Genomic DNA, 56,867 nt, shown 5'->3' with positions numbered 1-56,867 from the left:
GTTGAAAAACCCCACGCCACCCCCAATATGAGTTCCATCCGGGCATTTTCGCCCCGCTGCGTGGAGACTCTTCCCTTGACCACCATCGTTTCAGTCCGCCGTCACGGCAAAGTCGTCATGGGCGGCGACGGCCAGGTTTCACTGGGCAACACCGTGATGAAAGGCAACGCGAAGAAAGTCCGCCGCCTGTACCACGGCCAGGTCATCGCCGGTTTCGCCGGGGCAACCGCCGACGCCTTCACCCTGTTCGAGCGTTTCGAAGGCCAGCTTGAGAAACACCAGGGCCATTTGGTTCGTGCCGCCGTCGAACTGGCGAAGGAATGGCGTACCGACCGCTCCCTGAGCCGCCTCGAAGCCATGCTCGCAGTCGCCAACAAGGACGCCTCGCTGATCATCACCGGCAACGGTGACGTCGTTGAGCCCGAAGACGGCCTGATCGCCATGGGCTCCGGTGGCGCCTACGCCCAGGCCGCCGCCAGCGCCCTGCTGAAGAAAACCGATCTGTCGGCCCGCGAAATCGTCGAGACAGCCCTGGGCATTGCCGGCGACATCTGCGTCTTCACCAACCACACCCAGACCATTGAGGAGCAGGACCTCGCGGAGTAAGCCCGTCCAGGCCCAGACTCCCGCTTGAGGACCGCCAAATACTATGTCCATGACTCCCCGCGAAATCGTCCACGAACTCAATCGCCATATCATCGGCCAGGACGATGCCAAGCGCGCCGTCGCCATTGCCCTGCGTAACCGCTGGCGCCGGATGCAGTTGCCTGAAGAACTGCGCGTCGAAGTGACGCCCAAGAACATCCTGATGATCGGCCCGACCGGTGTCGGCAAGACCGAGATTGCCCGTCGCCTGGCCAAGCTCGCCAACGCGCCGTTCATCAAGGTCGAAGCCACCAAGTTCACCGAAGTCGGCTATGTGGGCCGCGACGTCGAGTCGATCATTCGTGATCTCGCCGACGCCGCCATCAAGCTGCTGCGCGAACAGGAAATCACCAAGGTTCGCCATCGCGCCGAAGACGCCGCCGAGGAACGCATCCTCGATGCGCTCCTGCCGCCAGCGCGCATGGGTTTCAACGCGGACTCCGCCGCGACCCAGGATTCCAACACCCGCCAACTGTTCCGCAAGCGCCTGCGTGAAGGTCAGTTGGACGACAAGGAAATCGAGATCGAAGTGGCCGAGATGGCTGGCGTCGACATTTCCGCGCCGCCGGGCATGGAAGAAATGACCAACCAGTTGCAGAGCCTGTTCGCCAACATGGGCAAGGGCAAGAAGAAAAACCGCAAGCTCAAGGTCAAGGAAGCCCTGAAGCTGGTGCGCGATGAAGAGGCGAGTCGCCTGGTCAACGAAGAAGAGTTGAAGGCCAAGGCGCTGGAGGCGGTCGAGCAACATGGCATCGTGTTCATCGACGAGATCGACAAGGTTGCCAAGCGCGGCAATGTCGGCGGCGCCGATGTGTCCCGCGAAGGCGTGCAACGCGACCTGCTGCCACTGATCGAAGGCTGCACCGTCAACACCAAGCTGGGCATGGTCAAGACCGACCATATCCTGTTCATCGCTTCCGGCGCGTTCCACCTGAGCAAGCCAAGCGACTTGGTGCCGGAGCTGCAAGGCCGCCTGCCGATCCGTGTCGAGCTCAAGGCGCTGTCGCCGGAAGATTTCGAACGCATCCTGAGCGAGCCCCATGCGTCGCTGACCGAGCAATACTGCGCGCTGCTCAAGACCGAAGGCCTGAACATCGAGTTCACGCCCGAAGGCATCAAGCGCCTGGCGCAGATTGCCTGGCAGGTCAACGAGAAGACCGAGAACATCGGTGCCCGTCGCCTGCACACGCTGCTTGAGCGTTTGCTGGAGGAGGTCTCGTTCAGCGCCGGCGACCTGGCCAGCGCCCACGACGAAGCGCCGATCCGCATCGACGCCGAGTACGTCAACAGCCACCTGGGCGAACTGGCGGAGAACGAAGACCTGTCGCGGTATATCCTGTAAACGACACCCAGTGTGAGCGAGCTCTTGTGGCGAGGGGATTTATCCCCGCTGGGCTGCGAAGCAGCCCTAAAGCCTGCCACCGTGGTGTATTAAGTTGATGTGATCAGCTTTTCAGGGGGCTGCTATGCAGCCCAACGGGGATAAATCCCCTCGCCACGGGCCTCACGAGACTGACGATCCCATGACCAAATTCCCCACCGCCATCAATCTGCACAAAGCCTCCAAGACCCTGACGCTCAAATACGCGCCAGACGAGGAGTACCACCTGCCTGCGGAATTCCTGCGGGTACACTCGCCCTCCGCCGAGGTCCAGGGCCACGGCAAGCCCATCCTGCAATACGGCAAGCTCGGCGTCGGCCTGACCAAGGTTGAACCCGCCGGCCAGTACGCACTGAAATTGACCTTCGACGACAGCCATGACAGCGGATTGTTCACCTGGGACTACCTGTACCAGTTGGCGGTACGCCAGGAAGACCTGTGGAACGATTATCTCGCCGAACTCAAGGCCGCCGGAAAAACCCGTGACCCGAACGAGTCCGTCGTCAAGCTGATGCTCTAGCTCAAGGGCTGGCGCTTTAGGGCGAATTTTCTAGACTCATCTGCTTGAATGCCCGCGCAGCAACGTCAATGACTGGCCTGCTTGCGAAAAAAATTAAACTCGGGTAACCAATGGAGCTGGCAAGTTCCCTGCAAAGGAACCGGCGAGTTCCTGGCACACGTTTCCTCATTGCCCTCGATGCGGAATTTATGGTCACCCGAGCAGCGTACCTGGTATTGCCTTGCGGCTTCACGGCACGGTCCCGGTACTCGTCTGAAGGACAATGGAGCGTCGTAGATGAGCAACAAGAACAACGATGAGTTGAAGTACCAAGCCTCGGAAAACACCCTCGGCTTGAATCCCGTCGTCGGCTTGCGCAGGAAAGACCTGCTGGCCTCTGCCCGGATGGTGCTGACCCAGACCATCAAACAACCGCTGCACAGCGTCAAGCACGTGGCGCACTTCGGCGCCGAACTCAGGAAAGTCCTGTTCGGCAAATCGGAGTTGCAGCCTTCCAGCGATGATCGACGCTTTGCCGATCCGGCCTGGAGCCAGAACCCGCTCTATCGACGTTATCTGCAAACCTACCTGGCGTGGCGCAAGGAGCTGCACGACTGGATCGACGACAGCAGCCTCTCGCCCCAGGACATCAGTCGTGGGCATTTCGTGATCAACCTGATGACCGAAGCCATGGCGCCGACCAACTCGGCGGCCAACCCGGCGGCGGTCAAGCGCTTCTTCGAAACCGGTGGCAAAAGCCTGCTCGATGGCCTGTCCCACCTGGCCAAGGACCTGGTGCACAACGGCGGGATGCCGAGCCAAGTGGACATGGGCGCATTCGAAGTCGGCAAGAGCCTGGGCGTGACGGAAGGCGCCGTGGTCTTTCGCAACGATGTGCTGGAATTGATCCAGTACCGCCCCATCACCGAACAAGTGCATGAGCGACCGCTGCTGGTGGTCCCGCCACAGATCAACAAGTTCTACGTATTCGACCTGAGCCCGGACAAGAGCCTGGCGCGCTTCTGCCTGCGCAGCAATGTGCAGACGTTCATCGTCAGTTGGCGCAACCCCACCAAGGCGCAACGCGAATGGGGCCTGTCGACCTATATCGACGCGCTCAAGGAAGCGGTGGACGTGGTCACGGCCATCACCGGCAGCAAGGACGTCAATATGTTGGGCGCCTGCTCGGGTGGCATTACCTGCACCGCGCTGCTCGGCCATTACGCCGCGCTGGGCGAGAAGAAGGTCAATGCCCTGACGTTGCTGGTGAGCGTGCTGGACACCACCCTGGACACCGACGTGGCCCTGTTCGTCGATGAACAGACCCTGGAAGCGGCCAAGCGCCATTCCTACCAGGCCGGCGTGCTGGAAGGCCGCGACATGGCCAAGGTCTTCGCCTGGATGCGTCCCAATGACCTGATCTGGAATTACTGGGTCAACAATTACCTGCTGGGCAACGAACCACCGGTATTCGACATCCTGTTCTGGAACAACGACACGACGCGGCTGCCGGCGGCGTTCCATGGCGACCTCATCGAGATGTTCAAGAACAACCCGCTGACCCGCCCCAATGCACTGGAAGTGTGCGGCACGCCGATCGATCTCAAGCAGGTCACTGCCGACATCTTTTCCCTGGCCGGCACCAACGACCACATCACGCCGTGGAAATCCTGCTACAAGTCGGCGCAGTTGTTTGGCGGCAAGGTGGAGTTCGTGCTGTCGAGCAGCGGGCACATCCAGAGCATCCTCAACCCGCCAGGCAACCCCAAGTCGCGCTACATGACCAGCGAGGACATGCCGGCCAAGGCCGAGGACTGGATGGAGAACTCCACCAAGCACACCGACTCCTGGTGGCTGCACTGGCAGGCTTGGCAGGCCGAGCGCTCGGGCAAGCTGAAAAAGGCACCGACTGTGCTGGGCAACAAGACCTACGTGGCCGGTGAAGCGGCGCCGGGTACGTATGTGCATGAGCGGTGACTGATACAACTGGTCTGGTATTGGGAAGGGATGCTCACGAAAGCGCCCAGGCAGCCGACATCAACAGTGGATGCAAGGCCGTCTTCGCGAGCAAGCCCGCTCCCACAGGGACCCGCATTTCAACGTGGGAGCGGGCTTGCTCGCGAAGGCTGCGACTCGGTCTCACAGACCGAACACTGGTAACCCGAGACATGACCCACAGGGCTTGAAGCATGCCGCAACCGTACATCTTCCGTACCGTCGACCTGGATGGCCAGACCTTGCGCACCGCGGTACGTCCCGGCAAGCCTCACTTGACGCCGCTGCTGATCTTCAATGGCATCGGCGCCAACCTGGAACTGGTATTTCCCTTCATCGAAGCCCTGGATCCGGACCTGGAAGTGATTGCCTTCGACGTGCCCGGGGTCGGTGGTTCGTCGACACCGAACCGGCCCTATCGCTTTCCTGGCCTGGCCAAGCTCACCGCGCGGATGCTTGATTACCTGGACTATGGCCAGGTGAATGTGATCGGCGTGTCCTGGGGCGGCGCCTTGGCACAGCAGTTTGCCCATGACTATCCGGAGCGCTGCAAGAAGCTGGTATTGGCGGCGACCGCCGCCGGTGCGGTGATGGTGCCGGGCAAGCCGAAGGTGCTGTGGATGATGGCCAGTCCACGGCGCTACGTGCAGCCGTCACATGTGATGCGTATCGCCCCGCTGATCTATGGCGGCTCGTTCCGCCGCGATCCAAGCCTGGCGGCCCGCCATGCCGCCAAGGTGCGTTCGGCGGGCAAGCTCGGTTATTACTGGCAACTCTTCGCGGGACTAGGCTGGACCAGCATCCATTGGCTGCACAAGATCCACCAGCCGACCCTGATCCTGGCCGGTGACGACGACCCGCTGATCCCCTTGATCAACATGCGCATGCTGGCGTGGCGCATCCCCAATTCGCAACTGCATATCATCGATGACGGCCATCTGTTCCTGATTACGCGGGCCGAGGCCGTGGCACCGATCATCATGAAATTTCTGGAGGAAGAACGTCAGCGCGCGGTCATGCATCCGCATCCCGCGCCGCTGGGTGGCGGCTGACACCCTCATTAGCGCCTGGCAGGACGCCGGATCACGCAACTACCCGAAACAGCGACTATGTTGTCTGGTTCGGTGTGTTTGTTTTTAGCTTGATGACGAAGGAGTTGACTCATGCGCGACAGACCGGCGAAGGGTTCCATGCCCGCCCCTGCCAGTTTCATCAATGCTCAAAGCGCGGTCACCGGCTTGCGGGGCAGCGACCTGCTTTCGACCCTGCGCAACGTTGCCGCCCATGGCTTGCGCAACCCGGTGCACAGCGTGCGGCACGCGTTGCGCCTGGGCAGTCAACTGGGCCGAGTGTTGCTGGGCGAAACCCTGCACCCCACCAACCCCGACGACAAGCGCTTCGCCGATCCCACGTGGCAGCTCAACCCGTTCTATCGTCGTAGCTTGCAGGCGTACCTGAGCTGGCAAAAACAGGTCAAGAGCTGGATCGACGAAAGTGACATGAGCCCGGACGATCGTGCCCGCGCGCATTTCACTTTTTCCTTGCTCAACGACGCCGTATCGCCTTCCAACACTTTGCTCAACCCCCTGGCGATCAAGGAGCTGTTCAACTCTGGCGGCACCAGCCTGATCCGCGGACTCAGCCACTTGGTGGACGACCTGTTGCACAACGACGGCCTGCCCCGGCAGGTCACGCCCCAGGCCTTCGAAGTCGGCAAGAACCTCGCAACCACCCCCGGCGCGGTGGTGTTTCGCAATGAGTTGCTGGAGCTGATCCAGTACAAGCCAATGAGCGAAAAGCAGTACGCAAGGCCGCTGCTGATCGTGCCGCCGCAGATCAACAAGTTCTATATTTTCGACCTCAGCCCGTCCAACAGCTTCGTCCAATACGCGCTGAAAAATGGTTTGCAAGTGTTCATCATCAGTTGGCGCAACCCCGATGTGCGCCATCGCGAATGGGGCCTGTCCAGCTATGTCGAAGCAACGGAAGAAGCCATGAACGTCTGCCGGGCAATCACCGGCGCGCGTGAAGTCAACCTGATGGGCGCCTGCGCCGGCGGCATGACCATCGCCGCGCTGCAAGGCCACCTGCAAGCCAAGCGTCAATTGCGCCGGGTCGCCAGCGCCACGTACCTGGTGAGCCTGCTGGACAGCGAAATCGAAAGCCCGGCCACGCTGTTCATCGACGAACAGACCCTCGAGGCCGCCAAGCGCCGCTCCTACCAGAAGGGCATTCTCGACGGCCGCGACATGGCTCGCGTATTCGCCTGGATGCGCCCCAACGACTTGATCTGGACCTACTTCGTCAACAATTACCTGCTGGGCAAGGAGCCGCCGGCGTTCGACATCCTCTACTGGAACAACGACTGCACCCGGCTTCCGGCGGCCTATCACGGCGACCTGCTGGACTTTTTCAAGCACAACCCGCTGACCCACGCGGGCGGCCTGGAGGTATGCGGCACGCCGATCGACCTGCAAAAAGTCACGGTGGACAGCTTCAGCGTGGCCGGCATCAACGATCACATCACGCCCTGGGACGCGGTCTATCGTTCGACGCTGCTGCTGGGAGGTGATCGACGCTTCGTCTTGTCCAACAGCGGCCATGTCCAGAGCATCCTCAATCCGCCAGGCAACCCCAAGGCCAACTACATCGAGAATCCGAAGCTGAGCGGCGACCCACGGGCCTGGTATTACGACGCCAAGCACATCGAGGGCAGTTGGTGGACCCAATGGCTGGGCTGGATCCAGGAGCGCTCCGGTGCCCAGCACGAAACCCGGATGGCCCTGGGTAACGCCAACTACCCGCCCCTGGAAGCGGCGCCTGGAAACTACGTGCGAGTCCGCTGAACACCTCATCCCACGGCCACGCTGTTGGCCGTGGAACAACTCCATCACCAAGAAGACCGGATGAAAACCCGCGACCGTATCCTCGAATGTGCCCTGCAGTTGTTCAACGAAAAGGGCGAACCGAACGTTTCCACCCTGGAAGTCGCCAATGAAATGGGGATCAGCCCCGGCAACCTCTACTACCACTTCCACGGCAAGGAGCCGCTGATCCTCGGGTTGTTCGAGCGATTCCAGGCCGAGCTGACGCCATTGCTGGACCCACCCGCCGATGCGCAATTGGCGCCGGAGGACTATTGGTTGTTCCTGCACTTGATCGTCGAACGTCTGGCCCAATACCGGTTCTTGTTCCAGGATCTGTCGAACCTGGCCGGGCGCCTGCCGAAACTGGCCAAGGGTATCCGACAGTTGCTCAACGCCCTGAAGCGGACCCTGGCCTCATTGCTGGCGCAGCTCAAGGCCCAAGGGTTATTGGTCAGCGACACCCAGGCGTTGGGGCAACTGGTGGAGCAGATCACCATGACCCTGTTGTTCTCGCTGGATTATCAAAGAATCCTGGATCGCGAAGGCGACGTTCGCCTGGTGGTCTACCAGATCATGATGCTGGTGGCGCCGCACCTGCCGCCAGCGATCAAGGTCGCGACCGAGCAGATGGCGTTGCGGTATCTGGAAGAGCACGAATAACGAACTGCAGTGGCAGACCCCATTGTGGGAGCGAGCTTGCTCGCGATGACTGCGGCACATTCAACGACAATGTATCCTGATACACCGCCATCGCGAGCAAGCTCGCTCCCACAAGTTGAACCTGCAGTGCATCCAAATGCACACGCATAAAAAAGCCCGGCCTCAACAGGCCGGGCGTTTTTTAGTCCTGGAGATCAGGACTGGGTGGGTGGCGTCGATGGGGTCGGCGCAGGTGTTGGCGTGGCAACCGGGGCCGGAGCCGAGGCGGAGTTCGCCGCGCTCACCGGAGGTGTTGCCGGTTTGGTGGTGGCGGTTGGCGCCTTGGGTGCGGCTGCTTTGGGTGCGGCCGGTTTTTTCACGGCAGGCTTTTTCGCTGCGGCAGGTTTTGCGGCGGGTTTGGCTGCTGCTTTCGCCGCTGGTTTGGCCGGCGCTTTTGCCGCTGGCTTGGCTGCCGGCTTGGCGGTGGCAGGTTTGGCGGCCGCGGTTTTGGCCGCAGGCTTAGCGGCGGGTTTGGCTGCTGCCTTGGCCGCTACTGGTTTGGCCGCTGCCTTCGCTGCCGGTTTCGCCGCTGCGGTTTTGGCCGCGGGCTTGGCGGCGGCTTTCGCTGCCGGTTTGGCCGCGGCCTTGACCAGTGGCTTGGCTGCCGTCTTCGCCGCAGGCTTGGCCGCCGCCGTCTTGGTGGCTGTAGCCTTGGTCGCGACTGGCGTGACTTTCGCGCCGGTGAGTTTTTCGATCTGCTTGGTCAGGGTGTCGACCTTGTTGTGCAGTTCCTTGACTTCATTGCGGCTCGGCACGCCCAGGCGGGAAATCGCGCTGTTCAGGCGCTTGTCGAAAGCCCCCTCCAGCTCGTCCCACTTGCCCATCGCCCGATCCTTCACGCCGCCGATTCTCGACTTGGCGGACTCGGCAGAGACCGCAGCCGCATCGACTTGCTTGCCGATCGCCGTCTTGGTGAGTTTTTCGGCTTTCTCGCCGTCCTTAACCAGAGACTCGAAGAGTTTGCTGCCGTCAGTGTCGATCTTCGAGTACACGCCTAAACCAGCAAGCCAGATTTTGCGGGAGTACTTTTCAATCTTCCCGGCCCACGAGCTGCCTTCTTTTTCGGTGATTTTTTTGCCAGCCATCCCGTTCTCCTTAATGTTTACGCGCGACACGTTCGAGCAATGCCGTCAGCTCATCGAGCTTAGCAGAGAGTGCCTCAACGTCATGTTTAGACGGAATGCCGATACGATTCAAGGCACTTGCAACACGCGCGTCGAATACCTTCTCGACTTTATCGAGTTGTACTTCAACCCGAGCCTTGAACGTATTCACGTCGGTCTTGGCTTCGATCAGCTCGCTGTTAGCCGCTTCAAGTTTTCCGGCAATCTTCTTTTTGCCTTTGGTTTCAATAACTTCGCCAGCTTTTACCAACTCCTGGAAGTACTCGCTGCCTTCCTGGCCGACCTTCGTGTAGGCGCCCAGGCCCGCCAGCCAGATCTTGCGCGCATACGTTTTCACGTCGCTCAGCGTGGAAGATTCAACGTCGGTTTTTTTCTTCAGGATAACTTTGGCCATGGTGCACCTCACTCGAAAAAAGGTTTGAGGAACTGCCCGCACGCGGTCGGGCTCAGGCACAAAGTAGTGACAATAATTAGAAAGGGCACCCTAACAACCGACACATATTCCGAAGGCGACGACTGCCATTGTGGGAGCGAGCTTGCTCGCGATGGCGGAGTGTCAGCCAACCTTGATGTGACTGAAACAATGCAATCGCGAGCAAGCTCGCTCCCACAGGGGTGAGTGATGAACTTTAATTTTGCAATCGCACTCTTCCAATCAATCAAGCCAACGCCTTATCCAGCGCCTTTTCGATTTCACCTTTGATCGTGCCGCTCATGGCCGACATCAACATGCCCAACTCCACATCGACGCGAATCGAATCCTCGCCCACATGCACTTCGCCCTTGACCCCGGAACGCTTGAGCTTGAGCGTGTCGCCTTCCCAAGTAGGCTCCAGGCCATAGCTGCTGGACAATTTTGCGGCCAACTTGTCAGCCTTTTCACGGGCCGCTTCCTTGCCCAGGCCATGGGCACGTTCAACAGTAATACGGGCCATCTGATAACTCCTGCTTGATCGAGACTTGCCTGAACGTTCAGACCCTGCCTGCGTCAAAACGTCCGGGCGATGGTCCATCTTACCTGCAGCCTTGCCAAGACAAAGCCCTCCACCGGGATTAGAATGTCCCGCATTCTTTTTTGGTGACCGCGATATGACTGATCAGCGCAAAGGCAGCGATGCCGAACCCACCACACACTTCGGCTTCAAGAACGTGCCGGAAAGCCAGAAGGCGGAAAAAGTCGCCGAGGTTTTCCACTCGGTGGCCGCCAAGTACGACTTGATGAACGACCTGCTTTCGGGCGGCATGCATCGCCTCTGGAAGCGTTTCGCGATCGAACTGTCAGGCGTGCGCAGCGGCAACCGGGTGCTGGACATCGCCGGCGGCACGGGCGACCTGACCAAGAAGTTTTCCCACATCGTCGGCCCGACCGGCCACGTGGTGCTCGCCGACATCAACGAATCGATGCTCAAGGTCGGCCGCGATCGCCTGCTGGACCTGGGCGTGGCCGGCAACGTCGAGTTCGTCCAGGCCGATGCCGAAAAGCTGCCGTTCCCGGATAACCACTTCGACTGCGTGACGATCGCCTTCGGCCTGCGCAACGTCACCCACAAGGAAGACGCCCTGCGCTCGATGCTGCGCGTGCTCAAGCCCGGTGGCCGGCTGCTGGTGCTGGAGTTCTCCAAGCCGACCAATGCGCTGATGTCCAAGGCCTATGACGCCTATTCATTCGCGTTCATGCCGTTGATGGGCAAGCTGATCACCAACGATGCGGAAAGCTACCGCTACCTGGCCGAATCGATCCGCATGCACCCCGACCAGGAAACCCTGAAGTCCATGATGGTCGAGGCCGGTTTCGACCGGGTGACCTACCACAACATGACTTCAGGCATCGTCGCCCTGCACCGCGGTATCAAGCCCTGATGCTGCTCACCGGCCTGCTCGCCAGCGTCGAACTCGGGATCAACCGGGTCCTGCGCCTGGACAGTACGGCGCCGATGCGCCTGGCGCACTTGAGTGGCAAGGTGATCGCCGTCGACTGCCGCAGCCCGGCGTTGCAGCTGTTTATCCTGCCCAGCGATGAAGGCCTGATGCTCGCCGCCCATTGGGAGGCCGAGGCTGACTGTACGCTGCGCGCCCCGGCGTCGAGCCTGCTGGAACTGGCGCTGAGCAAGAACAAGACCGCCGTGTTGCACGGCCCGGACGTCGAGCTCGACGGCGACAGCGGCGTGCTGCTGGAGCTGGCGGCGATCCTCCAGGACCTGGAGCTGGACTGGGAATACGAAGTGTCCCGCTGGATCGGCCCGGTGGCGACTCAGTTGCTCAGCGGCCACCTGCGCAGCCGCAGCCGCTGGTACCGCCAGGGCTTCGCCAGCCTGGGACAGAATCTGAGTGAATACCTGGCCGAAGAATCGCGTACCCTCGTGGGGCGGCGCGAAGCACAGGCCCGTTTTGATGAACTGGACCAGGTCAAGCTCGACCTGGAACGTCTCGAGGCGCGTTTCGAGCGCCTTTCCCGAACCCTTGAATCCAAGCGATAACGCATGAAGCTGCTTGCCGTCCGCCGTCTGTTGCGCATCCAGCGCGTCGTGATCCGTTACCGCCTCGATGACCTGCTGTTCGCCTTGCCGCTGCCCTGGTTTCTCCTGGCGCTGCGCTTCGTGTTGCCGTGGCGCTGGTTCCCCCGGCGAACCCTGGACCTGAGTCGCGGCGCTCGCCTGCGCCTGGCCTTGCAGGACCTGGGGCCGATCTTCATCAAGTTCGGGCAGATCCTTTCGACCCGCCGCGACCTGTTGCCCGAAGACATCGCCGATGAGTTGATGCTGCTGCAAGACCGCGTGCCGCCGTTCGACTCGAAGTTGTCGGTCGCGCTGATCGAAGCGCAACTGGGCAAGAAGATCAGCGAAGTCTTCAGCCGCTTCGATGTCGAGCCCCTGGCCTCGGCGTCGGTCGCCCAGGTGCACGCCGCCCAGCTCAAGACAGGCGAAGAGGTCGTGGTGAAGGTGATTCGCCCGGGTCTGAAACCGGTCATCGCCCAGGACCTGGCCTGGCTGTTCATCCTGGCCCGCGCCGCCGAGCGGGTGTCCGCCGACGCGCGCCTGCTGCACCCGGTGGACGTGGTCCAGGACTACGAGAAAACCATCTTCGATGAACTCGACCTGTTGCGCGAGGCCGCCAACGCCAGCCAACTGCGCCGCAACTTCGAAGGCTCGCCGCTGCTCTATGTGCCGCAAGTCTATTGGGACTGGTGCCGGCCGAAAGTGCTGGTGATGGAGCGCATCTACGGCATCCAGGTCACCGACCTGGCGACCCTCGCCGACCAGCGCACCGACATGAAACTGCTGGCCGAGCGCGGCGTGGAAATCTTCTTCACCCAGGTGTTCCGCGACAGCTTCTTCCACGCCGACATGCACCCGGGCAACATCTTCGTCAGCACCGTGCAGCCGTGGAGCCCGCAATACATCGCGATCGACTGCGGCATCGTCGGCAGCCTCACCCCCGAGGACCAGGATTACCTGGCGCGCAACCTGTTCGCCTTCTTCAAGCGAGACTACCGTCGCGTCGCCCAACTGCACATCGATTCGGGTTGGGTGCCGGCCGAGACCAAGCTCAACGAATTCGAAGCGGCAATCCGCACCGTGTGCGAACCGATCTTCGAAAAACCGTTAAAGGATATTTCCTTCGGCCAGGTGCTGATGCGCCTGTTCCAGACCGCGCGACGCTTCAACATGGAGGTTCAGCCGCAACTGGTGCTGCTGCAGAAAACCCTGTTGAACATCGAAGGCCTCGGCCGCCAGTTGTACCCGGACCTGGATTTGTGGAACACCGCCCAGCCCTTCCTCGAGCGCTGGATGCGCGAGCGGATGAGCCCGAAAGCCCTGCTGGGCAACGTCCAGAGCCAGTTCGAACAGATCCCGCATCTGGCCAACATGACCCGTGACCTGCTCGAACGCATGTCCCAACCCCACGCCAACGACCCGGCGCCGCCGTGGCACCGACGCAAGGATGACTGGTTCCTGCGATTGCTCGGCGCAGCCCACCTGGGCGGAGGCGCCGTGCTGGCCGCCGGCGGTCCGTTAAGCCAGTTGGGCCATTGGCCCGCCGGCATCATGGTGGCCGTTGGTTTGTATCTGGTCGTTCGTCGATAGCACGAAGCAGCTGCAAGCGATAAGCTGCAAGCCGCAAGTTCATGGGTGAACTATCAACGCAAGCACCACACAGAATCGCTTTTACTTGCAGCTTGAAGCTTAAAGCTTGCCGCTGCCCCAGGACCCAAGATGAAAAACTGGCAGGACGAGATCAAGTGGGACGCTGACGGCCTGGTGCCGGCCATCGCCCAGGATCACAAGACCGGGCGCGTACTGATGATGGCCTGGATGAACCGCGAAGCGCTGGCCCTGACCGCCGCCGAGAACCGCGCCATCTACTGGTCACGTTCCCGTGGCAAGCTGTGGCGCAAAGGTGAAGAGTCCGGGCATGTGCAGCACCTGCATGAGATGCGCCTGGATTGCGACGGCGACGTCATCATCCTGATGGTCGAGCAGGTCGGCGAAATCGCCTGCCATACCGGCCGTCAAAGCTGCTTCTATCGCGTCTTCGAGAACGGCGACTGGAAAACCGTCGACCCGGTGCTCAAGGACCCGCATGCCATTTATTCAGGACACTCCCATGACTGACACCTTGACCCGCCTGGCCCAGGTGCTGGAAGAACGCAAGGGCGCCGCAGCCGACAGTTCCTATGTCGCCAGCCTGTACCACAAGGGCTTGAACAAGATTCTGGAAAAGGTCGGCGAGGAATCGGTCGAGACCATCATCGCCGCCAAGGACGCCGCCATCAGCGGCGACTGCAGCGACGTGATCTACGAGACCGCCGACCTGTGGTTCCACAGCCTGGTCATGCTGGCCCAACTGGGGCAGCATCCGCAGGCCGTACTGGATGAACTGGACCGTCGCTTCGGTCTGTCCGGGCACGTCGAGAAAGCCTCGCGCCCGTCCGCCTGATCAATTTTTGAGAGGAGTAGCCACATGGGTATCTTTGACTGGAAACACTGGATCGTCATTCTGGTGGTCGTGGTGCTGGTGTTCGGCACCAAGAAACTGAAAAACCTCGGCACCGATGTCGGCGAGTCGATCAAGGGCTTCCGCAAGGCCATGAACGACGACGAAAAACCGGCCGACCCGGCGACCTCCCAGGCTCAACCCGTGCAGCCGGCCCAACCGGTACACCCGCAGGCCACCCAGCCGGTGAATGCGCCGAACACCATCGACGTGCAGGCCCAGAAAGTCGAAGAGCCAACCCGCAAAGACTCGTGAGCACTGACTAATGTTTGGGATCAGCTTCACTGAACTGCTGCTCGTCGGCCTCGTCGCCCTGCTGGTGCTGGGCCCCGAGCGCCTGCCGGGCGCTGCGCGTACCGCCGGTCTGTGGATCGGGCGCCTGAAGCGCAGCTTCAACGCGATCAAACAGGAAGTTGAACGTGAAATCGGTGCCGACGACATCCGTCGGCAACTGCACAACGAACACATCCTGTCCCTGGAGCAGGAAGCGCGGAAAATCTTCACGCCGACCCAGCAGGAGCCTACGCCGGTCCAGCCCGTAGCCGAGCCGACGATTGCGCCCCAGGCACCGACTGTCGAAGCGGCGCCAGCAGTGGCCGAACCCGCGAAGCCGGTCGATCCGGCTCCTGCGACCACACCGACTCCCCACGATCCCACTTTGCCGCCGCGAGCCCCATGAGCGATATCCCTGAAAACGACCAGCCAATGCCGCTGGTATCGCACCTCACCGAGTTGCGCACGCGCCTGCTGCGTTGCGTCGCGGCGGTTTTCATTATCTTCGCCGGGCTATTCTCCTTCACCCAGCAGATCTACACCTTCGTCTCCACGCCGCTGCGCGAATACCTGCCAGCGGGCGCGACGATGATCGCCACCGACGTGTCATCGCCGTTCCTGACGCCGCTGAAGCTGACGATGATGGTCTCGCTGTTCCTGGCGATCCCGGTGATCCTGCACCAGATCTGGGGCTTCATCGCACCGGGCCTGTACAAGCATGAAAAACGCATCGCCGTGCCGCTGCTGGTGTCGAGCATCCTGCTGTTCTATACCGGCATGGCCTTCGCCTATTTCCTGGTGTTCCCGCTGATCTTCAAGTTCTTCGCCGCCGCCACCCCGGCGGGCGTGGAGATGATGACCGACATCACCAGCTACCTGGATTTCGTCATGACGCTGTTCTTCGCCTTCGGCGTGGCGTTCGAGATTCCTGTAGCAGTGGTGCTGCTGGTGTGGATCGGCGTGGTCGATGTCGCCTATCTGAAGAAAATCCGCCCGTACGTGATCATCGGCTGCTTCGTGGTCGGCATGATCCTCACGCCGCCGGACATTTTCTCCCAGACCTTGCTGGCCGTGCCGATGTGGCTGCTGTTCGAAATCGGTATCCTGTTCGGTGGCCTGGTGCGCAAGCGCCGGGAAGATGAACCCGAGGACCAGCCGGTCGATGACCACAACGACCAGCCGCCAGCGACCCAAGCGTGAACCTGCTGCTGCTCGAAGAGGCCGATTTCATCGGGCCTGACCGCGTCGTCCTGAGCGATCGCCGGTTGACGCACATGCAGGAAGTCCACCGCAGCGCCGTCGGCGACAGCCTGCGGGTCGGGCGCATCGGCGGCTTGATGGGCACGGCCCAGGTGCTGCGCCTGGAAACTCGCGAAGCCGAACTGCAAGTGACCCTGGACCAGCCGCCACCGGCCAAGTTGCCCTTGACCCTGGTGCTGGCACTGCCGCGTCCGAAGATGCTCAGGCGCGTGTTCCAGACCGTGGCGACCATGGGCGTGCCGCGCGTGGTGCTAGTGAACAGTTATCGGGTGGAAAAAAGTTTTTGGCAGACGCCGTTCCTGGAGCCCGAGGCGATTCGTGAACAACTGATCCTGGGGCTGGAGCAGGCCCGGGACAGCGTGCTGCCGGAAATCGTCATCGAGAAGCGCTTCAAACCCTTCGTCGAGGATCGCCTGCCCGCCATCGCCGAGGGCACCCTCGGGCTGGTCGGCCACCCCGGCAACCACCCGCCCTGCCCCCGGGCACTGACCGAACCGGTGACCCTGGCAATCGGCCCCGAAGGCGGTTGGATTCCCTATGAGATCGACTTGCTGGGCAAGGCCGGCCTGCAGCCGGTGCAGCTTGGTGAGCGGATCCTGCGGGTCGAGACCGCGGTGACGGCGTTGCTTGCGCGGCTATTCTGATCCTGATCGTTTGCAAGGGTATTCCAAACGCATCTAACGCATTTCTCCTGTCCTCCCACATCGCGCCGATACAACTATCATAAAAAGCAGTTCCGCCCTTCAAGGGAGTACCGGCATGTTCCGATGGCTAGGTAACGTAGGCGTTAATCGCAAACTCGGCTTCGGTTTCGGCTTGGTACTGCTCTTGACCGTAATGATCGCTTTCACCGGTTGGACCGGCCTGAGCAAGGTAGTTGCTCGCGGCGACACGCTGGGACTCATCGCCAGCCTGAACGACCTGACCAAGGACCTGCGCTCCGCGCGCATGGATTATGACGCGACCCGTGGCGAAAAAGGCCCAGGTGACCTCAACGATCTCCTCGGTAAATTGGAGCCTGGGCTACAGAGCGCCCGCCAATCGATCGAGGAGCCGGCCGATGTAGCGATCATCGATAAGCAGTTGGCGGCTGTCGCCGAGTACAAGACTGTCGTCGCCGATTTGATCCGCGCCACCGCCAGTCGCGAGGATGCCCGCAGCAAACTGGGCGCCAGCGCCGATAACGCAGTGGCCCATGTCGCCGACGTTGAAAACGCCATGCTGCAAGGCGATAGCGTTCCACGACTCGGCGGTGTGTCGAGCCTGGCGAAAGCACTCCAACAGGCCCGCTATCAGGTTCGCGGCTACACCTACAGTGGCCAGGCCAGCGCCGAGCAACCCGCGCTGGATGCCATCGATAACGCGATGAAAGCCCTCGACAGTCTTGCACCGCAACTGGCCGATGAACACGCTGCCAAGCTGCAGCAGGCCAGCGCATCGTTCAAGGCTTATCGTGCAGCGGTCGGCCAGTTCCATGACGCCCAGACTGCCAACGCAGCTGCCATCAAGCGCATGTCGGACCTGGGGGTCGTGCTACGCGAGGCCAGCAGGAATCTCACCGCGTCCCAGACGATGGTGCGCAACCATGAAGCGGCCCAGGCCGATACTCTCCTGGTCTCGGCCGCTGCGCTGGCCCTCCTGTTCGGCGTGATCGCAGCCCTGATAATCACCCGACAGATCGTCGACCCGCTGGGCCTGACCCTCAAGGTGGCCGAACACGTGGCCGCAGGCGACCTGACCCACAACCTCACCTCCGAGCGCCGCGACGAACTGGGCCAGCTACAGCGTGCCATGCAAGGCATGACCGTGGGCCTGCGGCAATTGATCGGCGGCATCAGCGAAGGCGTTACGCAGATTGCCAGTGCCGCCGAGCAGCTCTCGGCCGTCACCGAGCAGACTAGCGCCGGAGTCAGCAGGCAGAAAGTGGAAACCGACCAGGTCGCCACCGCCATGCACGAAATGACGGCCACGGTGCAGGAAGTGGCGCGTAATGCCGAGGAAGCCTCCGAGGCCTCCCTCGCCGCCGACCAGCAGGCCCGCGAGGGCGACCAAGTGGTGGGCGAAGCCATCGCCCAGATCGAACGCCTGTCCAGGGAAGTGAGCAACTCTACCGAAGCGATGGGCCAGCTCCAGCGCGAAAGCGACAAGATCGGCAGCGTCCTCGACGTCATCAAGTCCGTCGCCCAACAAACCAACCTGCTGGCCCTCAACGCGGCCATCGAAGCGGCCCGTGCCGGTGAAGCCGGTCGTGGTTTCGCCGTGGTGGCCGATGAAGTCCGCAGCCTCGCCCAGCGCACCCAGAAATCCACCGAGGAAATCGAAGAGTTGATTGCCGGCCTGCAGACGGGCACCGAAAAGGTCGCGAGCAGCCTGGGCAGCAGCCGCGGCCTGACCGATAGCAGTGTCGAACTGACCCGCCGCGCCGGCGGTTCCCTGGAGAACATCACCCGCACCGTCTCGGCGATCCAGGCAATGAACCAACAGATCGCCGCCGCAGCCGAGCAACAGAGCGCCGTGGCCGAGGAGATCAACCGCAGCGTGCTGAACGTCCGCGATGTATCCGAGCAGGCCTCCGCCGCCAGCGAAGAGACCGCAGCCTCCAGCGCCGAGTTGGCACGGCTGGGGGTTCATTTGCAAACGCTGGTAGGACGCTTCAAGGTCTGACCAGAACGGCCGGCATAACCCTGTGGCGAGGGAGCTTGCTCCCGCGCCACGAAATCTTGACAATCCCCTACAGATCCCTCCCAAGCCGCCGATACAGTCCCCATAAAACCAAATCAGCGCTCCAAGGGAGTATCAGCATGTTCCGGTGGCTTGCCCAGGGTCTGGGAAATGTAAGCGTGAATCGCAAACTCGGCGCAGGCTTCGGCCTGGTGCTGCTCCTCACCTTGATGATCGCGTTCACCGGCTGGTCCGGCCTGGGCAATGTCATCAGCCGCGGCGACAAGCTCGGGTTCATTGCCGGTCTCAACGACCTGAGCAAGGACTTGAACCTGGCCAGCATCGACTACAACACCACCCGGGGCGAGAAAGGCCCGCAACAGGTCAACGACCTGCTTGGCAAGCTCGATGCAGGCCTGAAAACTGCTCGCGAATTGATCGAACAGCCCGCCGACATCGCGTTGATCGACCAGCAACTGGCCGCCGTCGCCGAGTACAAAAGCGCCTTCGCCCAGATGACCAGTGCCACCGTCAGTCGCGAAGATGCCCGCAGCAAGCTGGGCGCCAGCGCCGATAACACCGTGGCGCGGGTCGCCGAAGTGGAAAAAGCGCTGCTGCAAGGCGGCGACATCACCCCGTTCAACAACATCGTGACCCTGAGCAAGGCGATCCAGCAGGCCCGCTACCAGGTCCGCGGTTACACTTACAGCGGCAAAAGCGAGGCCCAACAGCCGGCCATCGATGCAATCACCGATGTCTTGAAGCTGCTGGCTCGCTTGCCAGCCCAGTTGCCCGAGGAGCATGCCGACAAGCTCCAGCAGGCCAGCGACTCGATGAACCTCTATCGAGCGGCGGTCAGCCAGTTCCGCGACTCCCAGCTCGATAACGGCGCCGCACTGCAGCGCATGAGCGAGCAAGGCCAGATCCTGATCGACTCCAGCCAGAAGCTCACCGTGTCACAGACCGCCGTGCGCGACCGCGATACCGCCCAAGCCAAGAGCATCCTGATTGCAGCCGCCGCCCTTGCCCTCCTATTTGGCGTAATCGCCGCCCTGCTCATCACTCGGCAGATCGTCGGTCCTCTGGATGAGACCCTGAAGGTGGCAGAACGCGTCGCCGCGGGTGACCTGACCCATAATCTCACCTCTGAACGCCGCGACGAACTCGGCCAACTGCAACGCGCCATGCAACGCATGACCGTGGGCCTGCGGCAATTGATCGGAGGCATCGGTGAAGGGGTTACCCAGATCGCCAGCGCCGCCGAACAGCTGTCGGCCGTGACCGAACAGACCAGCGCCGGTGTGAACAGTCAGAAAGTGGAAACCGATCAGGTCGCCACGGCCATGCACGAAATGACCGCCACGGTGCAGGAAGTCGCGCGCAACGCCGAAGAAGCCTCCGAAGCCGCCGTCGCCGCCGACCAACAGGCCCGTGAAGGCGATAAGGTAGTTGGCGAAGCCATCGCCCAGATCGAGCGCCTGGCCAAGGAAGTGGGCAACTCCACCGCCGCCATGGGCGATTTGAAGCGCGAAAGCGACAAGATCGGCAGCGTCCTGGACGTGATCAAGTCCGTGGCCCAGCAAACCAACCTGCTGGCCCTCAACGCAGCCATCGAAGCGGCCCGTGCCGGGGAAGCCGGACGTGGTTTCGCGGTGGTGGCCGATGAAGTCCGCAGCCTGGCCCAGCGCACCCAGAAGTCTACCGAAGAGATTGAAGAGCTGATCGTCGGTCTGCAAGCCGGCACCGAGCAGGTTGCGACCATCATGGACAACAGTCGCAGCCTGACCGACAGCAGCGTCGAACTGACCCGCCGCGCCGGGGGCTCGCTGGAGAACATCACGCGCACGGTGTCGGCGATCCAGTCGATGAACCAGCAGATCGCGGCGGCGGCTGAGCAGCAGAGCGCGGTGGCCGAGGAAATCAACCGCAGCGTGCTGAATGTGCGTGATGTGTCGGAGCAGACGGCGTCGTCCAGTGAAGAGACGGCCGCCTCCAGCGCAGAGTTGGCGCGGCTGGGGGTTCATTTGCAGACGTTGGTGGGGCGGTTTAGGGTTTGACTTGGCATCCGAGATAAATGTTCATGAGGAGGCGGCTTTAAAGCCGACCTGGCTCTGAGTGACCGAGTTTCTCCCGTGAGAGCGAGCTTGCTCGCGATAGGGGTGCCACAGTCGACGAAAATGTTGGATGTGCCGGCCTCTTCGCGAGCAGGCTCGCTCCCACAATGGGATTGGAATAAAGCCAAAGAACTAGGTCGGCTATAAGGCCGCCTCGCTGTAGACCTTGATCTTGATCTTGATCTGGGGCGCCCCGTTAACCACGCTGGCCGAACGCAGGCATTGCGCAGTGGACATCCCGGCATGGATGCCGGGATAGCCGCGCTGGGCCAGGGACGGCCCTTCGCGGCGGGCCCACGGAGCAATGCCGGAGTGAGGGCACACCGAGCCTGGGCGAGGTGCCGAGTGGTGGGGCAAAGCCTTTTTGGTTACTTTTTTGGCGTCTGAAAAAAGTAACCCGCCGTAAGGGCGGAACCCTAAGCAGCCGTTACCTAAATAACGGATATACACACAAAAACCCCAACTCCCACAATCCGTCATCCCAAGGCTACGCCGCCTTGCGCCATTGCCTACAACTACGCCAGAATCCGCCGGCTTGTGCGCCTTGGCCCTGGGCTCTAACGTTTGCAGGTCGCTGTAAGTTCAGCGATCGGGTTTAGCAGCTCGGCTTAATATCAAGGCACGCAGGTCCGCTTCATGGCGGCTGTGCGTGGGGCACTTCGGTGCGCCGGGTTCCTTGATTCCTGGTCTGCTAACCCGCGTACTGCCGCCACCCTTTTCGTTTAGCAGCGATGTCTGGCGGCTCCATCAATCAAGGAGCGTCATCCATGTACAAAGTGACACCCAACCCACCAGAACCCGAAACCGACCCCAAGAAAATCCAGGAAGCCACTGATCGCGCGCTGGATTACTACCTGAAGCCCAAACAGGCCAAACCCGAGAAAAAACCGTCGCCAGGCCAACTCTTCACCATCGTCGACGGCATCGACACCGAAAGCCTGCTGGCCAACCTCAGCGAAACCCTGGCTTCAGCCGACGCAATGATCAACGACCTAGCGTTCGATCTTGAAGGTTCGAGACGCCAAGTTGCGCTTGGCATCCTGCAACTAATCGAGCTGAGTGGTTTGTTGGCGAATCGGATGTTGGATAGCGTCAATCCACAGCCTTAGCGTTTTCGGGGCCGCTACGCAGCCCAACGGGGATAAATCCCCTCGCCACAAAAACAGCAACCTCAACGCAGCGCCCAACAAAAAGCCCCGCCTCTTTTCAGAAGCGGGGCTTTTGCGTATCAGGCGATCAAGCCACCTGAGGCTGCACGCTCACCGGCTGAAGCGGCAGCAGCGGTGCATGCGGATCGGCCTTGACCGACTCACGCCACGCTGCCAGCCATTCAGGATGTGTCTCGGCCCACACCTGCTCATGCAGGCGGGACAACGCCACCGGGTCGCTCAACAGTGCCAATCGCTCGGCGTTGCTGAGCCCCGCAGGGCCGACCTTCAGCGCGTGACGAACGCGTTCGACCCGCAGCCATTCGATCGGCTCAGCCTTGCCGTGACGTGACGTCGCCAATGCATAGGCCAGGGCGTTCTGTTGTGGATCGACCACCGCCCGGATGAAACCGTCGTTCAGCGCGTGCCAACGGTTTTCATGGGTGTACTGGTCGGTCGACAGCAACTCCTGTGGCGGTGCGTATTCCTCGGGGATCAGGAACAAGCTTTCATCACGGGACTTCAAGCCCAGGCCCACGCGGCTGGAAATCACCGAGACCGGGATCGACAGCATCAGCGAGCCGACGATCGGCACGAGCCACCACAGGAAGCTCGGGTTCAGCCAGATCACCAGCAAGGCCCAGAAGAAGCCCAGCAGGGTTTGCGGACCGTGGCGCTTGACGGCTTCGCTCCATGGCGTGGAGTCGTCGTCACGTTTCGGCGAGTTCCACGTCGCGGCCCAGCCCAGGAAAGCGGCAAGGACGAAACGGGTGTGGAAGATCATCCGCACCGGCGCCAGCAGCATGGAAAACAGCATTTCCAGCAGCATCGACAAGGTCACCTTGAACTTGCCACCAAACTCCTTCGCGCCTTTTGCCCAGATCAACACGATGCTCAAGAGCTTGGGCAGGAACAGCAGGACAATGGTGGTGGAAAACAGCGCGATGGCTTTTTCCGGATGCCATTGTGGCCAGAGCGGATACAGCTGGCGCGGCTCCAGGAAGTACTGCGGCTCCATCAACGTGTTCACCGCCAGCAGCGCGGTGGAGAGCACCAGGAAGAAGAACCACAACGGTGCCGACAGGTAGGACATAACGCCGGTCAGGAACACCGCGCGGTGCACCGGGTGCATGCCCTTGACCAGGAACAGCCGGAAGTTCATCAGGTTGCCGTGGCACCAGCGACGGTCACGCTTGAGTTCGTCCAGCAGGTTCGGCGGCAGTTCCTCGTAGCTGCCCGGCAAGTCGTAGGCAATCCACACGCCCCAGCCGGCACGGCGCATCAGCGCGGCTTCGACGAAGTCGTGGGAGAGGATCGCGCCCGAGAACGCACCTTTACCGGGCAACGGCGCCAGGGCGCAGTGGTCGATAAACGGCTTCATGCGGATGATCGCGTTGTGACCCCAGTAGTGCGACTCGCCCAACTGCCAGAAGTGCAGGCCGGCGGTGAACAGCGGACCATAGACGCGGGTGGCGAACTGCTGCATGCGCGCATACAGCGTGTCCATGCCCGAGGCCCTTGGCGCGGTCTGGATAATGCCGGCGTCAGGCGTGGCTTCCATCAGGCGCACCAGGCTGGTCAGGCATTCGCCGCTCATGACGCTGTCGGCGTCGAGCACGACCATGTACTTGTAGTCGCTGCCCCAACGACGGCAGAAGTCGTCGAGGTTGCCGCTCTTGCGCTTCACGCGACGGCGACGACGGCGGTAGAAGATCTTGCCGAAGCCGCCGGTTTCACGGCAGACGTCCAGCCAGGCCTGCTGCTCGGCGACGCAGATGTCGGTTTCGTTACTGTCGCTGAGCACGAAGAAATCGAAGCGGTCCAGGTCACCGGTGGCGGCGACCGACTCGAACGTGGCGCGCAAACCGGCGAATACCCGAGGGACGTCCTCGTTGCAGATCGGCATGACCAATGCGGTGCGGGCGTCCTTCGGAATCGGCTCGTTGCCGGCGCTGGCACCGGAGATACGGTACTTGTCGTGACCGGTGAGCAGTTCCAGGAAGCCCATCAACGCGGTCCAGAAACCGGCCGACACCCAGCAGAACAGGATGCCGAACATGATCAGGATGCTGGTTTGCAGCGCGTACGGCAGCACTTGCGTGGCCGTCTGCAGCAGCGGTTGGTGCATCACTTCGTCGAGGTCCACCAGCGACCAGCCCTGGTACGGCATGATGCCTTTCATGTACCAGCCGGCGACGATGGTCTGGCCGAGCATCAGAATCAGCAGGATGTAGCGGCGAATCGAACCCACGGTACGCCACCGCGCGTGCGGCAAGACGCGCTCGTCCTTGGGCGGCTTCGGCGGATTGGTGCGACCGGTCAGGCGGCGCCAGCCACGCACCAGGATATTGGTGCGCCACGGCTCCGGCACGACTTTGGTCCGGCGAATCGGCGGCGTCGCCTTCAGGCACACCCGGCCGTTGGAATCGAGCGCCAGCATTTCAGCGTCCTCGAGTTCCTCGGCGGTGCTCAGTACCAGGCGACGGCCCACCGAGGCTTGCGCCGCCTCGTTGGGTGCGTCGAATGTCGAAGAAGCCAGGCGTTCATGCAATTCGCTGAATGACTTGCAGCCCGCCAGCTCGGCGCGCTGCTCGTCGGTCATCGGCAAATGGGCCAGATACTCGCTGAGAGACTCTGGTTGTACGGGAGTATTACTCATCGGCAGGCAACTGGTAGCTCCAGGTCTCGGTCAGGACTTGTTCAGTCTGTTCCGGTTCCTGTGGGGTTGGGGTCGGCTCGGCGGCGGCGGTGGACGCCTTCACGGCCTTGGCTTCTTTCTGCTCGGCGGCTTGCTCGTTGGCTTTTTCTTTTTCGCTCTGCTGCTTCGCGACCTTGTCAGCCTTGGCCAACGTGTTCACGGAATGCGAGGTGGCAGGCAGTTCGACAGGAACCAGCGGCCGGACCAGGGCAGCACGCATCTCGGTGGCTTTGCTCGGGTCCTTGATCTTCAGGCGCAGCGTCAAGCGCCAGCCCTTGGTTTCAGGGTTGTAGCGAACGCTGTTCTCGACGATCTCGCCGTTGTCGCCAACGCTCACCTGGCTACGCACTTCGGCGTCTTCAGGCAGCGCTTGCAGGGACGGCCCTTCGAAGTCGACCAGGTAGGCCACGCTGCCGTCCGGCTGACGAATCAGGTTGGACTGCTTCACGTCGCCGGTGGAACGCAAGGTCTGCTTGACCCAGGCGCTGTCTGGCGAGTGCAGGTTGGCTTCATCGAGCGTCCAATGCAGACGGTAGGCGAAGTCCAGCGGCTGGCCAGGCTCAGGCAGTTTTTCCGGGCTCCAGAACGCAACGATGTTGTCGTTGGTTTCATCGGCGGTCGGGATTTCAACCAGGTCGACGGTGCCTTTGCCCCAATCGCCTTTCGGCTCGATCCAGGCACTAGGACGTTTCTCGTAACGATCGTCCAGGTCTTCGTAGTGACTGAAGTCACGACCACGTTGCAACAAGCCGAAACCACGCGGGTTTTCGACCGAGAAGTTGCTCACGGCCAGGTGTTTTGGATTGTTCAGCGGACGCCAGATCCACTCGCCGTTGCCGGCATGGATGGACAGGCCGCTGGAATCGTGGAGTTCACGACGGTAGTTCAGCACTTTGGACGGCTGGTTGGCGCCGAACAGGAACATGCTGGTCAGCGGGGCGATGCCCAGCTTGTTGACGCGATCACGCAGGAATACACGCGACTTCACGTCGACCACGGTGTCGGTGCCCGGACGCAGGGTCAGGCGATAAGCGCCCGTGGCCCGTGGCGAATCCAGCAAGGCGAAGATCACCAGGTGCTTGTCGGTCGGTTTCGGACGCTGGATCCAGAACTCGCGGAAGCGTGGGAACTCTTCACCCGATGGCAAAGCAGTATCGATCGCCATGCCACGCGCGGACAAACCGTAGACCTGGCCCTTGCCGATGACGCGGAAATAGCTCGCGCCCAGCATGGTCATGATTTCGTCTTGCTTGTCAGCCTTGTTGATCGGATACAGCACGCGGAAACCGGCGTAGCCCAGCTGTTCGGTCGCCTTGGGATCGAACTTCACGTCGCCGAAATCGAAACGTGTCGGGTCGTACTTGATCTCGTCGACGGTGGTCGCGGTGATTTCGTTGATCTTCACCGGCGTGTCGAAGTGCATGCCCTGGTGATAGAAGGACAGCCGGAACGGCGTCTTCTGGTCGGCCCATTCAGCTTTTTCAGTGCGGAAACGGATTTTCTGATAATCGGCGAACTTCATTTCGCGGAATTCGTTCGGCAAGTTGCTGCGCGGGGCTTCGAACTTCTGCCCGGCCAGTTCTTGCGCTTTTGCCGACACATCATCCAGGCTGAATGCCCACAGTTGGCCGGCGCCAAGCAGGCAAAACAGGGCCGAGCCCGCTACCAGAGCGTTTCTAAACCGTTTGGCAGTCATTTTTGGTGCATTACAGGGACTAACAATCACGAGCAACCCTCGCCGAAAACTGATCAAAAAACCAACGGCCAGATAAAGTATCTACACGGTAACGGCGCTGAAAAACCGTTCCTGCGGACCACTCTTGCCAAGTTGGCGAGCATTGTTCCGACTCCGATGGGACAAAATGATTCCCCAAACGGTTCAGGACAAGTCTCTACCTAAGTCAAATGGACCAGCGATCGCTGGTCCCCCGTAGCGCGCGATTATCTAGTAGGCCGCGTGACAACGCATCAGGGCTAGCAAAGTATTTATCGAGAAAACATCTTGTTTTGCCTCGAAACCGGACCGAAAAGATGTTTCAAACGCTTTCAGGCCTGTAACAGAAAGGTTACCGGGCCATCGTTGACCAGATGCACTTGCATGTCGGCGCCGAATCTACCTGATGCCACGGTGCCATGCACCTGTTTCGCCTGGTTAAGCAAATAGTTGAATAGCTCTTCGCCCAGGGCGGGAGGCGCGGCGGTCGAAAAACTCGGTCGCAGGCCGCTTTTGGTGTCCGCTGCCAGGGTGAATTGTGAAACCAGCAGCAAACCGCCTGCCACATCCGCCAGGGACAGGTTCATCTTCCCATCGGCGTCGCTGAACACCCGGTAGTTAAGCAGCTTGTGCAGCAGTTTGTCGGCGTGGGCACGCGTGTCCCCGGGCTCGACCGCCACCAGCACCAGCAATCCATGGTCCACGGCGCCGACAATTTCGCCCGCGACCTCGACGCGGGCGCCGCGAACCCGCTGCAGCAGCCCTTTCATGCTTCTTCGGGCGGCAGGTCAAGCAGGCGACGGGCCATTTGTGCGGCGGCGCGCACCAGTGCATCGGTGATTCCGGGCTCCGAGGCGGCGTGGCCGGCGTCGCGGATGACCTGCAATTCGCTGTTGGGCCAGTTCTGGTGCAGCTCCCAGGCGTTGTCCAGCGGGCAGATCACGTCGTAGCGGCCGTGCACGATGACGCCCGGCAAGTGGGCGATCTTGCCCATGTCGCGAATCAGTTGGTTGGGCTCGAGGAAAGCGTTATTGGTGAAGTAGTGGCATTCGATCCGGGCGATCGACAGCGCGCGCTGCGGCTCGGAGAAGCGATCGACCACCAGCGGGTTCGGCCGCAGGGTCGCGGTACGGCCCTCCCAGGTCGACCAGGCCTTGGCCGCGTGCATCTGGGCAATCTGGTCGTTACCGGTCAGGCGCTTGTGGAAAGCGCCGAGCAAGTTATCGCGCTCGTCCAACGGGATCGGCGCAATGTAGTCCTGCCAGTAGTCAGGGAACAGGCGACTGGCGCCAGCCTGGTAGAACCACTCGATTTCCTGCGGACGGCAGAGAAATATCCCACGCAGGATCAAGCCATGTACCCGCTCCGGATGGGTCTGGGCGTAGGCCAGGGCCAGGGTCGAGCCCCAGGAACCGCCGAACAGCACCCATTTTTCGATGCCCAGGTGCTTGCGGATGCGCTCCAGGTCTTCGACCAGATCCCAGGTGGTGTTGTTTTCCAGGCTGGCGTGAGGCGTGGAACGACCGCAGCCGCGCTGGTCGAAGGTGACGATGCGGTACAGGTTCGGATCGAAGTAGCGACGGCTTTGTGCATCGCAACCCGCCCCCGGGCCGCCGTGAATGAACACGACTGGCAGGCCTTCCGGCGAGCCGCTTTCATCGACATAGAGCGTGTGGGTGTCATCGACAGCCAGATCGTGCCGGGCATGGGGTTTGATCTGCGGGTACAAAGTCTGCATTGCGCGCTCCGTAAGGGGTCGAGTCATCCCTGTGGGGACTTCTATTTAGTCTGCCGTCCGGCATCATAAACCCGAATCACCTTAATGAGCATGCCCCGCGCGCAGTCAAAGCGTGTCAGCCAGGTAGGCGAGCAGCGTGCGATACATCTTATCCACCTCCGGTACCTGGCCCCGAGCGCGCAGGCAACCGTGGACCAGGCCTTCGCCCCGGTACAACACGCAAGCCTCTCCTGCGGCGTTCAGCCGCTCGCTATAAAGGACACCGTCATCACGCAGCGGATCCCATTGGGCGACGGCGACGAAGGCGGGTGCCAAGCCCTTCAGATCATCGGCAAGCAACGGTGCGGCGTAGGGCGTGGGGTCGGCACCCTGCAGGTACAAAGCGTCATAGTGTTGCAGGTCATTGCTGCTCAAGAGCGGTGCGTCGGAACACTCGTCGCACGACGGCAAATGCGCGGGGCCGCCGAGTGCCGGATAAATCAGCACCTGGGCCCTGGGCTGAGGCTGGCCTGCGTCGCGCAGGGCCAGGCACAACGCCGCGGCGAGGTTGCCGCCGGCACTGTCGCCAGTCACCGCACGGCGACGCGGGTCAATGGCAAACGGCAGGTCCGTCAGGTGACGCCACACCGCGAGGCAGTCTTCGAAACCAGCCGGAAAGGGATGTTCCGGGGCGAGGCGATAGTCCACCGCCACGACCAGCACGCCAAGAGTCTCGGCCAGTTCCGTGCAGATGAAATCATGGGAATCCAGGTCACCCACCACCCAACCACCACCGTGCAGGTAAAGGATGCACGGCCAACCGGCCAGCGGCGGCGCGGTGCGTGGGTGGTAGGCGCGGACAGCCACGCCAGCCAAATGCAGGTCCTCGACCGCCAGCGTTGCCGGGCGCGGCGGGGTGAACGCCCGGCACATCTGGCGGTAGGCCTCGCGAGAACCGGCGAGGCTGTCGTCCGGGGCGCTGAAGCTCAGGGTTTTGTCGATGAAGGCTGACATTGCCTGGGAGAGTGGGTAGGCCATTGTGATTTGCCGTGGAATGCCAAGGTGTAACCCGGAGGCTTTTGTGGCGAGGGAGCTTGCTCCCGCTCGGTTGCGCAGCGACCGCCAGGAAAAGCCGGGTCTGCTTCGCAGCCCAGCGGGAGCAAGCTCCCTCGCCACGGGATTATCGCTGTCCTTGATACCGTGTCAGTTCTTGAGGCTTGCCTGCACCGCCGCGATGCCATCCTTGCCATCGAAGCTGGTCACGCCGGCCAGCCAGCGCTGCAGATCCTCGGGATGTTCGCGCAGCCATTGCCGGGCGACATCCTGGGGTGTCTTGCGCTCCATGATCGGCACCATCAACTGGCTTTCCTGGGCGGCGGTGAACGTGAGATTTTCCAGCAGCCGCTGAACGTTGGGGCAGCGCTGGGCGTAGTCCGGCGCGGTCACGGTGGACACGGTCGCGGCGCCTTCATTCGGGCCATAGACGTCTTCACTGCCCGTCAGGTAGGCGATGTTCATGTTGATGTTCATCGGATGCGGGGTCCACCCGACGAAGACCACGAACTCCTTGCGGTTCACCGCCCGCTGCACCGCCGCCAGCATTCCAGCCTCGCCGGATTCGATCAGCTTGAAATCCTTGAGGCCAAAGTGATTGGTCTCGATCATCGACTTGATGGTGGTGTTGGCGCCACTGCCCGGCTCGATCCCGTAGATCTTGCCACCGAGCTGGTCCTTGAATCGGGCGATATCGCCGAAAGTCTTGAGCCCCGCCGCCGCCACGTAGTCTGGAACGGCCAGGGTGGCCTGGGCATCGGCCAGGCTTGGCTGGCCCAGCACCTTCACCTGGTTGGCCGCCAGGAACGGGGCGATGTTCTTGTCCATTGCCGGCTTCCAGTAGCCCAGGAAGATATCGAGCCGCTTGTCGCGAATGCCGGCGAAGATGATCTGTTGCACGGCGCTGGTCTGCTTGCTTTCGTAGCCCAGGCCGGAGAGCAACACATCGGCCATGCCGCTGGTGGCGATCACGTCGGTCCAATTGACCACGCCCATGCGCACGACCTGGCAGGACGCAGGCTCGGCGGCCATCGCGCCGGAGCTTAGTAGAGCGGTACCGCAGAGGAACGACAGACAGCGTTTGGACAGTCTTTTCATCGCGTGAGTCTCGTGCGGCAGTGGATTGTTGTAGGTCGGTGTCTAGGTGCACCGTGCCTGGAACATTACGCAGCGTCGAGGGGGCGAAAGTGAACTGTGGCGACTTGGTTTTGCACGGTGGCGACAGTTCCCCTCCGAGGTTCAAGGACAACACAACCCTGTGGCGAGGGGATTTATCCCCGCTGGACTGCGCAGCAGTCCCAAAACTCTAAATCCCACCAATCAGGCCGATGTGATTCATCCATTTTGGGGTCGCTCCGCAACCCAGCGGGGATAAATCCCCTCGCCACAGGTATTGGGCAGGTGTTTATTTTTTGTAAGTCTTCTGCCCCCACGCCACGAAGCCTTCTAGCAATTCCCTGAGCACCACCTGGGTCGGCGCCGCCAGGTCCGGGCGGTAGTTGAACGGTTCGAACTCTTCCATGTAAGTGCTCTGGCACAGTTCCAGTTGCACCGCGTGAATGTCCTGCTCCGGGTTGCCGTAGTGCCGGGTTATGTGTCCGCCCTTGAAACGACCGTTGAGCACATGGGTGAACTGATCGTGACGGGCGCAGATGGCTTCGAGCTGGCTGGCCAGGGTCGGGTCGCAACTGGCGCCGTTGAACGTGCCCAGGTTGAAATCCGGCAACTTGCCGTCGAACAGGTGCGGGATCACCGAACGGATCGAGTGGGCATCGAACAGCAAGGCGTAGCCAAACTCAGCCTTGAGCCGCGCCAGCTCCTGTTGCAGCGCTTGGTGGTACGGCATCCAGACCTGTTGCAGATACGTCGCCCGCTCCTCGACCGATGGCTCCAGCCCTTCGCGAAACAACGGCACGCCATCGAACAGGGTCGCCGGGTACAAACCGGTGGTGGCGCCGACGTACATCGGCTTGTCATCGGAGGGGCGGTTCAGGTCGACGACGAACCGCGAGTATTCGGCGGCCAGGGTGCTGGCGCCCAGCTCATCGGCGAATTCGTAGAGCCGTGGGATGTGCCAGTCGGTGTCCGGCAGGCTCTGGGCCTCGGGGATCAACCCGGCCTGTACCGCCGGGGTCAGGCGCAGGCCGGCGTGGGGCATGCTGATCAACAGCGGCACGCGCCCTTGCTTGAAATTCAGGACCTTCTCCACAACCGTTCTCCTCAATCGATTTCCACGCCGTGACGCACGACGCGTTTTTCCAGATCGCCACCGAGCCAGTAGGCCAGGTCGGCGGGGCGATCGATGTGCCAGGCGACAAAATCCGCGACCTTGCCGGCCTCCAGCGAACCGTGCGTCTCGGCCATGCCCAGGGCTTGGGCGGCATGAATCGTCGCCCCTGCCAACGCTTCTTCCGGCGTCATGCGGAAACAGGTGCAGGCCATGTTCAGCATCAAGCGCAACGACAACGCCGGCGAAGTGCCGGGGTTGAGGTCGCTGGCCACGGCGATTTTCACGCCGTGCTTGCGCAGCGCATCCATGGGCGGCAGCTGGGTTTCACGCAGGAAATAAAACGCTCCTGGCAGAAGCACCGCCACGGTGCCGGACGCGGCCATGGCCTTGGCGTCGTCTTCGGTCATGAACTCCAGATGATCGGCCGACAACGCCTGGTAGCGCGCCGCCAGGCTTGAACCGTGCAGCGACGACAGCTGTTCGGCGTGCAGCTTCACCGGCAAGCCGAGCTGTTGCGCGGTGATAAACACCCGCTCGACCTGCTCCGGGGAAAACGCCAGGTATTCGCAAAAAGCGTCAACGGCGTCTACCAAGCCTTCGGCCGCCAAGGCGGGCAGCATTTCGGTGCAGATATGTTCGATGTAGTCGTCGGCGCGATCCTTGTATTCCGGTGGCAAGGCGTGAGCCGCCAGGCACGTGCTGCGTATGCTGACCGGCAACTCGGCGCCGAGACGGCGGATGACGCGCAGGATCTTGCGCTCGCTGGCCAGGTCCAGGCCGTAGCCGGATTTTATTTCCACCGTGGTCACGCCGTCGCGCATCAGGCTTTTCAGGCGCTTGGCAGCGCTGGCGAACAGCTCGTCCTCGCTGGCGGCCCGAGTGGCGCGCACGGTGCTGGCGATGCCGCCGCCGGCCGCGGCGATTTCGGCGTAGCTGACGCCTTGCAGGCGCTGTTCAAACTCACCGCTGCGGTTGCCGCCAAACACCGTGTGGGTGTGGCAGTCGATCAGCCCTGGTGTGACCCAGGCACCCTTGAGGTCGTTGACCGCCGGGTAGTCGCCCACCGGTAATTCGGCACGGGGGCCGATCCATTGAATGTGTGCGTCCTGGGTGACGATGGCGGCGTCTTCGATGATCGAGTAGACGCCCAGGGCCATGGTGGCGGCGTGGCAGTTTTGCCAGAGGGTTTTCATCCCGGTTTCCTCGTCGCATTCAAAATCGGATCGCGAGCAAGCTCGCTCCCACAGGGATCAGGGGTGTACCCCAAATGAAGGGCTCGACACCGATCCCCTGTGGGAGCGAGCTTGCTCGCGAAGGGGCCCTTACAGGCTCGGCAACAACTGCGCCGCGACCAGCTCGTTCAGGCACCGACTCGCCAACAGCTCGCTGGCTGCATTGATGTCCGGCGCAAAGAACCGGTCCTTCTCGTAGAACGGCACTTCTGCACGCAGCAATGCCCTGGCCTGTTCCAGCTTGGCGGAGGTTTTCAAACCACCGCGCAGGTCCAGCCCCTGGCACGCCGCCAGCCATTCCACCGCCAGGATCCCACGGGTGTTCTCGGCCATTTCCCACAAGCGCTTGCCCGCAGCCGGAGCCATGGAGACGTGATCTTCCTGGTTCGCCGAAGTCGGCAGGCTGTCCACCGAATGGGGATGGGACAGAGCCTTGTTTTCGCTGGCCAGCGCAGCCGCCGTCACCTGGGCGATCATGAAGCCGGAGTTCACGCCGCCATTGGCCACCAGGAACGGCGGCAGTTGCGACATGTGCTTGTCCATCATCAGCGAAATGCGCCGCTCGCTCAGGGAGCCGATCTCGGCGATTGCCAAGGCCATGTTATCGGCGGCCATCGCCACCGGTTCGGCGTGGAAGTTGCCACCTGAAATCACGTCGCCCTCGGCAGCGAACACCAGCGGGTTATCCGACACGGCGTTGGCCTCGATCACCAGCACCTCGGCGGCCTGGCGGAACTGGGTCAGGCAGGCGCCCATCACTTGCGGCTGGCAGCGCAGGGAATACGGATCCTGGACCTTGTCGCAGTTCTGGTGCGAATCGGAGACTTCGCTGCGCTCGCCCAGCAGGTCGCGATAGGCCGCGGCCGCATCGATCTGGCCTTTCTGGCCGCGAGCCGCATGGATGCGCGCATCGAACGGCGAGCGCGAACCGAGCACCGCTTCCACGGTGAGGCCACCCAGGGCCAGGGCACCGGCAAACAGGTCTTCGCCTTCGAACAAACCGCGCAAGGCAAACGCAGTGGAGACCTGGGTGCCGTTGAGCAGCGCCAGGCCTTCCTTGGCGGCCAGGGTCAGCGGCGCGAGGCCAGCGACTTTAAGGGCCTCGACGGCCGGCAGCCATTCACCCTTGTAGCGGGCCTTGCCTTCGCCCAGCAGCACCAGGGACATGTGCGCCAGTGGCGCCAGGTCACCGGATGCACCCACCGAACCTTTCAACGGAATGTGTGGATAAACCTCGGCGTTGATCAGTGCGATCAGCGCATCGATCACCTGCCGGCGGATACCGGAAAAACCCCGGCTCAGGCTGTTGACCTTGAGCACCATGATCAACCGCACCAGTGCATCGCTGATCGGCTCGCCGACACCGGCGGCATGGGACAGCACCAGGGAACGCTGGAGGTTTTCCAGGTCCTCGCTGGCGATGCGGGTCGAGGCCAGCAGGCCGAAACCGGTATTGATGCCATAGGCGGTGCGGTTCTCGGCGAGGATCTGTTCCACGCAGGCAACACTGGCTTCGATCTGCGCCGACGCGCTGGCGTCGAGGCTCAGGTTCACCGGTTGCTGATAGATGTCACGCAATTGAGCCAGGCTCAATTGGCCAGGAATCAGGTTTAAGGCAGTCATGTAGTGCTCCTTTTGAGAGTTTTGTTTTTCACCCGCCAGTCGCTCCGGAATGTTCCGTTATCCGTCACCTTCGCTTTTGGGCGATGCCTTGTGGGCTATAGGTGCCTTGGCACGCTGGCGCTTTTTTGATCAATTCAAATTCGGTAACACGGTGCCCAGCACGTCGGGGTCTCTGATCAGCCCGGCGGCACTGGCGATGTCCGGCGCCAGCCAGCGGTCCTGATCGTAGGCTGGAACGCGCTCGCGCAGCAGCTTCCAGGCGATGTCGGTGCCGGCGCCGAAGCGCTGGGCCTTGAGAAACTCAAGGGCCTGGGCCGCCAGCAGGTATTCGATGGCGAGGATCTGCGTGCAGTTTTCCAGCGCCCGGTGCAGCTTCAGGGCCGCGTTGGTGCCCATGCTCAGGTGATCTTCCTGCAATCCCGAGGTGACGAAATTATCCAGCACCGCCGGTTGCGCCAGTTGCTTGTTTTCCGCGCACAGCGACGCGGCGACGTATTGCACGATCATCATCCCCGAGTTCACGCCGGGGTTGGCCACCAGGAACGCCGGCAAGCCGCTGACGTGAGGGTTGATCAAGCGGTCGAGGCGACGCTCGGCGATGGAGCCGATCTCTGCCATGGCAATCGCCAGCAAGTCCGCCGCCAACGCCACCGATTGGCCGTGGGGATTGGCCTGGGACATGACCCGGAAATTCTCTGGCGTACCCAGGAGCAGCGGGTTGTCGGTGACGGCGTTGAGCTCGGTTTCAATCTGTTGCCGGGCGTGCTCCAGTTGATCGCGAGCAGCGCCGTGCACTTGCGGAATCGAGCGGATGCTCAAGGCGTCCTGGGTGCGGATGCCCAGGCTTGACGCAATGACTTCGCTGCCATCGAGCAATGCCCGCAGGTTCACGCCAACCTGCTGCATGCCGGGGTGTGGCTTGAGCGCGATGATCTCGGCATCGAACGCGGCAATCTGCCCGCGCTGGGCTTCGAAGCTCATGGCGCCGATCACATCCGCCCATTGCACCAGCCGCGTGGCATCGGCCAGGGCCAGGCAACTGAGGCCGGTCATGCACGGCGTGCCGTTGACCAGGCACAAACCGTCCTTGGCCCCCAGTTGCACCGGTTGCAAACCTTCTGCGGCCAGGGCCTGTTGCGCCGGGACGACTTGCCCGCGATAGCTGACCTGTCCAACGCCCAGCAGCGCGATGCCGACGTGCGCCATGTGGGTCAGGTAACCCACCGAACCCTGGGACGGCACTTGCGGCGTGATGCCGCGATTGAGCAGCGCCAGCAACGCCTCGACCACCCGGCGATGAATGCCGGACTTGCCTTGGCTGTAGTTGTGGATGGCGGCGCAGAGGATTGCCCGGGTCTGCTCGTCGGAGAGTGCCGGGCCGACACCACAGGCATGGCTGAGCAAGGTATTGCGCGACAGCTGGCTGAGTTGTTCATCCTTGAGCGAGACATTGCACAATGCCCCGAGGCCGGTGTTGACGCCATAGGCGCGCTCGCCGCTTTCGACGATGCGCTGGACGATGGCCTGGGCATTGTCGATCCGCGCCCAGACTTGGGCCGACAGTTCCAGCGGCGCGCCGAAGCGGGCGACGGCGACCACGTCCTGCCAGCGCAGGGGGGCGCCGGTGATGATGATTTTTTCAGCCTGGGACATCTTCAACCTCATGCTTGCAACTTGAACATTGATGCAGCTTTGCCGGCCCTATCGCGAGCAAGCTCGCTCCCACAGGGATTTCCTTTGGGCAAAAAATGTGTGAACAAAGGAGGCCCCTTGTGGGAGCGAGCTTGCTCGCGATGACGCCAGCCCAGCCATCACAAATCCCTCAAACCACCGCCGCCCGCCGCTGCACAAACCGATCGACATACTCATCCGCCGGCGAGTGCAGGATCTCCCGCGGCGTGCCGACCTGGATCAGCTTGCCGTCCTTGAGGATCGCAATGCGGTTGCCGATGCGCACGGCCTCGTCGAGGTCGTGGGTGATGAAGACGATGGTCTTGTGCAGGGTCTTTTGCAGTTCCAGCAACTGATCCTGCATTTCCGCGCGGATCAGCGGATCGAGGGCGCTGAAGGCTTCGTCCATCAGGATGATGTCGGTGTCCGCCGCCAGGGCCCGGGCCAGGCCGACGCGCTGGCGCATGCCGCCGGAGAGCTGGTGCGGGTATTTGTTTTCGTAGCCTTTCAGCCCGACGGTGTTGATCCAGTGCAGTGCGCGCTCGGCGCACACCTGCTTGCTCTCCCCACGGACTTTCAAGCCATAGGCGACGTTGTCCAGCACGCTCTTGTGGGGCAGCAGGCCGAAGCTCTGGAAGACCATGCTGATCTTGTGCCGGCGAAATTCGCGCAGGGCGTCCATATCCAGTTGCAGGATGTCTTCGCCGTCCACCAGGATCGCGCCGCTGGTGGGATCGATCAGCCGGTTGAAATGGCGCACCAGGGTGGACTTGCCGGAGCCGGACAGGCCCATGATCACGAAGATCTCGCCGGTGCCGATACTCAGCGACAGATCGTTCACGCCGACCACGCAGCCGGTTTCGGCCAGCACCTGGTCCTTGGTCTTGTTCTGGCGGATCAGCTCCAGGGCTTCCTTGGAGCGGTTGCCGAAAATCTTGAAGACATTCTTGACTTCGATCTTGCTGATGGCTGCGTTGCTCATTTGCTCACCTCATGCCGAGGACGACCATAGGCCTGGGTAATGCGGTCGATGACCACGGCGAGAATCACGATGGCCAGGCCCGCTTCCAGGCCACGCCCGACGTTGAGGGTCTGGATGCCCACCAGCACGTCTTCACCCAGGCCACGGGCGCCGATCATCGAGGCAATGACCACCATCGACAGGGCCATCATGGTGGTCTGGTTGATCCCGGCCATGATGCTCGGCAGGGCCAGGGGCAGTTGCACGCCGAACAGCTGCTGCCAGCGGTTGGCGCCGAAGGCGTTGATGGCTTCCATCACTTCGCCGTCCACCTGGCGGATGCCCAGGTCGGTCAGGCGAATCAACGGTGGCGCGGCGTAGATCACCGTGGCGAAGATCGCCGGGACCTTGCCCAGGCCGAACAGCATCAACACCGGAATCAGGTACACGAAACTCGGCATGGTCTGCATGATGTCCAGCAACGGCATCAGCACCGAACGCAGGCGATTGCTGCGCGCCGAGAGGATGCCCAGCGGAATGCCGATCATCACCGAGATCAGCGTCGCCACCAGCATCAGGGCGAGGGTCTGCATGAGCTTGTCCCACAGGCCCACCGCGCCCACCAGGAACAGCAGGCCAACGATCACCGCCGTGGTGACGACCTTGCGCGTGGCGTGCCAGGCAACGCCGCCGACAATGGCCAGCATCAGCCACCAGGGCGCCATGCGCAGCAGGCCTTCGAGGTTGACGATGGCCCACAGCAACGTGTCGGAGATGTGCCGGAACACGTCGCCATAGTTGGTCACCAGGGCGTCGACCCAACCGTTGACCCAGTCGGCGATGGAGAAGGTAAAGCTTTCGGGAAACATAAGAGACTCTCGATCAGGTGGATGCGGTGAATGTCCCGGCCAGCCCATGGGTTGGCCGGGAAATATTCGACCTACAGAGCCGCGTCGATTTTCTTGGCAGCGTCTTCGCTGACCCACGCATGCCAGACTTCAGGATGTTCCTTCAGGAAGATCTTCGCCAGTTTCGGCGACTCGATCCGCTCTTTGGCCATGCGCCCGAGGTTCTGGTTCAGGATATCGATGGGCAGGTTGACCTTTTCCAGGACCGCCACCAGTTCCGGGGCTTCGTCGTGGAAGGTCTTGGACAGGCCGACCTTGATGCTCACGCTTTTATCCACGCCCGGTTTCTCTTCCAATTTCACCAGGTCCACCTGGCCCATCAGCGGCGTTGGCGACCAGTAGTAGAACAAGATCGGTTCGCCACGCTTGTAACTCGACAGCACCGCCGCATCCAGCGCCGGGCCGGTGCCTGGACGGAAGTTGGTGTAGGTTTTTTCCAGGCCGTAGCTTTTCAGCATTTCGCTGTTGTCCAGCTCGCAGGTCCAACCGGCCGGGCAGTTGTAGAAGCGGCCCTTGGACGGTTCTTCCGGGTCCTTGAACACGGCGGCGTACTGGCCCAGGTCGGCGATGTTCTTCAGGCCCGGCGCCTTGGCTTCGAGCTTGCGCTTGGCGTCGCCTTCAACCACGTAGCGCGGCACGTACCAGCCTTCGATGGCGCCCACCACCGGGGCACCGACGCCGACCACTTTGCCGGCCTTCTCGGCCTTGTTCCATACTTCGCTGCGGCCGACCCATTCTTCGGCGAACACCTGGATGTCGTTGCTGCTCAGGGCGTTCTCCATGGTGATGGAGTTGCCCGGCAGGCTGTCGGTCTTGCAGTCGTAGCCTTTTTCCAGCACCACTTGCAGGACGTCGGTCAGCAGCATGCCGCTTTCCCAGTTCAGGCCGGCGAACTTCACCGGTTTACCCGACTCGCACCAACCGGCCGCTTGCGTGGCGCCGGCGCTGGCCAGCAGGCCCATGGAAAGCAATGTGGTCAGCAGGGTCTTGTTCGACTTCATTATGTGACGCTCCTAATCAGTTGGATTGGCTTACGGCAGTCAAGAGGCATCCAGCCCTGTCAACGTCCCATCAGACCGCTTGGATGCGGCCCGCCCTGCTCGGTTGTGCGTCAACCGTGTCCTGCTCGACCGGCAGGATCAATTGATCGGGTACTGCGCTGTGCCACCTCCTGGCGAGGACGTAGTACAGCGCCGCCGGGACCACCAGGCCGATGATCCAGGAGATATCCACTCCACCCATGGCTTTCACCAGTGGGCCGGTATAGAACTTGGTCGCAATGAACGGCAATTGAACCAGTACGCCAAAGGCATAGACGCTGATGCCGAGCACGTTCCAACGGCCGTAGCGACCGGTCGGATCGGCCAGCGCCGGCACGTCATAGCGCTCGCGCGTGATGCAGTAGTAGTCCACCAGGTTGATCGCACTCCACGGCGTGAAGAACGCCAGCAGGAACAAGATGAAGGACTTGAACGCACCGAGGAACGAGTGCTGGCCGAGCAGCGCAATCAGGGTCGCGGCACCGACAATGAACAGCACGAACACCAGGCGCTGCACACGGGTTACGTTCAGGTGCCCCCGGAAACCGCTGATGATGGTCGCGATGCACATGAAGCTGCCGTAGGAGTTCAGCGTGGAGATGGTGACCTTGCCGAACGCGATGCTGAAGTACAGCAACGCAGCCGTGGCACCGGTACCGCCCAGGCCAACGATGTAGGCCACTTCGTGACCGGCGAATTGTCCGTTGGCCGAGGCCGCGGCAAACACGCCAAGGATCATCGCCACCTGCGCGCCGATGACGGAACCGGCGCCTGCGGCAAAAAAGGTTTTCACCGAGGACGTCTTGCTCGGCAGGTACCGCGAATAGTCCGCCACGTAGGGGCCGAAGGCGATCTGCCAGGAGGCCGCGAGCGACACCGCCAGCAGGAAGCTGCTCCAGCTGAAATGGCGGATTTGCAGGAGTGCGCCAACGTCGGTCTGGCTGATCAACCGAGCGAACAGATAGACAAAGGCGATCACGCCAATGACGCTGGCGACACGGCCAATGAAGTGAATCACCCGATAACCGAGCACCGTGACCAGCACGATGACACTGGCGAAAATGAGGATGCCGACACTGTCGCTGACACCAAACAACTGGCCCAGCGCCTGCCCGGAAAGCACGGTTCCCGTTGCGGTGAAACCCAGGTACATCAGGCACACCAGCACGATCGGGATGGCCGCGCCATACACACCGAACTGCACACGGCTGGAGATCATCTGCGGCAGGCCAAGCTTGGGCCCTTGGGCGGCATGCAAGGCCATGACGCCACCACCGAGCACCTGGCCGATCAGCAAACCGATCAACGACCAGAACACATCACCGCCCAGCACCACCGCCAATGCGCCGGTGACGATCGCAGTGATCTGCAGGTTGGCCCCCATCCAGAGGGTGAACTGGCTCAACAATCGGCCGTGCCGCTCCGCTTCCGGGATGTAGTCGATCGAACGTTTCTCGATCAACGGCTTGCTGCTTTCGCGTGTGCTGGTGACAGCCATGGTTCAACCTCTGTGGATTGTTCTGGTATTCGTTTGCGCCGCATTCCTGTGGGAGCGGGCTTGCTCGCGATGAGGGCGTGTCAGTAGACGGAACCGGTACTGATCCACCGCTATCGCGAGCAAGCTCGCTCCCACAAGGGATCCGGGTTTACTTGCCGGTGATCATCGGCAGGTTCAGCCCCTGCTCCTTCGCGCAATCGATTGCAATCTGGTAACCGGCATCGGCATGGCGCATCACCCCGGTGCCCGGGTCGTTGTGCAGCACGCGGGCAATCCGCTCGGCCGCTTCGTCGGTACCGTCGCAAACGATGACCATGCCCGAGTGCTGGGAGAAGCCCATGCCGACGCCACCACCGTGGTGCAGCGACACCCACGTCGCGCCGCTGGCGGTGTTGAGCAAGGCGTTGAGCAGCGGCCAGTCGGAAACGGCGTCGGAGCCATCCTGCATGGATTCGGTTTCACGGTTTGGGCTGGCCACGGAGCCAGAGTCGAGGTGGTCGCGACCGATGACGATCGGCGCCGACAACTCGCCGCTGCGCACCATTTCGTTGAACGCCAGGCCCAACTTGGCGCGCTGGCCCAGGCCGACCCAGCAGATCCGTGCCGGCAAGCCCTGGAAGCTGATGCGCTCGCGGGCCATGTCCAACCAGTTGTGCAGGTGCGCGTCGTCAGGGATCAGTTCCTTGACCTTGGCGTCGGTCTTGTAGATGTCCTGCGGGTCACCCGACAGCGCGGCCCAGCGGAACGGGCCGATGCCACGGCAGAACAACGGACGGATGTAGGCCGGGACGAAACCCGGGAAGTCGAAGGCATTCTCGACGCCCTCTTCCTGGGCCATCTGGCGAATGTTGTTGCCGTAGTCGAAGGTCGGCACGCCCATCTTCTGGAAGGCGAGCATGGCTTTGACGTGGACGGCCATCGATTGCTTGGCGGCTTTCACCACGGCAGCAGGCTCGGTCTTGGCGCGGGCGCGGTATTCGTCCCAGGTCCAGCCGGCCGGCAGGTAGCCGTTGAGTGGGTCGTGGGCGCTGGTCTGGTCGGTGACCATGTCGGGGCGCACACCACGACGGACCATTTCCGGCAGGATCTCGGCGGCGTTCCCACACAGCGCGATGGATATTGCCTTGCCTTCGGCGGTGTATTTCTCGATGCGCGCCAGGGCGTCGTCGAGGTCCTTGGCTTGCTCGTCGACGTAGCGGGTTTTCAGGCGGAAATCGATGCTCACCTGCTGGCACTCGATGTTCAGCGAACATGCACCGGCCAAAGTTGCGGCCAACGGTTGCGCGCCGCCCATGCCGCCCAGGCCGGCGGTCAGGACCCAACGGCCCTTGAGGTTGGAATCGTAGTGCTGGCGACCAGCCTCGACGAAGGTTTCATAGGTGCCTTGCACGATGCCCTGGCTGCCGATGTAGATCCAGCTGCCGGCGGTCATCTGGCCGTACATGGCCAGGCCCTTGGCGTCGAGTTCGTTGAAGTGTTCCCAACTGGCCCAGTGCGGCACCAGGTTGGAGTTGGCGATCAGCACGCGCGGGGCGTTGCTGTGGGTCTTGAACACGCCCACCGGCTTGCCGGATTGCACCAGCAGGGTTTCGTCATCATTCAGATTGGTGAGGCTTTCGACGATCTTGTCGTAGCACTCCCAGTTGCGCGCCGCGCGGCCGATGCCACCGTAGACCACCAGTTCCTTGGGGTTCTCGGCCACTTCCGGGTCGAGGTTGTTCATCAGCATGCGCAGCGGCGCTTCGGTCAGCCAGCTCTTGGCGGTCAGCGTGTTACCGCGAGGGGCGCGGATTTCAACGTCACGGTATTTTTCAGGTTTGCGGGTAGCGTCGGTCACAGCAAAAACTCCTCAGCGATCAATCCAGACCAGCCCGGGCAGTGGGCAGCGATTCAGCGGACGTTGCGTTGAACGCAAGTGACTCATACGCATACGTCTTTACTTGTATGTACAAGCATATGCAATCAAGCGGCCAACTTGTTGAGGGCTCGTTCAAGAAAGATTGGAGACATCGCTGAAAGCCCCGTGATTGAAAGGCTGTCGAGCTGCATGAAATTTTTGATGAGGGTGCTTAAGGGAGGAATCGGGGGGACACAAAAGCGTGGTATTGCGCCACGCTGGGGCGTTCGGTAACAAGTTGGTGCGCGCTGAAGGAACAACGAACGCGCTTTTTGTGGCGAGGGAGCTTGCTCCCGCTGGGCTGCGATATAGGTAGTCCGCTCCTTCCTCTTCCATACTGATGTTCGCTGGAATTCGGTTGTCGGCGAGGAAGGAACATGCACCTGCGGGCTACGAATAGGGCTGCAACGCATTTCGATGATTACCGCTTCACCTTCGAGCCCAGCAGGTGCGCTTGCGCCCTCTAACGAACACTCAGGGAAAGCCGGCCACGGCTCTCTATATCGCCTTCGCTGGACGCAAGCATGCATGTTCCTGCATGTACTTTAGCGTCTGTGGAGGTGTGCCATGCAAACGCTGTTGTCTCAAGAATTCACTGCTTATATCGGAATTGATTGGGCCGATACCAAACATGACGTTTGCTTGCAGGTTGCTGGGCAGGCCCAGCGGTCCTTCTCGGTGATCCGACACACCCCCGAAGCCATCGATCAATGGGCTCATGCGCTGTACCAGCGCTATGGCGGTCCCATCGCCATTGCCGTGGAATTAGACAAAGGACCTTTGATCGCGGCTCTGCAAAAATATGATTTCTTTTGTTTGTTCCCGATTAACCCTGCCACCTTAGCCAAGCACCGTAAAGCCTTCATTCCCAGCGGTGCGAAGGATGATCCGAGCGATGCCCAGTGGGCGCTTGAGTTGTTGCTCAAGCATCCCGACAGATTTCCCCAGCAAGAGAAACAAAGTCCTGCCATACGCTCTCTGGCTAGCTTGACCGAACATCGGCGAACCTTGGTTGATGAGCGAGTAAGAATCAGCAATCGGTTGGTTTGCATGCTTAAGCAGTACTATCCGTTGGTGCTGGAGTTGTTCCACGACCATGACACGCTGGTGTTTTGTAATTTCCTGGAGCGTTGGTCGACATTGGAAGCACTTAAACGTGCTCGGCCTACCAGCGTTTTGAAGTTTCTTAACGCGCATAATGTTCGCCATGCAGAACTCAATCAGGAGCGTCTGGCCTTGATCCACCAGGCCACGCCGCTGACAGAGGATCCGGGGATTGTTAACCCTTCAGCGCTGTATGTACGGACCCTGGCATCGCAGTTGAGCGGGATGCTGGTGGCGATCAAGCAGTTTGACGCGGCGATTGAAGAAACGGCCAATACCCTGGCCGATTACAGCCTCTTCAAATCCTTGCCTGGGGCCGGGCAACAGCTTGCACCCCGGCTGATGGTGGCTTTTGGTGAGCAGCGTGATCGCTTCAAGAATGCTGGTGCTGTGCAGCGATATGCCGGGATCGCCCCGGTTACCGAGCGCAGTGGCAAGAAGAAAATCGTCCGCTGGCGCTATCTATGCTCAATCTTTTTGCGCCAGACGTTTGTGGAGTGGGCTGCCCACAGCATCAATCAATCGGCATGGGCAGGGGCATACTATCGCCAGCAGAAGGCCAAGGGCTGCTCTCATCAAGCAGCCCTGAGGGCCCTGGCTTTTAAATGGATCAGGATCGCTTATCGGTGCTGGAAGGCTAGAGTCCCGTACGACGAAAGCACCTATCTACAAGCCCTGACCCGCCACAACTCGCCTTTGATGACAGCACCGGAGGTAACGAAAGCATGTTGACGGAAGAGCTCAGGGCGTGAAGCGGCCCCATACCTTGCGACTGCTGCGCAGTCGAGCGGGAGCAAGCTCCCTCGCCACAGGGTGAGTGAAGCCGACGTCAGTGGGCCGTCAGCTCAATCACGCAGCATTGACCGTGAGTGGAAACATCCACCAGCGTGGTGTTACCGCTCAGTTGCAGACAATCGTAAAGTCCCAGGTCAACGGCGGAATCCTCGATCCTGATCGCCAACCCCGGGGCCGCACTGAACACCAATACCGTCTCCGCCTCGCTGAAAAACCGCTGCTGGCCGCCCAACCACTGTAACCGCGCACGGTAACGCTGCGGCGCGTAGATCAGGTTGAAGTCGCGAATCGGCCCGCCCAGCAGCGTGCAATGCACATGACTCTCACCGCTGAACGCAAAAGGGTCCAGCGGATGCAAAGGCCGCGTGGCCTGGCCATCGACGTTCAGGGTCATGCCATCCCCTTGCAAGACGCTGATGACCCGCTCGTAACCGGCGAAGGTGGAAAAACCACCCGACTCACCTATATCGGCAATCGACAGGCGCCAGCCGAAGCCTTCGAGGCCGGCACCGGCATCGCGGGTGATTTCTTCCGTGCTGCCACCGCCGTTCTTCCACGGCATGCGCGGGTAATCCGCAGCGCGTAAAACCTTCAACTGGCTCATTTATGAAAACGCCCTTCCAGACTGTGACGGGAGCCCGGATGGATCAGGCGTGCGGCGGTCACCGGCTGGCGCCCGGACCAGGTGCGGCGACGGATCAACAGGCACGGCTCGCCCCGCTCGATCTGCAGCAGCTTGCATTCGCTCGGCTCGGCCAGGATTGCCTCGACCACATGCTCGCCTTCGGTCAGCGGCGCAACCTGATTCAGATAGGCGTAGGGCGTTTGGAGGGTGAAGTCTTGCTTGAGATACTCGGGCGCCACCAGTGCGTTGACGAAACGGTCCTCGATTTGCACGGGGATGTCGTTCTCGAAATGCACGATCAACGAGTGGAACACCTTCTGGCCTTCGCGCATGTCCAGGGCCAACGCGCGCTCGGAACCGGCGGCCTCTTCTTCGAGGGTGATGACCTTGCAGGTGTGGCGATGACCGCGGGAGGCGATTTCATCGGCGATGTTGTGCACTTCGAACAGCGCGGACTGACTCTTCGGTTCGGCCACGAACGTGCCGACACCCTGCATGCGCACCAGCAGGCCATCGGCGGTCATTTCCCGCAGGGCGCGGTTGATGGTCATGCGGCTGAAGCCCAACTGGCTGACCAGTTCGCTTTCCGAGGGCACGCGATAATGCGGCGGCCAGTTTCCACTGTCGATCTGCTGGGTGATCATCTGTTTGACGCGGGCGTACAAGGGCGCCGGACTGTCACCCATGTGTGCGGCCAGCGGCGGTTTGGCAGGCGGAGTCGGCACGGCGTATTCCTGTTCTGCGAATGTTGATGACTAGCTTGCCGGAGTTTACCGGGCAGGCAAACGTCTGTATATGTATATACAAATTACACGCAACGAGGTTCAACCGATGTCCGCCTTCTTTGCCGAGCGTGCGCTACTGCCTAATGGATGGGCCAAAGATGTACGTCTTGAGGTCGACGCCGAGGGCGTCCTGACCCATGTCCAGGCCGATTCCCATGCAGACGGCGCCGAACGGCTGAGTGGTCCGCTGTTGCCGGGCATGCCGAACCTGCATTCCCATGCGTTCCAGCGAGCCATGGCCGGGCTGGCGGAAGTGGCGGGCAATCCCAATGACAGTTTCTGGACCTGGCGCGACCTGATGTATCGCCTCGTCGGAAAGATCAGCCCCGACCAGCTTGGCATCATCGCCCGGCAGCTTTACATCGAAATGCTCAAGGCCGGCTATACCTCGGTTGCCGAATTCCATTACGTACACCATGACACCGACGGCACGCCTTACGCCGACCCGGCCGAACTGGCCCTGCGTATCAGTCAGGCCGCCAGTGCCGCGGGCATTGGCTTGACCTTGCTGCCGGTGCTCTACAGCCATTCCAGTTTCGGCGGCCAGGCACCCAACGACGGGCAGCGCCGGTTCATCAACAGCACCGAAAACTACCTGAAGCTCCAGTCACGCTTGCAGCCGATCCTGGCCGGGCAACCGTCCCAGGCGCTGGGCTTGTGCTTCCACTCGCTGCGCGCCGTGACACCGGGGCAGATCCATGACGTGCTGGCCGCCAGCGACCGTGATTGCCCGGTGCACATCCACATCGCCGAACAGCAAAAGGAAGTCGACGACTGCCTGAGCTGGAGCGGCGTGCGTCCGCTGCAATGGCTGTACGAAAATGCCGAGGTGGATCAACGCTGGTGCCTGGTCCATGCCACCCACGCCAATCCGCAGGAAGTCAGCCTGATGGCCAAGAGCCGGGCGATTGCCGGCCTGTGCCTGACCACCGAAGCCAATCTGGGCGACGGGATTTTTCCAGCCGTGGACTTCCTCGCCCAAGGTGGGCGGATGGGTATCGGGTCCGATAGCCATGTGTCGCTGAGCGTGGTCGAAGAGTTGCGCTGGTTGGAATATGGCCAGCGGCTGCGGGACCAGCGCCGCAACCGGTTGTACCGAACGGATCAGCCGATGGTGGGACGTACCCTGTATGACGCAGCGTTGGAAGGTGGCGCCCAGGCGTTGGGCCAACCCATCGGCGCGTTGGAAGTCGGCAAGCGCGCCGACTGGCTGGTGCTCGATGGCAACGATCCGTACCTGGCCACGGCCAATGGCGACGGCATCCTCAACCGTTGGCTGTTTGCCGGCGGCGATCGCCAGGTGCGGGATGTGATGGTTGCCGGCAAGTGGCAAGTGCGCGACGGACACCATGCCGGCGAGGAAGAAAGCGCCCGGGCGTTTACCCAGGTCCTGCGCGAGCTATTGAATTGACACCAAAAAATCAAGATGGAAATACAAATGTGGGAGCGAGCTTGCTCGCGATGAGGCCTTTACCTTCAACATAAATGTTGATTGAAAGTCCGCTATCGCGAGCAAGCTCGCTCCCACATTGGTTTCGGGTGACGGTCAGTCCGAAGTCTTGGCCATCTGCCGGTCCGATGCACGCCAGACCAACCGCGTCGTGTCATACCCTTGCTGCCGCGCCTTGCTCAGCAGCTCTTCGCGTACATCGACCTTGACCGTTGGCGTGCGGGACAGCAGCCACATGTAGCGACGGCTCGGGTCACCAACGATGGCGGTCTTGTAGTCATCGCTGACGTACAGCACCCAATACTCACCCTTGGCCACGCCCGGCAGGACTTTCGAGAACCAGGTATCGAATTCGACCCAGAGCTTGTCGGTCTTGCCCGGCACCTGCGGGTAAGCGGTGCCCCTGGCCTCTTCCCACTTCCAATCGGAGGTCAGGCAGCGGTTGAACACGTCCACATTGCCGTCAGGCTTGAGGGTGTAGTGAGCTTCCGATTGCGCGCAGTTGCGCTGGAAATACATCGGCAGGCGGGCCAGCTCGTACCAGGTCCCTTGGTAACGCTTGAGATTGACACTGTTGACAGTCTTGGGCGCCAACGGGTCTACGCCAGAAGTGGCACAGCCGGCCAATACCAGGCCAGCCAAAAGCACAAAAACTAACCGCATCATTATTTTTTTCTCCCGTGGGCGCTTGGCCCCGGTTTACTCCAGGTTACTTCAGGCCTTGGCCGGAAAACATCAACACTTTGTCACCGGCGTACTGCACGCTGATAAAGCTTTTCTGGTCGCCCCAGGTGCAGCTGGACATGCCGAGCGCGCCCGAACAGTCAGTCGGTTTTCCCAGCAACGTCTCGACCTCGGCCTTGGGCATCCCGGCCGACAGCTTCGAATAGTTTTCCTGGTTGACCTTGCTGCATGCGGTCAACACGACGCACATAAACAGCAGGGCGATAGAACGCAGCGACATGGTGTAACTCCTGGAACGGAAGGGAGGTGGCAGGGTGCCAACCTGAACCTTAGAAGAGAAAACCCCTATCTGGTTCCCCGACTACCCCAGTATTTATTGGCTGTGCAAAGGTGTTTCACCGATGAATCAGCCAGAGTGTGACGGGGTCGTGCCTTTCGTCGGGATAGCGGCCCCGGAGCCTGATGAGCCGGGCTTGCGGGCCGATAAAAAGTAACAGCGCAAAATCCTGCGTTATGGCAAATTGACTCCCCTTTTTGACCCGTCCCCTCGCGGTAGCGTTCTTAATGACCAGAAACATGAAATTCAGCCACAAAATCCTGTTGGCTGCCGCCCTTGTGGTGGCCGTCGCATTCGCCTGTTTCATCCTGTTCAACGACTACCGCCAACGACAAAGCCTCAACACCAGCACCGAGACGTCCATGCAGGAACTCGGCAGCCTGACCAGCCGTAACATCCAGACCTGGGTCGAAGGCCGAATCCAATTGCTGCAATCGCTGGCCCAACAAATCGCTATCGACGGCAGCGCTGCCGACAGCCTGAAACGCGCCGTGGGCCTGCCGGCCTACACCAGCAATTTCCAGCTCAGCTATTTCGGCGGCACCGACGGCGTGATGTTTTCGGTACCGGCCGGCAATCGTGCCGCCGATTACGACCCGCGCGCCCGTGGCTGGTACAAGGCCGCCAACAGCGCCCAGCAGACCATCGTCACCGAACCCTACATCGCCGCTTCGTCGGGCAAGCTGGTGATCACCGTTGCCACGCCGGTACAGCGCCAGAACCAGATGATCGGCGTGGCCGGGGCGGACATCGATCTGTCGAGCGTCAGCGCCATCATCAACTCGCTGAACTTTGGCGGCCACGGTCACGCGTTCATCGTCAGCGCCGACGGCAAGATCCTCGTGCATCCTGACAGCAAGCGCGTGCTCAAGACCCTCGCCGAGGCCTATCCCAACGGTGCGCCTCAAATCAGTCCGGGCGTTAAAGAAGTCGACCTCGACGGCAAAACCCAATTTATCTCTTTCACCCAGGTCAACGGCGTCCCCGGTGCCAACTGGTACGTGGCGCTGGTGCTTGATAAAGACACAGCCTTGGCGATGCTCAGCGAATTCCGCACCTCGGCGCTGATTGCCATGGCCATTGCCGTGGTGTTCATCATCGCGCTGCTGGGCATGCTGATCCGCGTGCTGATGCAACCGCTGCTGACCATGGGCCGCGCCATGCACGACATCGCCGAAGGCGAAGGCGACCTGACCCGCCGCCTGACCATCCACGGCCATGACGAATTCGGCGCGCTGGGCACCTCGTTCAACCGCTTCGTCGAGCGTATCCACACCTCGATCCGCGAAGTAGCCTCGGCAACCGGCCAGGTCAATGAAGTCGCCCTGCGCGTGGTCAGCGCGTCCAACTCGTCGATGTTCAACTCCGACCAGCAGGCCTCGCGCACCAGCAGCGTCGCCGCGGCCATCAACCAGCTCGGCGCCGCCGCCCAGGAAATCGCCCAGAACGCCGCCCTTGCCTCGCAGCACTCCAGCGAGGCCCGCAACCTGGCCGAAGATGGCCAGCAAGTGGTGGATAAAACCATCACGGCGATGCAGCAGCTGTCGGCCAAGATCAGCGATTCGTGCGGCAACATCGAAACGCTGAACAGCAACACAGTGAATATCGGCCAGATTCTCGAGGTGATCACCAGCATTTCCCAGCAGACCAACCTGCTCGCCCTCAACGCCGCCATCGAAGCGGCCCGGGCCGGTGAAGCCGGTCGCGGCTTCGCGGTCGTCGCCGACGAGGTGCGCAACCTGGCCCACCGCACCCAGGATTCAGCGCAGCAAGTGCAGAAGATGATCGAAGAGCTGCAAGTCGGCGCGCGGGAAGCGGTGCTGACCATGACCGACAGCCAGCGCCAGAGCGAAGGCAGCGTCAGCATCGCCAACCAGGCGGGCGAACGCCTGGGCAGCGTGACCCAGCGCATCGGCGAAATCGACGGCATGAACCAATCCGTGGCCACCGCCACCGAAGAGCAGACCGCCGTGGTGGAATCGATCAACGTCGACATCAACGAGATCAACACCCTGAACCAGGAAGGTGTGGAAAACCTGCAAGCCACCTTACGCGCCTGTTCCGACCTGGAGCAGCAGGCGGCGCGGTTGAAGCAGTTGGTGGGTAGTTTCCGGATCTAGTCTGGAAGGGCCCCATCGCGAGCTAGCTCGCTCCCACACTGGATTTCCATTCGCTAAAAGTCCTGTGGGAGCGAGCTTGCTCCGGGCGGCGATCCGACGATAGCGGCATCAGCCGCGCAGAAAAAATCAGAACCTCGACCCAGGCCTGCTCAAGAACTCCACTTCCTCAGCCGTGGACTCGCGCCCCAACACCGCATTGCGATGGGGAAAGCGCCCGAACCGGGCAATGATCTTCTGATGCCGCTCGGCATAATCCAGGTTGTCTTCAAACACCGCCCGCTGCGCCTCGGGCTGCTCCCGGACCAGCTCGATAAACCGCGACACGGCTTCGTTCTGCACCGCGAGGTTTTCGCAGTGTTCGAGGACGAGGTAGATGAATACGCGCTGGATCGGCCGCAGTTGCCGGTCGAAACCCGCCGCCAGACCCTGGGCCACCAGCGCTTGGGCACGCAGGTCGCCGGAGAAGCTCTCGGGGGTGTTGCGAAAGATCATCCGGGGAAGTTGATCCAGTAGCAGCACCAGGGCCAGCCAACCTTCCGGGCGTTGCGCCCAATCGGTCAATCCGCCGGCCAGTGCTTGCTCGACCAGATCGCCGAAGCGCTCTCGCGCCTGGCGATCATGGCCTTTGCCAAACCACAGCTTGCCCTTGTCAGCCGCGATCTCATCTGGTTTTTCGGCTGTGCCAAACCACCAATCGAGCAACGGCTGCCAGGGCTCGGCCATGATTTACTCCTTGTGATAAGCCGTGGCGCGCGCCACTTCTTCCTTCGAGCCGAGGAACACTGCAACGCGCTGGTGCAGGCCTTCAGGCTTGATGTCGAGGATACGCTGGTGGCCGTCGGTGGAAGCGCCGCCTGCCTGCTCCACCAGGAACGACATCGGGTTGGCTTCGTACATCAGGCGCAGCTTGCCCGGCTTGGACGGCTCGCGGCTGTCGCGTGGGTACATGAACAGACCGCCACGGGTCAGGATGCGGTGTACATCGGCGACCATCGCAGCCACCCAACGCATGTTGTAGTTCTTTTTCAGCGGGCCTTCTTCACCGGCCAGCAACTCGCTGACGTAGCGTTGTACCGGGGCTTCCCAGTGACGCTGGTTGGACATGTTGATGGCGAATTCCTGGGTGGTTTCAGGAATGGTGATGTCTTCGTGGGTCAGTACGAAACTGCCCATCTCGCGGTCCAGGGTGAAGCCCTTGACGCCGTCGCCCAGGGTCAGCACTAGCATGGTCTGAGGACCGTAGATGGCATAACCGGCGGCGACCTGTTCGGTACCGGGCTGCAGGAAGGCCTTTTCATTCAGGGCTTCGTTCTGGCTCAGGTACTCGTTCGGGCAACGCAGTACCGAGAAGATCGTGCCGACCGGTGCGTTGATGTCGATATTCGACGAACCGTCCAGTGGGTCGAATACCAACAGGTAGGCGCCTTTCGGATACTTGCCCGGGATCTGGTAGGCATTGTCCATTTCCTCGGACGCCATGCCGGCCAGGTGACCGCCCCATTCGTTGGCTTCCAGCAGGATTTCGTTGGAGAGCACGTCGAGCTTCTTCTGCACTTCGCCCTGCACGTTTTCGGTGCCCATGCTGCCCAGGACACCGCCCAGCGCGCCCTTGGACACGGCGTGGCTGATCTCCTTGCATGCACGCGCCACCACTTCGATCAAAAAGCGCAGATCGGCAGGGGTATTGTTGCTGCGGGTCTGCTCAATCAAATAGCGACTCAAGGTAACGCGGGACATGGACGGCTCCGAAGAATAGGGGGCGGAAAACCCGCGCAGTTTAGCGCGAGTCGGGACTTAATTCCTCCTATGAGACGGGATATGGAGGATTGAGTTCACGGGCTGGCGGCTCGTTTGGGTATTTCTGTTGATTGACAGGGCGCCATCGCGAGCAAGCTCGCTCCCACAATAGACCGCGTTCGTCGGAACAACCCGGTCAACTGTGGGAGCGAGCTTGCTCGCGATGAGCACACCTCAGTTCTTGTCCGGCGGCTTGCGCAGCAGGCTGAACGCCATCGCACCGAGGAACACCACGCTGAGCAGCAACACCGCCCACAGGCCGATCTTCTTCCAGTCGGTACTCACAGCCACCGGCGGCGCTTCAACCGCTGGCGTCGAGGTCGCCGTTCCGTTGACCGTTGCAGTACCCAGCGTCGCCAGGCGCGACGGCTTGTAATCCGGGATCAGCGTGGTCAACGGCAAGCTGGCCGCCTTCGCCGTCGCACTGCCCAGTGCCAGGTTGTAGGGCGCGTCGCCGCGTGCCAGGAACACCACTTGGGTCGGGCGCACGGCAAAACGCAGGGCCGGGGCCTCGGTGCCCAGGCCGCCGCCACGCTCGTCCACGGTCAGTTTCAATTGCTGCACGGTCTGGCCGGACAACTGCAGCTGGTTTTGCTGCACATCCTGACCATTCTGGGTCAGGCGATAGAGCAAGCCACCGCCCATCGGCTGCCACGGATGGCTGCTTTCACGGCGACCGGCCAGGGTCACCGGCGCCAGGCTGTTGGCCTGGCTCAGTTCCACCTGGACTTGCTCGATGTTCAGCCCCATCGGCAATTGCCAGGTATATTCACCGGCCTTCGTCGTGGTGCCCGCCAACGGTTGCGACCAGACCAGCGGCAGCGGCAGGCTTTCGCGGCTGGCGCTTTGCAGTTGGGCCGAGGTCAGCACCGGCGCCGAGGACGGCGAATCCCACAGCAATCGCAAGTACCGCGCCGATTGTCCGGGCAGGCTCACTTCGTGCTGCTCGACCCGCTCATCGGCGAATGTCAGCCGCGCGACCTGGCCTTCGCCCCACGCCTGCCAATGCTGCAAGTCGTCACTGGCCTCGATGGTGAAGCGCTGGAAACCGTCGCGCTCGCTGGTCCAGTCCAGGATCAACTGTTGCAGCGGCGCCTTGATCGCGCTGGCGTCGAGCAGCCAGCCACGCAGTTCTTCTTCCCCGGCTTCGAGCCGACTGGACGGCTGGACTTCCACCAGCGTGCCGTTGGCGTTCGATTGCACACGTACGCTGGGCGCGCGTTCACTATCGTCGGCAGCGTTGTACAGCGGAAACCACTTCACATCGGTGAGGGTGCGATTCTCCCGGCTCTGGGCCGATTCGCGCACCAATGCATAGGCCTGGGCCTGGCCGGCGGCGTTGAACACCCGCACGTCACTCAGGTCGGTTTGCCGAGCCCGCAATTGGACATCCAGCGGCAACGCCAGGCGATACCACGGGCCTTCACCGCTCAAGGCCAACGGCACCTGATGGGCGAAGTCTTGCGGCTGCTCCGGTGCCGCAACCGCCAAGGCCACCCACAACCCCATCAGGCCTAGCCCGATTCGACTCAACTTGCGACTCAAGACGACACTCCCTCACTGACAGGCATCGGCGGCTCGGCATCCACGGCCGGCTCCGGGCGCTTGGGTGGCAGCGGCGCAAAATAGCCGACCACCAACAGCAGGACGCCCACGCCAATAAACGACACGATCCGCGCCAGACCGCCGCGGTTACTCAATTCGACAAAGAACAACTTGGCCACGACCACGGCGATCAACACCGCGCCGACCAGCCACACCTCCCGGCGATGGCGCAGGTGTCCGCCGATCATCAGGCCCAGGGCAATCAAGGTCCAGACGATGGACAAGCCGGCCTGCACGAACATCGAGTCGAGCAGCGTATCCAACTCGTACGGCACGCCCATCCACTGGTGGGCAGTGCGCATCACCAGCGCCGTGAAGAACGCGAACAGCGACACGCCGGCGATCAATTGGGCGACGTACCCGATGCGGCTCCAACGGTTCGTCGATTGCTCCACCGCGTTGCGCGCCCACACATAGATACCGAACAAGGCGAACAGCAGGCCCAGCTCCAGAGGATTGAGCAACGGCACATAAGGCAGTGGCTCGGAGTTGCCGTCACTGAAGGTGTTGGTCAGCCAGAACCAACCGAGCATCAACAGCGCCATGGGTGCCGCCGCGTAGACACGGTATTCGCGCGGTTGGGCCGAAACCGGCCATGGCAGGGTACGCGGCGTGGCCATCAACACCAGGTAAAGGCCTGGCAGGATTGCCCAGGCCAGCCAGCGCCAGGCATTGTACTGCTCGGACAGCAACAGCAGGCCGTAACGCAGCTCCAGCATCAACACCGTCATCAGCAACCAGCAACCGAGCACGTGGGCGGTACTGCGCGCCCGGGCCGGGAGCATCGGCGCCAGGCGCTTGAGCGAAAAGAAGTGCACGGCAAATATTGCCAGCCAGGCAAGCCAGCCGAAATCCGCCGCCGGGTGATAGTGGCTGTGCCCCGTTGCCACCAGCACGCAGCCCGCCGCCGGAATCAACAACGTGCACAGCAGTCCCAGCGCCGGCCATTTCAAGCGCAGGGCCAGAACTGTCCACACCGCCACGCTGATCGCCGCGACCAGCAGCAGCCAGCTGCCTTGCAGGTTCGCCGGAGCAAAACGCAGCACCTCGCTGACCCACGCGAGCGCCCACCAGCCGGCGCCCCAGATCAGCAACAGCTCGGACAGGCGTTGCAAGCTCAGGACGTCCAGTTCCTGCGCGGCGTGTGCCCGTTGCAATCGCCAGGCGCCGACCAATGCCGCCAATCCCAGCACCAGCGGTGTCCAGAAACCACTGTGGGCCAAGGGTCGCAGACCTTCGGACTGAAGAGGCCCAAGCAGGAACGGCCCAGCCACCAGGAACGCTGCGCCGCCCAGCAGTTGCAGCAAGAGGCCGAAGACAAAGCTCACGCGCTGCTTCAAGTACAGGCTCAGCCAGATGATCAACAAGCCGCTGGCCGCCCATACGCCGCTCGCCGTTTGCCAAGGCAGGACGAACAGCACCGCGAGATTGATCAGCACCAGCCCCGCCAATAGCACCACCGACAGGCCGCGCAACAGTCGGGGATCGTTGCGCACCATGTCGTCACGTGCCGCCAACAGCATCCCGCCAATCAACGCCAGGCCGATCAGCGAGGCGCTGAGCAGTCCGTTCCAGCCGGCATTCAACACCGCCGAATCTCCATCGGCGCCTTGCAGGCGCATCAGGAACAGCGCGCCGCCCAACAGTTGCACCGCGAACGCGGTAAACAGAAAGGCCCGTGATTGCAGGCGCAGACCAATGAACAGCGTCGCCAGGCCGGCGAAGGCCCAGGCGATGGCGGTGCCTTGGGTAAAAAAGAACAGCGGCGCCAGCAAGTAGAGGAAACCTAACCCCAACACCGCCAGCACAGGCTGAGCCTGACGCTCCCAGTTCGCGACATGGCCGGGCTCGGCCTTGTGCAGTTGATAGAAGCTGAACAGCAAGGCACAACCGAGCATCAACGCGCCCAGCCACGACCCCTCCAGCAGGCTGCCTTCACCTGCATGCAATTCGCTGACGAAGGCCAGCGCCGAACCCAATTGCAGCAACAGGGCAAAGACTCGTGCGAAGGGTCGCTGTTGGCGCAGGCCCAGCCAGAAAATCCCGGCGCCTTCCACCGCCCAGGCTGCAGCAGTCCAACGGGCATCGAGGCCAAGCGGAATGGCCAAGCTGCCGAAAATCACCCCCAGGGCCAGGCAGGTTTCAGCCAGCAATACAGCGCGACCGCCCACCAATACGCGCGCCAGTCCCATATAAATCATGCCCAGGGCCAAGGCACTGAACGCTGCGGCGAATTCCAGGTGTTGCACCAAGGCGAACTGCAAGCCGAAGCCAACCAGCGGCGGGCCGAACAGCATGCTGCCGTCCACGTAATCGCCCTTGCGCGCCGACCAGCGCAGCATGGCGTCGCGGCTGTCATCTTCAGGCGCGTCGCTCATTTCCAGCAGCTTGCGCCGGGTAAACAACAAGCCGATCGCCAGGTACACCAGGAAGAAAACGATGAGGAAGGGTTCGGTGCTCCACAGCAGTTCCGGCGTATAGGAGCGCAAGCCCCAGGCGAAACCGATGCCGAACGTGCCGACGAAGCCGATCAGGTTGAGCATCCGCCAGGCCTTGAACCAAGCGATTGCGAGGATGCCGGCGTTGAGCAGGATGAAATAGCTGAACAGCGCGACATGGTTGCCGCTGCCGGTGGAGGTCAGGATCGGTGCGGCAAAGCCGCCCAGCGCCGCAGCCGCCGCCAGGCCCATGGCGTTCTGGGTCACTGCCAGGATCGCCGAGAACACGGTGACCGCGACCAGCAGCCCCAAGGCAGCCTTGGAATCGAGCAACGGATGCAGGCGCATGGCGGCGAACACCGTCAGGTACAACACGGCGATCCCGGTCCCTTGCAGCATCAGCGCATAACTGCTGTTGCGTTGGCGCAACCACCAACCCAGGCCCAGCAGGCCCAAGGCGCTGGCCGCAACGCCGGCGTAGCGCAATTCGATCGGCACCACCATGCCTTCGGTGGCGTAGCGCAGCAGGAAAGCCAGGCCGAGGAACAACAACACCACGCCGACCCGCAGCACGGTGTTGCCGCCGAACAACCAGTCGCGCGCGCCGATGAGGGCGCGGTCGAACAGATTCGGGCCATGGGGAGCCGCAGGCGCAGGCGCCGTCGGTTCAAGGGGCAACGGCGCAAAATCGCGATTGGCGCGACGGCTGGAAGCGGCTGGCGCAGGGCTCCAGATTTCGTCAGGCAACGGCTGGCTGGCCTGGGTGCTCATCACGGAGACGGGTTCGAGGTCTGGCGGCAATTCCCAGACGAGGTCCGGCTCGGTGCGCGTTTCGGCTTTTGCAGCCTGGGGCACGATGACCTCGGCCGCCGGCGCCGGATCACTCGGCTGGGCGACATTGCCGCGTTCGAGAACCGCCAGCCGCGCTTCCAGGGTGAGCAGACTCTGCTGGGCCTCTTGCAGCAGGATCTGCTGTTTGGCCGCCTGGATGCCAAGGCGCCCCAGCCGAAACGACTGGGCGATGCCGAGCCCGACCAACGCACCTATCAGCGCATCGGCGAACGACTCGTCCACCACCCAGCCAAGAGCCAGGCCCAACAGTGTCAAAATCCATTGCATATGGTCGATATCCCTAAGCGGCCCGTTGCGGGCATGACCGGGTGATGCGGTGCCTGACTCAGTCTAGTGGAAAACCCCCAAACCCTGTGGGAGCGAGCTTGCTCG

48 protein-coding genes and 1 pseudogene are annotated in these 56,867 nt (G+C 61.9%); 22 read left to right on the top strand and 27 right to left on the bottom strand.

The window, feature by feature from the left end; all coding sequences use genetic code 11:
- Nucleotides 1-75 precede the first annotated feature (75 nt).
- The 7 genes from hslV to Q7C33_RS23030 all read left to right on the top strand — a co-directional run bounded on the left by hslV (nt 76) and on the right by Q7C33_RS23030 (nt 8,047).
- Nucleotides 76-606, top strand: a complete 531-nt coding sequence (hslV, locus tag Q7C33_RS23060) for an ATP-dependent protease subunit HslV (protein WP_003186641.1) — start codon at nt 76-78, stop codon at nt 604-606.
- Between the two features lie 43 nt (nt 607-649).
- Nucleotides 650-1,987 (top strand): ATP-dependent protease ATPase subunit HslU, encoded by a 1,338-nt coding sequence (gene hslU, locus Q7C33_RS23055; protein ID WP_030140999.1) that lies wholly within the window; start codon nt 650-652, stop codon nt 1,985-1,987.
- A gap of 181 nt (nt 1,988-2,168) precedes the next feature.
- Nucleotides 2,169-2,546, top strand: coding sequence for a gamma-butyrobetaine hydroxylase-like domain-containing protein (locus Q7C33_RS23050; protein ID WP_407684221.1), 378 nt, complete (start codon nt 2,169-2,171; stop codon nt 2,544-2,546).
- Between the two features lie 276 nt (nt 2,547-2,822).
- Complete coding sequence (gene phaC, locus Q7C33_RS23045) at nt 2,823-4,502, top strand: class II poly(R)-hydroxyalkanoic acid synthase (protein ID WP_217861068.1); 1,680 nt, start codon at nt 2,823-2,825, stop codon at nt 4,500-4,502.
- Between the two features lie 212 nt (nt 4,503-4,714).
- The gene (gene phaZ, locus Q7C33_RS23040) at nt 4,715-5,572 is read left to right on the top strand and encodes a poly(3-hydroxyalkanoate) depolymerase (protein ID WP_030141002.1); all 858 of its coding nucleotides are present in this window, start codon (nt 4,715-4,717) and stop codon (nt 5,570-5,572) included.
- Nucleotides 5,573-5,683: 111 nt separating this feature from the next.
- Complete coding sequence (gene phaC, locus Q7C33_RS23035; protein ID WP_249876471.1) at nt 5,684-7,366, top strand: class II poly(R)-hydroxyalkanoic acid synthase; 1,683 nt, start codon at nt 5,684-5,686, stop codon at nt 7,364-7,366.
- A gap of 60 nt (nt 7,367-7,426) precedes the next feature.
- Nucleotides 7,427-8,047 (top strand): TetR/AcrR family transcriptional regulator, encoded by a 621-nt coding sequence (locus Q7C33_RS23030; RefSeq protein WP_264429206.1) that lies wholly within the window; start codon nt 7,427-7,429, stop codon nt 8,045-8,047.
- 194 nt (nt 8,048-8,241) lie between these two features.
- Here Q7C33_RS23030 and Q7C33_RS23025 read toward each other — a convergent pair whose 3' ends face one another.
- The 3 genes from Q7C33_RS23025 to Q7C33_RS23015 form a co-directional block, all read right to left on the bottom strand.
- Nucleotides 8,242-9,171, bottom strand: a complete 930-nt coding sequence (locus Q7C33_RS23025; protein WP_198797402.1) for a phasin family protein — start codon at nt 9,169-9,171, stop codon at nt 8,242-8,244.
- 10 nt (nt 9,172-9,181) lie between these two features.
- The gene (locus tag Q7C33_RS23020) at nt 9,182-9,604 is read right to left on the bottom strand and encodes a phasin family protein (RefSeq protein ID WP_198797401.1); all 423 of its coding nucleotides are present in this window, start codon (nt 9,602-9,604) and stop codon (nt 9,182-9,184) included.
- Between the two features lie 265 nt (nt 9,605-9,869).
- A complete protein-coding gene (locus Q7C33_RS23015; RefSeq protein ID WP_030139120.1) occupies nt 9,870-10,145 on the bottom strand; it encodes a polyhydroxyalkanoic acid system family protein in 276 nt (91 codons plus the stop codon).
- A 154-nt stretch (nt 10,146-10,299) separates the two neighbouring features.
- On the opposite strand from Q7C33_RS23015, the gene ubiE reads away from it, so the two are divergent.
- From ubiE to Q7C33_RS22960, 11 genes and pseudogenes are all read left to right on the top strand, one after another.
- Nucleotides 10,300-11,070, top strand: coding sequence for a bifunctional demethylmenaquinone methyltransferase/2-methoxy-6-polyprenyl-1,4-benzoquinol methylase UbiE (gene ubiE / locus Q7C33_RS23010; RefSeq protein WP_024779926.1), 771 nt, complete (start codon nt 10,300-10,302; stop codon nt 11,068-11,070).
- Nucleotides 11,070-11,694 (top strand): annotated as a pseudogene (locus tag Q7C33_RS23005) (ubiquinone biosynthesis accessory factor UbiJ). Before ubiE ends, Q7C33_RS23005 begins: the two are co-directional and overlap by 1 nt.
- The gene (gene ubiB / locus Q7C33_RS23000) at nt 11,691-13,295 is read left to right on the top strand and encodes a ubiquinone biosynthesis regulatory protein kinase UbiB (protein WP_407684220.1); all 1,605 of its coding nucleotides are present in this window, start codon (nt 11,691-11,693) and stop codon (nt 13,293-13,295) included. Before Q7C33_RS23005 ends, ubiB begins: the two are co-directional and overlap by 4 nt.
- 129 nt (nt 13,296-13,424) lie before the next feature.
- Nucleotides 13,425-13,823: a phosphoribosyl-AMP cyclohydrolase gene (hisI, locus tag Q7C33_RS22995; RefSeq protein WP_181290774.1), complete on the top strand. Its 399-nt coding sequence runs from the start codon at nt 13,425-13,427 to the stop codon at nt 13,821-13,823.
- On the top strand, nt 13,816-14,148 hold the full coding sequence (locus Q7C33_RS22990) for a phosphoribosyl-ATP diphosphatase (RefSeq protein WP_017126935.1): 333 nt from the start codon (nt 13,816-13,818) through the stop codon (nt 14,146-14,148). Before hisI ends, Q7C33_RS22990 begins: the two co-directional genes overlap by 8 nt.
- A gap of 24 nt (nt 14,149-14,172) precedes the next feature.
- Nucleotides 14,173-14,460 (top strand): twin-arginine translocase TatA/TatE family subunit, encoded by a 288-nt coding sequence (locus tag Q7C33_RS22985; protein ID WP_030139117.1) that lies wholly within the window; start codon nt 14,173-14,175, stop codon nt 14,458-14,460.
- A 10-nt stretch (nt 14,461-14,470) separates the two neighbouring features.
- Nucleotides 14,471-14,884, top strand: coding sequence for a Sec-independent protein translocase protein TatB (tatB, locus tag Q7C33_RS22980; RefSeq protein WP_198797399.1), 414 nt, complete (start codon nt 14,471-14,473; stop codon nt 14,882-14,884).
- The gene (gene tatC, locus Q7C33_RS22975) at nt 14,881-15,678 is read left to right on the top strand and encodes a twin-arginine translocase subunit TatC (protein WP_030139115.1); all 798 of its coding nucleotides are present in this window, start codon (nt 14,881-14,883) and stop codon (nt 15,676-15,678) included. The genes tatB and tatC overlap by 4 nt, the downstream gene beginning before the upstream one ends.
- Nucleotides 15,675-16,382 carry a 16S rRNA (uracil(1498)-N(3))-methyltransferase gene (locus Q7C33_RS22970; protein ID WP_030139114.1) on the top strand — a complete coding sequence of 236 codons (708 nt, stop codon included), beginning with the start codon at nt 15,675-15,677 and terminating at the stop codon, nt 16,380-16,382. Before tatC ends, Q7C33_RS22970 begins: the two co-directional genes overlap by 4 nt.
- 115 nt (nt 16,383-16,497) lie before the next feature.
- Nucleotides 16,498-18,402: a methyl-accepting chemotaxis protein gene (locus Q7C33_RS22965; RefSeq protein ID WP_407684219.1), complete on the top strand. Its 1,905-nt coding sequence runs from the start codon at nt 16,498-16,500 to the stop codon at nt 18,400-18,402.
- Between the two features lie 137 nt (nt 18,403-18,539).
- On the top strand, nt 18,540-20,456 hold the full coding sequence (locus Q7C33_RS22960) for a methyl-accepting chemotaxis protein (RefSeq protein ID WP_198797397.1): 1,917 nt from the start codon (nt 18,540-18,542) through the stop codon (nt 20,454-20,456).
- A 198-nt stretch (nt 20,457-20,654) separates the two neighbouring features.
- Here Q7C33_RS22960 and Q7C33_RS22955 read toward each other — a convergent pair whose 3' ends face one another.
- Nucleotides 20,655-20,837 (bottom strand): nucleoid-structuring protein H-NS, encoded by a 183-nt coding sequence (locus Q7C33_RS22955; protein ID WP_198797429.1) that lies wholly within the window; start codon nt 20,835-20,837, stop codon nt 20,655-20,657.
- A gap of 443 nt (nt 20,838-21,280) precedes the next feature.
- On the opposite strand from Q7C33_RS22955, the gene Q7C33_RS22950 reads away from it, so the two are divergent.
- Nucleotides 21,281-21,622 (top strand): DUF6124 family protein, encoded by a 342-nt coding sequence (locus tag Q7C33_RS22950; RefSeq protein WP_030138254.1) that lies wholly within the window; start codon nt 21,281-21,283, stop codon nt 21,620-21,622.
- A 127-nt stretch (nt 21,623-21,749) separates the two neighbouring features.
- On the opposite strand, the gene mdoH is transcribed toward Q7C33_RS22950, so the two are convergent.
- The 15 genes from mdoH to hutU all read right to left on the bottom strand — a co-directional run bounded on the left by mdoH (nt 21,750) and on the right by hutU (nt 41,843).
- Complete coding sequence (gene mdoH / locus Q7C33_RS22945) at nt 21,750-24,320, bottom strand: glucans biosynthesis glucosyltransferase MdoH (RefSeq protein WP_198797396.1); 2,571 nt, start codon at nt 24,318-24,320, stop codon at nt 21,750-21,752.
- A complete protein-coding gene (locus Q7C33_RS22940) occupies nt 24,313-26,055 on the bottom strand; it encodes a glucan biosynthesis protein G (RefSeq protein ID WP_206768577.1) in 1,743 nt (580 codons plus the stop codon). The genes mdoH and Q7C33_RS22940 overlap by 8 nt, the downstream gene beginning before the upstream one ends.
- A 350-nt stretch (nt 26,056-26,405) precedes the next feature.
- Nucleotides 26,406-26,843, bottom strand: coding sequence for a D-aminoacyl-tRNA deacylase (gene dtd / locus Q7C33_RS22935; RefSeq protein WP_030138257.1), 438 nt, complete (start codon nt 26,841-26,843; stop codon nt 26,406-26,408).
- Nucleotides 26,840-27,811, bottom strand: coding sequence for a prolyl aminopeptidase (gene pip, locus Q7C33_RS22930; RefSeq protein ID WP_198797393.1), 972 nt, complete (start codon nt 27,809-27,811; stop codon nt 26,840-26,842). Before pip ends, dtd begins: the two co-directional genes overlap by 4 nt.
- A 105-nt stretch (nt 27,812-27,916) precedes the next feature.
- Nucleotides 27,917-28,828, bottom strand: coding sequence for an alpha/beta hydrolase (locus Q7C33_RS22925; protein WP_407684218.1), 912 nt, complete (start codon nt 28,826-28,828; stop codon nt 27,917-27,919).
- Nucleotides 28,829-28,993: 165 nt separating this feature from the next.
- Nucleotides 28,994-29,941: a choline ABC transporter substrate-binding protein gene (locus Q7C33_RS22920; RefSeq protein WP_407684217.1), complete on the bottom strand. Its 948-nt coding sequence runs from the start codon at nt 29,939-29,941 to the stop codon at nt 28,994-28,996.
- A gap of 307 nt (nt 29,942-30,248) precedes the next feature.
- Nucleotides 30,249-31,052, bottom strand: coding sequence for an N-formylglutamate deformylase (gene hutG, locus Q7C33_RS22915; protein WP_030138260.1), 804 nt, complete (start codon nt 31,050-31,052; stop codon nt 30,249-30,251).
- Nucleotides 31,053-31,063: 11 nt separating this feature from the next.
- A complete protein-coding gene (hutI, locus tag Q7C33_RS22910) occupies nt 31,064-32,266 on the bottom strand; it encodes an imidazolonepropionase (RefSeq protein ID WP_407684216.1) in 1,203 nt (400 codons plus the stop codon).
- 129 nt (nt 32,267-32,395) lie between these two features.
- Complete coding sequence (gene hutH, locus Q7C33_RS22905; protein WP_198797389.1) at nt 32,396-33,928, bottom strand: histidine ammonia-lyase; 1,533 nt, start codon at nt 33,926-33,928, stop codon at nt 32,396-32,398.
- Nucleotides 33,929-34,057: 129 nt separating this feature from the next.
- A complete protein-coding gene (hutH, locus tag Q7C33_RS22900) occupies nt 34,058-35,581 on the bottom strand; it encodes a histidine ammonia-lyase (protein WP_407684215.1) in 1,524 nt (507 codons plus the stop codon).
- A gap of 169 nt (nt 35,582-35,750) precedes the next feature.
- Complete coding sequence (locus Q7C33_RS22895; protein ID WP_050586211.1) at nt 35,751-36,581, bottom strand: quaternary amine ABC transporter ATP-binding protein; 831 nt, start codon at nt 36,579-36,581, stop codon at nt 35,751-35,753.
- Nucleotides 36,578-37,429: an ABC transporter permease gene (locus Q7C33_RS22890; protein WP_030138265.1), complete on the bottom strand. Its 852-nt coding sequence runs from the start codon at nt 37,427-37,429 to the stop codon at nt 36,578-36,580. The genes Q7C33_RS22895 and Q7C33_RS22890 overlap by 4 nt, the downstream gene beginning before the upstream one ends.
- Before the next feature lie 71 nt (nt 37,430-37,500).
- The gene (locus tag Q7C33_RS22885) at nt 37,501-38,469 is read right to left on the bottom strand and encodes an ABC transporter substrate-binding protein (RefSeq protein ID WP_014336129.1); all 969 of its coding nucleotides are present in this window, start codon (nt 38,467-38,469) and stop codon (nt 37,501-37,503) included.
- A 70-nt stretch (nt 38,470-38,539) separates the two neighbouring features.
- Complete coding sequence (locus Q7C33_RS22880) at nt 38,540-40,006, bottom strand: purine-cytosine permease family protein (protein WP_407684214.1); 1,467 nt, start codon at nt 40,004-40,006, stop codon at nt 38,540-38,542.
- A gap of 148 nt (nt 40,007-40,154) precedes the next feature.
- Nucleotides 40,155-41,843, bottom strand: a complete 1,689-nt coding sequence (gene hutU / locus Q7C33_RS22875) for a urocanate hydratase (RefSeq protein WP_039592729.1) — start codon at nt 41,841-41,843, stop codon at nt 40,155-40,157.
- Nucleotides 41,844-42,470: 627 nt separating this feature from the next.
- On the opposite strand from hutU, the gene Q7C33_RS22870 reads away from it, so the two are divergent.
- Nucleotides 42,471-43,739, top strand: a complete 1,269-nt coding sequence (locus Q7C33_RS22870) for an IS110 family transposase (RefSeq protein WP_407684213.1) — start codon at nt 42,471-42,473, stop codon at nt 43,737-43,739.
- Nucleotides 43,740-43,836: 97 nt separating this feature from the next.
- On the opposite strand, the gene Q7C33_RS22865 is transcribed toward Q7C33_RS22870, so the two are convergent.
- Nucleotides 43,837-44,406 carry a HutD/Ves family protein gene (locus Q7C33_RS22865; RefSeq protein WP_407684212.1) on the bottom strand — a complete coding sequence of 190 codons (570 nt, stop codon included), beginning with the start codon at nt 44,404-44,406 and terminating at the stop codon, nt 43,837-43,839.
- The gene (gene hutC / locus Q7C33_RS22860; RefSeq protein ID WP_181291028.1) at nt 44,403-45,113 is read right to left on the bottom strand and encodes a histidine utilization repressor; all 711 of its coding nucleotides are present in this window, start codon (nt 45,111-45,113) and stop codon (nt 44,403-44,405) included. Before hutC ends, Q7C33_RS22865 begins: the two co-directional genes overlap by 4 nt.
- 145 nt (nt 45,114-45,258) lie before the next feature.
- On the opposite strand from hutC, the gene Q7C33_RS22855 reads away from it, so the two are divergent.
- Entirely contained in the window at nt 45,259-46,623 is a 1,365-nt protein-coding gene (locus Q7C33_RS22855; protein WP_407684211.1) for a formimidoylglutamate deiminase, read from the top strand.
- 135 nt (nt 46,624-46,758) lie between these two features.
- Here the strand turns inward: Q7C33_RS22855 and Q7C33_RS22850 are convergent, their stop codons facing one another.
- Both Q7C33_RS22850 and Q7C33_RS22845 read right to left on the bottom strand, forming a co-directional pair.
- Entirely contained in the window at nt 46,759-47,328 is a 570-nt protein-coding gene (locus Q7C33_RS22850) for a lipocalin family protein (RefSeq protein WP_030141454.1), read from the bottom strand.
- A gap of 43 nt (nt 47,329-47,371) precedes the next feature.
- Entirely contained in the window at nt 47,372-47,626 is a 255-nt protein-coding gene (locus Q7C33_RS22845) for a hypothetical protein (RefSeq protein WP_003186715.1), read from the bottom strand.
- 284 nt (nt 47,627-47,910) lie between these two features.
- On the opposite strand from Q7C33_RS22845, the gene Q7C33_RS22840 reads away from it, so the two are divergent.
- Nucleotides 47,911-49,803 carry a methyl-accepting chemotaxis protein gene (locus tag Q7C33_RS22840; protein WP_198797384.1) on the top strand — a complete coding sequence of 631 codons (1,893 nt, stop codon included), beginning with the start codon at nt 47,911-47,913 and terminating at the stop codon, nt 49,801-49,803.
- Nucleotides 49,804-49,929: 126 nt separating this feature from the next.
- Here Q7C33_RS22840 and Q7C33_RS22835 read toward each other — a convergent pair whose 3' ends face one another.
- From Q7C33_RS22835 to Q7C33_RS22820, 4 genes are all read right to left on the bottom strand, one after another.
- Entirely contained in the window at nt 49,930-50,526 is a 597-nt protein-coding gene (locus tag Q7C33_RS22835) for a DUF924 family protein (protein ID WP_407684210.1), read from the bottom strand.
- A gap of 3 nt (nt 50,527-50,529) precedes the next feature.
- The gene (locus Q7C33_RS22830) at nt 50,530-51,540 is read right to left on the bottom strand and encodes a class 1 fructose-bisphosphatase (protein WP_030141457.1); all 1,011 of its coding nucleotides are present in this window, start codon (nt 51,538-51,540) and stop codon (nt 50,530-50,532) included.
- A 234-nt stretch (nt 51,541-51,774) separates the two neighbouring features.
- Nucleotides 51,775-53,145, bottom strand: coding sequence for a DUF3999 domain-containing protein (locus tag Q7C33_RS22825; RefSeq protein ID WP_407684209.1), 1,371 nt, complete (start codon nt 53,143-53,145; stop codon nt 51,775-51,777).
- The gene (locus tag Q7C33_RS22820; RefSeq protein WP_407684208.1) at nt 53,142-56,762 is read right to left on the bottom strand and encodes a DUF2339 domain-containing protein; all 3,621 of its coding nucleotides are present in this window, start codon (nt 56,760-56,762) and stop codon (nt 53,142-53,144) included. Before Q7C33_RS22820 ends, Q7C33_RS22825 begins: the two co-directional genes overlap by 4 nt.
- Nucleotides 56,763-56,867 lie beyond the last annotated feature (105 nt).

The organism is Pseudomonas sp. BP11-1-1 (assembly GCF_052112105.1).
GTDB lineage: Bacteria > Pseudomonadota > Gammaproteobacteria > Pseudomonadales > Pseudomonadaceae > Aquipseudomonas > Aquipseudomonas alvandae.
Note: the sequence above shows the minus strand (reverse complement) of the source record. Positions and strands in the feature narration are given on the sequence as shown.

Coding starts and splice junctions, on each gene's coding strand:
- hslU (WP_030140999.1), top strand. CDS start 650: ATGTCCATGACTCCCCGCGAAATCGTCCACGAACTCAATCGCCATATC.
- Q7C33_RS23050 (WP_407684221.1), top strand. CDS start 2,169: ATGACCAAATTCCCCACCGCCATCAATCTGCACAAAGCCTCCAAGACC.
- phaC (WP_217861068.1), top strand. CDS start 2,823: ATGAGCAACAAGAACAACGATGAGTTGAAGTACCAAGCCTCGGAAAAC.
- phaZ (WP_030141002.1), top strand. CDS start 4,715: ATGCCGCAACCGTACATCTTCCGTACCGTCGACCTGGATGGCCAGACC.
- phaC (WP_249876471.1), top strand. CDS start 5,684: ATGCGCGACAGACCGGCGAAGGGTTCCATGCCCGCCCCTGCCAGTTTC.
- Q7C33_RS23030 (WP_264429206.1), top strand. CDS start 7,427: ATGAAAACCCGCGACCGTATCCTCGAATGTGCCCTGCAGTTGTTCAAC.
- Q7C33_RS23025 (WP_198797402.1), bottom strand. CDS start 9,171: ATGGCTGGCAAAAAAATCACCGAAAAAGAAGGCAGCTCGTGGGCCGGG.
- Q7C33_RS23020 (WP_198797401.1), bottom strand. CDS start 9,604: ATGGCCAAAGTTATCCTGAAGAAAAAAACCGACGTTGAATCTTCCACG.
- Q7C33_RS23015 (WP_030139120.1), bottom strand. CDS start 10,145: ATGGCCCGTATTACTGTTGAACGTGCCCATGGCCTGGGCAAGGAAGCG.
- ubiE (WP_024779926.1), top strand. CDS start 10,300: ATGACTGATCAGCGCAAAGGCAGCGATGCCGAACCCACCACACACTTC.
- ubiB (WP_407684220.1), top strand. CDS start 11,691: ATGAAGCTGCTTGCCGTCCGCCGTCTGTTGCGCATCCAGCGCGTCGTG.
- hisI (WP_181290774.1), top strand. CDS start 13,425: ATGAAAAACTGGCAGGACGAGATCAAGTGGGACGCTGACGGCCTGGTG.
- Q7C33_RS22990 (WP_017126935.1), top strand. CDS start 13,816: ATGACTGACACCTTGACCCGCCTGGCCCAGGTGCTGGAAGAACGCAAG.
- Q7C33_RS22985 (WP_030139117.1), top strand. CDS start 14,173: ATGGGTATCTTTGACTGGAAACACTGGATCGTCATTCTGGTGGTCGTG.
- tatB (WP_198797399.1), top strand. CDS start 14,471: ATGTTTGGGATCAGCTTCACTGAACTGCTGCTCGTCGGCCTCGTCGCC.
- tatC (WP_030139115.1), top strand. CDS start 14,881: ATGAGCGATATCCCTGAAAACGACCAGCCAATGCCGCTGGTATCGCAC.
- Q7C33_RS22965 (WP_407684219.1), top strand. CDS start 16,498: ATGTTCCGATGGCTAGGTAACGTAGGCGTTAATCGCAAACTCGGCTTC.
- Q7C33_RS22960 (WP_198797397.1), top strand. CDS start 18,540: ATGTTCCGGTGGCTTGCCCAGGGTCTGGGAAATGTAAGCGTGAATCGC.
- Q7C33_RS22950 (WP_030138254.1), top strand. CDS start 21,281: ATGTACAAAGTGACACCCAACCCACCAGAACCCGAAACCGACCCCAAG.
- mdoH (WP_198797396.1), bottom strand. CDS start 24,320: ATGAGTAATACTCCCGTACAACCAGAGTCTCTCAGCGAGTATCTGGCC.
- Q7C33_RS22940 (WP_206768577.1), bottom strand. CDS start 26,055: ATGACTGCCAAACGGTTTAGAAACGCTCTGGTAGCGGGCTCGGCCCTG.
- dtd (WP_030138257.1), bottom strand. CDS start 26,843: ATGAAAGGGCTGCTGCAGCGGGTTCGCGGCGCCCGCGTCGAGGTCGCG.
- pip (WP_198797393.1), bottom strand. CDS start 27,811: ATGCAGACTTTGTACCCGCAGATCAAACCCCATGCCCGGCACGATCTG.
- Q7C33_RS22925 (WP_407684218.1), bottom strand. CDS start 28,828: ATGGCCTACCCACTCTCCCAGGCAATGTCAGCCTTCATCGACAAAACC.
- Q7C33_RS22920 (WP_407684217.1), bottom strand. CDS start 29,941: ATGAAAAGACTGTCCAAACGCTGTCTGTCGTTCCTCTGCGGTACCGCT.
- hutI (WP_407684216.1), bottom strand. CDS start 32,266: ATGAAAACCCTCTGGCAAAACTGCCACGCCGCCACCATGGCCCTGGGC.
- hutH (WP_198797389.1), bottom strand. CDS start 33,928: ATGACTGCCTTAAACCTGATTCCTGGCCAATTGAGCCTGGCTCAATTG.
- hutH (WP_407684215.1), bottom strand. CDS start 35,581: ATGTCCCAGGCTGAAAAAATCATCATCACCGGCGCCCCCCTGCGCTGG.
- Q7C33_RS22895 (WP_050586211.1), bottom strand. CDS start 36,581: ATGAGCAACGCAGCCATCAGCAAGATCGAAGTCAAGAATGTCTTCAAG.
- Q7C33_RS22890 (WP_030138265.1), bottom strand. CDS start 37,429: ATGTTTCCCGAAAGCTTTACCTTCTCCATCGCCGACTGGGTCAACGGT.
- Q7C33_RS22885 (WP_014336129.1), bottom strand. CDS start 38,469: ATGAAGTCGAACAAGACCCTGCTGACCACATTGCTTTCCATGGGCCTG.
- Q7C33_RS22880 (WP_407684214.1), bottom strand. CDS start 40,006: ATGGCTGTCACCAGCACACGCGAAAGCAGCAAGCCGTTGATCGAGAAA.
- Q7C33_RS22870 (WP_407684213.1), top strand. CDS start 42,471: ATGCAAACGCTGTTGTCTCAAGAATTCACTGCTTATATCGGAATTGAT.
- Q7C33_RS22865 (WP_407684212.1), bottom strand. CDS start 44,406: ATGAGCCAGTTGAAGGTTTTACGCGCTGCGGATTACCCGCGCATGCCG.
- hutC (WP_181291028.1), bottom strand. CDS start 45,113: ATGGGTGACAGTCCGGCGCCCTTGTACGCCCGCGTCAAACAGATGATC.
- Q7C33_RS22855 (WP_407684211.1), top strand. CDS start 45,259: ATGTCCGCCTTCTTTGCCGAGCGTGCGCTACTGCCTAATGGATGGGCC.
- Q7C33_RS22850 (WP_030141454.1), bottom strand. CDS start 47,328: ATGATGCGGTTAGTTTTTGTGCTTTTGGCTGGCCTGGTATTGGCCGGC.
- Q7C33_RS22845 (WP_003186715.1), bottom strand. CDS start 47,626: ATGTCGCTGCGTTCTATCGCCCTGCTGTTTATGTGCGTCGTGTTGACC.
- Q7C33_RS22840 (WP_198797384.1), top strand. CDS start 47,911: ATGACCAGAAACATGAAATTCAGCCACAAAATCCTGTTGGCTGCCGCC.
- Q7C33_RS22835 (WP_407684210.1), bottom strand. CDS start 50,526: ATGGCCGAGCCCTGGCAGCCGTTGCTCGATTGGTGGTTTGGCACAGCC.
- Q7C33_RS22830 (WP_030141457.1), bottom strand. CDS start 51,540: ATGTCCCGCGTTACCTTGAGTCGCTATTTGATTGAGCAGACCCGCAGC.
- Q7C33_RS22820 (WP_407684208.1), bottom strand. CDS start 56,762: ATGCAATGGATTTTGACACTGTTGGGCCTGGCTCTTGGCTGGGTGGTG.